Source organism: Dyadobacter sp. UC 10 (genome assembly GCF_008369915.1).
GTDB lineage: Bacteria > Bacteroidota > Bacteroidia > Cytophagales > Spirosomataceae > Dyadobacter.
In genome coordinates this window covers 1,730,144-1,787,814 of sequence record NZ_VSRN01000001.1, presented here as the reverse complement: position 1 = coordinate 1,787,814, position 57,671 = coordinate 1,730,144, and the positions used below count along the sequence as shown (strand labels likewise).

39 protein-coding genes (2 of these 39 running past the window's edge) are annotated in these 57,671 nt (G+C 46.0%); 20 read left to right on the top strand and 19 right to left on the bottom strand.

The window, feature by feature from the left end:
• Positions 1-1,581: the 5' portion of a c-type cytochrome gene (locus FXO21_RS07100; RefSeq protein WP_149639442.1), read on the bottom strand. The gene continues 381 nt to the left of window position 1, outside the view; the window shows 1,581 of its 1,962 coding nt (coding positions 1-1,581); it begins with the start codon at positions 1,579-1,581; the stop codon falls past the left edge of the window.
• Between the two features lie 29 nt (positions 1,582-1,610).
• On the bottom strand, positions 1,611-3,461 hold the full coding sequence (locus tag FXO21_RS07095) for a family 16 glycoside hydrolase (protein ID WP_149639441.1): 1,851 nt from the start codon (positions 3,459-3,461) through the stop codon (positions 1,611-1,613).
• A 194-nt stretch (positions 3,462-3,655) separates the two neighbouring features.
• On the opposite strand from FXO21_RS07095, the gene FXO21_RS07090 reads away from it, so the two are divergent.
• From FXO21_RS07090 to FXO21_RS07080, 3 genes are all read left to right on the top strand, one after another.
• The gene (locus FXO21_RS07090) at positions 3,656-4,420 is read left to right on the top strand and encodes a 3-keto-disaccharide hydrolase (RefSeq protein ID WP_149639440.1); all 765 of its coding nucleotides are present in this window, start codon (positions 3,656-3,658) and stop codon (positions 4,418-4,420) included.
• 117 nt (positions 4,421-4,537) lie between these two features.
• Positions 4,538-5,104, top strand: a complete 567-nt coding sequence (locus FXO21_RS07085) for a hypothetical protein (protein ID WP_149639439.1) — start codon at positions 4,538-4,540, stop codon at positions 5,102-5,104.
• A gap of 91 nt (positions 5,105-5,195) precedes the next feature.
• Complete coding sequence (locus FXO21_RS07080; RefSeq protein WP_149639438.1) at positions 5,196-5,942, top strand: hypothetical protein; 747 nt, start codon at positions 5,196-5,198, stop codon at positions 5,940-5,942.
• A 183-nt stretch (positions 5,943-6,125) separates the two neighbouring features.
• Here the strand turns inward: FXO21_RS07080 and FXO21_RS07075 are convergent, their stop codons facing one another.
• The 4 genes from FXO21_RS07075 to atpA form a co-directional block, all read right to left on the bottom strand.
• Positions 6,126-6,653 (bottom strand): YceI family protein, encoded by a 528-nt coding sequence (locus FXO21_RS07075; protein WP_149639437.1) that lies wholly within the window; start codon positions 6,651-6,653, stop codon positions 6,126-6,128.
• 126 nt (positions 6,654-6,779) lie between these two features.
• Positions 6,780-7,505 carry an outer membrane lipoprotein-sorting protein gene (locus tag FXO21_RS07070; protein ID WP_149639436.1) on the bottom strand — a complete coding sequence of 242 codons (726 nt, stop codon included), beginning with the start codon at positions 7,503-7,505 and terminating at the stop codon, positions 6,780-6,782.
• Positions 7,506-7,645: 140 nt separating this feature from the next.
• Positions 7,646-8,530 (bottom strand): ATP synthase F1 subunit gamma, encoded by an 885-nt coding sequence (atpG, locus tag FXO21_RS07065; RefSeq protein WP_149639435.1) that lies wholly within the window; start codon positions 8,528-8,530, stop codon positions 7,646-7,648.
• Between the two features lie 90 nt (positions 8,531-8,620).
• Positions 8,621-10,198, bottom strand: coding sequence for a F0F1 ATP synthase subunit alpha (gene atpA / locus FXO21_RS07060; RefSeq protein ID WP_149639434.1), 1,578 nt, complete (start codon positions 10,196-10,198; stop codon positions 8,621-8,623).
• A 303-nt stretch (positions 10,199-10,501) separates the two neighbouring features.
• On the opposite strand from atpA, the gene FXO21_RS07055 reads away from it, so the two are divergent.
• From FXO21_RS07055 to FXO21_RS07035, 6 genes are all read left to right on the top strand, one after another.
• On the top strand, positions 10,502-11,260 hold the full coding sequence (locus tag FXO21_RS07055) for an FKBP-type peptidyl-prolyl cis-trans isomerase (protein ID WP_149639433.1): 759 nt from the start codon (positions 10,502-10,504) through the stop codon (positions 11,258-11,260).
• 14 nt (positions 11,261-11,274) lie between these two features.
• Positions 11,275-13,404 carry a carboxy terminal-processing peptidase gene (locus tag FXO21_RS07050; RefSeq protein ID WP_149639432.1) on the top strand — a complete coding sequence of 710 codons (2,130 nt, stop codon included), beginning with the start codon at positions 11,275-11,277 and terminating at the stop codon, positions 13,402-13,404.
• A 267-nt stretch (positions 13,405-13,671) separates the two neighbouring features.
• Positions 13,672-13,824, top strand: coding sequence for a chryseobasin-related MNIO class RiPP peptide (locus FXO21_RS28715; RefSeq protein ID WP_192579176.1), 153 nt, complete (start codon positions 13,672-13,674; stop codon positions 13,822-13,824).
• Between the two features lie 18 nt (positions 13,825-13,842).
• On the top strand, positions 13,843-14,970 hold the full coding sequence (locus FXO21_RS07045) for a multinuclear nonheme iron-dependent oxidase (protein ID WP_149639431.1): 1,128 nt from the start codon (positions 13,843-13,845) through the stop codon (positions 14,968-14,970).
• A gap of 89 nt (positions 14,971-15,059) precedes the next feature.
• A complete protein-coding gene (gene glgP / locus FXO21_RS07040) occupies positions 15,060-16,706 on the top strand; it encodes an alpha-glucan family phosphorylase (protein WP_149639430.1) in 1,647 nt (548 codons plus the stop codon).
• Between the two features lie 12 nt (positions 16,707-16,718).
• Positions 16,719-17,129 carry a Uma2 family endonuclease gene (locus FXO21_RS07035; RefSeq protein WP_225865605.1) on the top strand — a complete coding sequence of 137 codons (411 nt, stop codon included), beginning with the start codon at positions 16,719-16,721 and terminating at the stop codon, positions 17,127-17,129.
• A 6-nt stretch (positions 17,130-17,135) separates the two neighbouring features.
• Here FXO21_RS07035 and FXO21_RS07030 read toward each other — a convergent pair whose 3' ends face one another.
• The 4 genes from FXO21_RS07030 to FXO21_RS07015 all read right to left on the bottom strand — a co-directional run bounded on the left by FXO21_RS07030 (position 17,136) and on the right by FXO21_RS07015 (position 20,886).
• Positions 17,136-18,041 (bottom strand): SDR family oxidoreductase, encoded by a 906-nt coding sequence (locus FXO21_RS07030; RefSeq protein WP_149639428.1) that lies wholly within the window; start codon positions 18,039-18,041, stop codon positions 17,136-17,138.
• Between the two features lie 7 nt (positions 18,042-18,048).
• A complete protein-coding gene (locus tag FXO21_RS07025) occupies positions 18,049-18,756 on the bottom strand; it encodes a peptidylprolyl isomerase (RefSeq protein ID WP_149639427.1) in 708 nt (235 codons plus the stop codon).
• Positions 18,757-18,760: 4 nt separating this feature from the next.
• Positions 18,761-19,354 carry a hypothetical protein gene (locus FXO21_RS07020; RefSeq protein ID WP_149639426.1) on the bottom strand — a complete coding sequence of 198 codons (594 nt, stop codon included), beginning with the start codon at positions 19,352-19,354 and terminating at the stop codon, positions 18,761-18,763.
• Positions 19,355-19,473: 119 nt separating this feature from the next.
• Positions 19,474-20,886, bottom strand: a complete 1,413-nt coding sequence (locus tag FXO21_RS07015) for a BamA/TamA family outer membrane protein (protein WP_149639425.1) — start codon at positions 20,884-20,886, stop codon at positions 19,474-19,476.
• 46 nt (positions 20,887-20,932) lie between these two features.
• On the opposite strand from FXO21_RS07015, the gene FXO21_RS28940 reads away from it, so the two are divergent.
• The 5 genes from FXO21_RS28940 to FXO21_RS06990 all read left to right on the top strand — a co-directional run bounded on the left by FXO21_RS28940 (position 20,933) and on the right by FXO21_RS06990 (position 29,580).
• Positions 20,933-21,256, top strand: coding sequence for a hypothetical protein (locus FXO21_RS28940; protein ID WP_225865604.1), 324 nt, complete (start codon positions 20,933-20,935; stop codon positions 21,254-21,256).
• 73 nt (positions 21,257-21,329) lie between these two features.
• Positions 21,330-24,653, top strand: coding sequence for a SusC/RagA family TonB-linked outer membrane protein (locus tag FXO21_RS07005; RefSeq protein WP_225865603.1), 3,324 nt, complete (start codon positions 21,330-21,332; stop codon positions 24,651-24,653).
• Positions 24,654-24,693: 40 nt separating this feature from the next.
• On the top strand, positions 24,694-26,406 hold the full coding sequence (locus tag FXO21_RS07000; protein ID WP_149639423.1) for a SusD/RagB family nutrient-binding outer membrane lipoprotein: 1,713 nt from the start codon (positions 24,694-24,696) through the stop codon (positions 26,404-26,406).
• A gap of 100 nt (positions 26,407-26,506) precedes the next feature.
• Positions 26,507-27,781, top strand: a complete 1,275-nt coding sequence (locus tag FXO21_RS06995; RefSeq protein WP_409014747.1) for a hypothetical protein — start codon at positions 26,507-26,509, stop codon at positions 27,779-27,781.
• Positions 27,782-27,798: 17 nt separating this feature from the next.
• Entirely contained in the window at positions 27,799-29,580 is a 1,782-nt protein-coding gene (locus FXO21_RS06990; protein WP_225865602.1) for a purple acid phosphatase family protein, read from the top strand.
• Here the strand turns inward: FXO21_RS06990 and FXO21_RS06985 are convergent, their stop codons facing one another.
• Complete coding sequence (locus FXO21_RS06985; protein ID WP_149639422.1) at positions 29,581-30,864, bottom strand: hypothetical protein; 1,284 nt, start codon at positions 30,862-30,864, stop codon at positions 29,581-29,583.
• A 143-nt stretch (positions 30,865-31,007) separates the two neighbouring features.
• Between FXO21_RS06985 and FXO21_RS06980 the strand changes: the two genes are divergently transcribed.
• Complete coding sequence (locus tag FXO21_RS06980) at positions 31,008-32,240, top strand: DegT/DnrJ/EryC1/StrS family aminotransferase (RefSeq protein ID WP_149639421.1); 1,233 nt, start codon at positions 31,008-31,010, stop codon at positions 32,238-32,240.
• On the opposite strand, the gene FXO21_RS06975 is transcribed toward FXO21_RS06980, so the two are convergent.
• A complete protein-coding gene (locus FXO21_RS06975) occupies positions 32,218-33,234 on the bottom strand; it encodes an RNA ligase family protein (RefSeq protein WP_192579174.1) in 1,017 nt (338 codons plus the stop codon). The genes FXO21_RS06980 and FXO21_RS06975 overlap by 23 nt on opposite strands.
• A 29-nt stretch (positions 33,235-33,263) precedes the next feature.
• Positions 33,264-39,317 carry an alpha-2-macroglobulin family protein gene (locus tag FXO21_RS06970; RefSeq protein ID WP_149639419.1) on the bottom strand — a complete coding sequence of 2,018 codons (6,054 nt, stop codon included), beginning with the start codon at positions 39,315-39,317 and terminating at the stop codon, positions 33,264-33,266.
• Positions 39,318-39,550: 233 nt separating this feature from the next.
• Here FXO21_RS06970 and FXO21_RS06965 point away from each other — a divergent pair, with 233 nt between their 5' ends.
• Positions 39,551-40,624, top strand: coding sequence for an efflux RND transporter periplasmic adaptor subunit (locus tag FXO21_RS06965; RefSeq protein WP_149639418.1), 1,074 nt, complete (start codon positions 39,551-39,553; stop codon positions 40,622-40,624).
• Positions 40,625-40,637: 13 nt separating this feature from the next.
• A complete protein-coding gene (locus FXO21_RS06960; RefSeq protein WP_149639417.1) occupies positions 40,638-43,751 on the top strand; it encodes an efflux RND transporter permease subunit in 3,114 nt (1,037 codons plus the stop codon).
• A gap of 73 nt (positions 43,752-43,824) precedes the next feature.
• Here the strand turns inward: FXO21_RS06960 and metK are convergent, their stop codons facing one another.
• From metK to FXO21_RS06945, 3 genes are all read right to left on the bottom strand, one after another.
• Positions 43,825-45,105, bottom strand: a complete 1,281-nt coding sequence (gene metK / locus FXO21_RS06955) for a methionine adenosyltransferase (RefSeq protein ID WP_149639416.1) — start codon at positions 45,103-45,105, stop codon at positions 43,825-43,827.
• 211 nt (positions 45,106-45,316) lie between these two features.
• A complete protein-coding gene (gene lipA / locus FXO21_RS06950; RefSeq protein ID WP_149639415.1) occupies positions 45,317-46,195 on the bottom strand; it encodes a lipoyl synthase in 879 nt (292 codons plus the stop codon).
• A gap of 58 nt (positions 46,196-46,253) precedes the next feature.
• Positions 46,254-47,027, bottom strand: coding sequence for a hypothetical protein (locus FXO21_RS06945; RefSeq protein ID WP_149639414.1), 774 nt, complete (start codon positions 47,025-47,027; stop codon positions 46,254-46,256).
• A gap of 218 nt (positions 47,028-47,245) precedes the next feature.
• Here FXO21_RS06945 and FXO21_RS06940 point away from each other — a divergent pair, with 218 nt between their 5' ends.
• Complete coding sequence (locus FXO21_RS06940; protein WP_149639413.1) at positions 47,246-48,502, top strand: 3-deoxy-D-manno-octulosonic acid transferase; 1,257 nt, start codon at positions 47,246-47,248, stop codon at positions 48,500-48,502.
• 19 nt (positions 48,503-48,521) lie between these two features.
• On the opposite strand, the gene FXO21_RS06935 is transcribed toward FXO21_RS06940, so the two are convergent.
• On the bottom strand, positions 48,522-49,745 hold the full coding sequence (locus FXO21_RS06935; protein WP_149639412.1) for an ROK family transcriptional regulator: 1,224 nt from the start codon (positions 49,743-49,745) through the stop codon (positions 48,522-48,524).
• A 333-nt stretch (positions 49,746-50,078) separates the two neighbouring features.
• On the opposite strand from FXO21_RS06935, the gene rsgA reads away from it, so the two are divergent.
• The gene (gene rsgA / locus FXO21_RS06930; RefSeq protein ID WP_149639411.1) at positions 50,079-51,014 is read left to right on the top strand and encodes a ribosome small subunit-dependent GTPase A; all 936 of its coding nucleotides are present in this window, start codon (positions 50,079-50,081) and stop codon (positions 51,012-51,014) included.
• A gap of 34 nt (positions 51,015-51,048) precedes the next feature.
• Positions 51,049-51,453 (top strand): methylmalonyl-CoA epimerase, encoded by a 405-nt coding sequence (gene mce / locus FXO21_RS06925; RefSeq protein WP_149643399.1) that lies wholly within the window; start codon positions 51,049-51,051, stop codon positions 51,451-51,453.
• Positions 51,454-51,616: 163 nt separating this feature from the next.
• On the opposite strand, the gene tamL is transcribed toward mce, so the two are convergent.
• Complete coding sequence (gene tamL / locus FXO21_RS06920; RefSeq protein ID WP_225865601.1) at positions 51,617-54,064, bottom strand: translocation and assembly module lipoprotein TamL; 2,448 nt, start codon at positions 54,062-54,064, stop codon at positions 51,617-51,619.
• On the bottom strand, positions 54,054-57,671 hold the 3' portion of the coding sequence (locus FXO21_RS06915; RefSeq protein ID WP_149639409.1) for a translocation/assembly module TamB domain-containing protein. The gene runs 1,323 nt beyond the window's last position; only the last 3,618 of its 4,941 coding nucleotides appear in the window; its start codon lies off the right edge, out of view; its stop codon occupies positions 54,054-54,056. Before FXO21_RS06915 ends, tamL begins: the two co-directional genes overlap by 11 nt.

The following is a 57,671-nucleotide window of genomic DNA, read 5'->3' as shown; positions in this document are numbered from 1 at the left end:
ACGGGTAGTTTTCAGTTCAGATACTTTCAGTTTTTCGCCGTCAGGAATATTATTTAACGTATAGTAAGCATCGGCATGTACAAGTGACCAGCTGTTTGTAGCCGCTCTTACCCCTTCCAGAGAGATCTTGTGAACGTAATACTGTTTCATTCCATCCAGCACAATGCGGACTTTCTTGTTGTCGTCAGAAACTTTCACGCCTGTGATTTTTACATCTTCCATATTAATAGGAGGACTTCCGTACACAGGGTAATGCTTGTACAGGTAGCTGCTTACTTTGTAAGAATCCAGATCTTCTGCCGATTTGCGATCCACAGGCATGGTGAACTCAATTTCAAAGCCATCAGGCTGTGCTTTTACAGTATACATTTCAAAAGGCATTTTGCCATTCCATACCAGACGCTGCAAACCCTGGTTAGCATCGCCGGCTGAACCCCAGCCGCGGTTTGTTTCTCCCACGAACATCGATCCGTCCTTGTCAAACGCCATTCTTAACACACCAGACTGGAATCCGCTGCGGAAACCAATGCTAGCACCCTGATATTCACCTTTTACTTTTTCCAAAACCACACGCATGATATTGCTCTGGCCCTGATCGCCCACAAAAACCTGGCCGGTAAATGGACCGAATCCGCCCTTTGTATCGTCCAGGATCAGCTCGGAAGTAGATACTCCGTGCACACCGTAAGGAAGCCAAACAGCCGGCAGCTGAACCATATCATATTTTTCCTTCAACTGATATAAAAACTGGGGTGTTTCGTTCATCGTGTTCTCTGGCTTGATCGCACGTCCGTTTGCGTCTTTGTGCTGGCGGTTATCTCTTTCGGCAAAAAATTGCTTTTCAGTCAGCTTAACAGGTGAGTTGGGAAGTCCGGCCCATTTCAAACCGGCCGGGTGACCCATGAATCCGCCTTTTTTAACCTGGAAAATCGCGCCGGTTCCCATCCAGTCACCCTGGTTGTCGGTATAGAACAGCTCGCCGTTCAGCATGCTGATACCTGCCGGGGAGCGAACTCCCGTTGCATAGGGTTCGTATTTGCCATCATTGGTAATGTGGAAAATCCAGCCTCTGGTAGGCACGCGGCTTTCGCCTCTCCACCATTCTTCATCTCCGAATGCAACGTTACCACTTACATAAAAGCTTCCGTCCGGTGCCAGTTTTGGTCCAAAAGAGTATTCGTGATAGTGGCCTGAAAGTGGCCATTGGTAAACGGTTTCGTAAACGTCCGCTTTTCCGTCGCCATTTTTGTCGATCAGTTTGGTCAGCTCGCCGCGTTGTGCGCAATAGAGTGCACCTTCCTTGTATGCAAGTCCGAGGATCTCATGCAAGCCCGTCGCGAACTTCCTGAAAAAAGGCGTGCGGCTCGTCGGGTTATCCACGATCCAAACTTCGCCACGGCGGGTTGAGATTGCCAGTGAGCCGTTTGGCATCATGGTCAGTCCACCTACTTCCAGGATAATACCTTCCGGAATAGGTGGGGTAATGATTTTGTAAAAATCTTCTTCTTTGGGCGACTCCTGCGCTTTAAGCACAGTAAGTGTAGCCAAGAAAATGAATGCTATCTGAATTAATTTTTTCATTATCAACAAGGTATCTAAAAAGGATTTGATCAGAACAGGATGGAATATTTCACTTCACCATTGGAAACCGGAACAAGCAGCTCCTGGCGTCCCTCAATACTTCTGATTTCAGGTTTCATGTTTTTGTCAGCCAACTGGATGTAGTACGATTTGTTATCGACAGCATACAATACGTCCGAAAGCTTTTCGATATTGGAACCGTCCGCCAGTTTGGCTACAAGTCCTTTGGCAGGGTTGTTCACCCGCACGATCCGCTCGAAATACTGGTTGTTTACGATCGAAACATAGTCGGTTACGGTAGAGCCGAATGCCTGGTACTGGAAAGTAGGTATGTTCTGCTCGTCCAATACATAACCTTTCGGGCGGTAACCGCTGCCCGTAGTGTCGGAAGCCCATTTCGTTTTTCCCGTCGCTTTACCCAGCAGCATATCATCGCCCAGCACGGTCACACTTCCGCGCGGACGGGAAGAGCCGTCGCCGCGATCGTGCCACATCGGGGTAGCATCCAGGAATTCGCCGCGCCAAACCTGCAATACGGTTCCTTTGTCCATATCGTAGGTATAATGCAGGTTAGAAGGACTGCCGACAGACACTGCGTGTACAATGCGTTGTCTTTTGGATTTTTCATCCGTTTTGTAATCCATAAAGCTGCGGGTGATCGTATTGGTACCGGCAGTGATCAGGATAGGATCGGTCGCGCCTGCTGGCATTGCCGAGCTTTTGGTATGATAAGCCATTTCGCGGAAACCAGGGCCGGTTACCCAAAGTCCGAGCACCGGACGCATCCAGCCGTCTCTTTTATTATTGAATATCTCGATCGTGTGATCGCCTTCTTTCAGGTTCACCGTTCCAGTGCGGAACTCGTTGTTGTTCTTCCATTGCGCGTCGATCACGAATTTGCCGTCAACTTTCAGATATGAATTTCCGGAAGCCTGCAGTTTGAAGTTATAATCTCCCGCGGTCGGAACATTGTATCTGCCCGTGTACACGTAAGAATAGTTGTTGTTGTCTTTCAGTATCTCCCAGGTCAATGCTTCCGACTTGCCTGTTTCGGCAGGAGTCTGCTTTGAAAGATCTTCGGTTTCAGACAGACCGCCATAGTAGGTTTTGTAGCTCAGATCAGATAGTGTGCCTGGCTTTTTATCAAAATTATTGATCACAATATTCTTGATTGCCAATGAACCATGATCACCCTGGATACGGATCGGGCCCATTGCTACGTCTTCTGCTGTCAGTGAACCGCGGGTAGGGCCGCTCACTTCCACATTTTCGTGGATTGTAACGCCATTCAATACGATCGAAAGGAATACAGCATTGGAAACCTTTTTACCGTTGGCATCAAAACGCGGCGCCTGGTAAGAAATCTTAATATTCTGCCACAGTCCGGGTGCTTTCGCTACATTGAAACGGGGCGCATAACCTTCGTATCCTTTTTCACCTTCCGGCTTGGAATCGTTCCAGCGTTCGTAAATACCACCGCAATCGTTGTATTTAGCGCCTTTTTTACCCCAGCTGTCGAAAAGCTGTACTTCATAATTCCCCTGCAGGTAGATTCCTGAATTAGAACCTTTGGCCAACATGAAATCCATTTCAATATCGAGGTCTCCGTGCTTGAAATTAGAGATCAGCTCAAACTGGTTTCCATACTTCCCTTTTTCATGAATACACGCCAATACCCCTTTGCCGGGAGTCGTGATCAAAACGTTTTCTTTTGAAATGTCAGCGGATGCATTGCCTACGATTTTCCAGTTGCTGGATTTGGTAGTAAATGCACTGAGATTGTCAAGAGGAATAGGTTGCTGGGCATAGGCGGATTGAGTTACAATTATCGCTATGCCGCAAACGATGAATTGTAAAAATGAACATGTGGTTTTAAACATACTTGGGTAAGCTTGGTAGGTTTTTGATTAACATCGGCCGCAGATCGCCGAAATGCGGTGCAAATTACGTGATAAGAATCGGGAAAATTGCATTTAATTAGATGAGAATCGCTAACCTTGCTACTTTTGGTAATCGGTGCACACTTGTGCCTTTTTCAATCAGTTTTATCTGACCAAAACAGTTTTATTTCAAAATGAAAAAATTATTTCTTACCGCGTTCAGCCTGGCTACTGCCTTTGCCGCACACGCGCAATTGCAACCTGCCAAACAAACTCCCGAATCGAGCGAATTGTGGAGCCCGGTACCGCGGGTAGTAACGCCTGGCAAAGCTTCCACCGCGGTTTCAGGATTTACAGCTCCTTCTGATGCGATCGTTCTTTTTGACGGAAAAAACCTGGATGCATGGGTTTCAGGTAAGGACGGTAAGGCAGCGGCTCCCTGGACAATAGCGGACGGCACAATGACCGTAGCTCCTAAATCAGGTGATATTCAAACCAAACAGACCTTTGGCGACTACCAGCTGCACATCGAGTGGAGAACCCCCGCGAAAGTAGATGGCAACGGGCAGGGCCGCGGTAACAGCGGGATCTTTATGCAGGGTATCTACGAATTGCAGGTGCTCGACAGCTATAACAATGCAACCTATTCGAACGGACAGGCGGGTTCTATTTATAAGCAGACAATGCCCCTGGTTAATGCTTCTGTCGGCCCGGGCGAGTGGCAGACTTACGACGTAGTTTACACGGCACCGCATTTCAACAAAGACGGTCAAATGACGATTCCGCCTTATATTACGGTGATCCACAATGGGGTATTGGTTCAAAATCATACGATGATTCAGGGAACCACACCTTATGTTGGCCAGCCTACTATCGAGCCGCACGGAAAAGGGCCGATCAAATTGCAGGACCACAACAATACGACAAGCTTCCGCAATATCTGGATCCGCGAATTGTAAGCGCCCGGCGCCCGGCAGGTCAGGTATAATAATTTTAAAGGCTTAAACGGTTTCCGGATCGTTTAAGCCTTTTTGTTTTTTTATTAAATTGAAATAAATATCCATTAAAGTGCGGTTATGCAGGAGCTTGAACCCTATTACAACTGGGAAAAACATTATGTAGCGAGTCACGACGAGCGGTCTCCGTTTTATGGACGGACCTACAATCTGGATTATTATGAAAATGCGATTTACGGCTACTATATCCACCCGCTTTGGGACGATATCGGCTCGGAGACGCTATATGTAAAGATCATTTTCGCGGATTATATCAAGAAATATGCGATCATCGAAATGTTCGGGGAATGGAATGACGCGCTGCACAATGATATTATGTTCCTGAAGAGGCAGGTGGTCGACCCGCTTGTGAACGAGGGCATTAACCAGTTTATATTAATGGGTGAAAATCTGCTGGATTTCCATGGCGGCGAGGATGATTACTATTCCGAGTGGTTTGATGACATTGAAGACGGCTGGATCGCAGCGGTGAATTTTCGTGAGCATGTGGAGGAGCAATGGAAAAAATTCCGGCTCGACTATTACATCAATTTCGGAGGTACTTTACAAATCGGAAACTGGCGCACATTGCAGCCGGAGCCTTTTTACGAGTTGGTTAAAAAATTGATGATTAGGAGGTTAGAGTGAAGAAAGCGCATTCGTTTTCTTGCAACGTTCGTAACTCCTTTGTAGCTTACCATTTCTGTGTATCAACTATCTTACATTAAACCTATTTCCCATGGCCGAAAATGACAAACCACTTCCGGAAGATGCAGACGAATCGCTGGAAAATAAAACAGAAGAGCTCAAAGCTACAACCGCAGAAGCCAAGGACGAGATCGTGGAGGAGGTATTAGAAATAAAGGATAATGCGAAGGAAACCGTTGCCGATACTGCCAGCGAGCTGGAAGTCAAAGCAGAATCCGCGCTTGCAGACGCGGAAGATACTGCCGACGGTATCAAAACAGAAGTGTACGAAACTGCGGAAGATCTGAAAGCAGAAGCGGAAACAAAGATAGAGGAGTCTAAAGAAGTGATTGCCGAATTGCAGGAAGACGCGACAGATGAAGTGGAAGAGGTGAAGGCAGATGCGGCTGAGCGTGTTGAAGAAGTGAAGGAAGTAGCAGCTGAAAAGAAAGAGGAAGCTAAATCTGCATTCGGAGGTTTGCAAAATGAGGTGGAACTGGGTGTTGCCTCCGCTAAGGAAAAAGCGGGTGATCTTTTTGAAAATATTTCAGAAAAGGCTGCTGATTGGAAAGAGGCTGCCCAGGACAAATACGAAGATCTGAAAGAAGATGCTGCCGGGGCATTTGAAGATGCTAAGGAAATTGCTGCCGAAAAACTGGCTGAGGCGCAGGTGAGAGCCGAGGAGCTAAAAGCCAGGGCAACCGAAGAATTTGAGGAGTTAAAAGAAACTGCTTCCGAAAAGGCGGTTGAAACCAAAGCAAAGGCCAAAGGTTTCTGGGCCAGGTTGTTCGGCGGTTAAAATTAATAGACTTTTTATCTGTTTTTATATTGGTGTCAGCTGAATAATTGTCAACTTATTCGAACACCCTGAAAAAAATAATGGCTGAATAATTCATTTGTTAAATGATTATTCAGCCATTATTTAACGTTTCGCAACGGCCATAAAATGTCCGCGCTTTGAAGAGACTGGTTTACTTTAATATTATTGCTTAACGATCTGGATATTGGCGATCAGCTTAACGTCATCACCAACTACCACGCCGCCCGCTTCTGTCACCGCGCTCCATTCCAATCCAAACTCCTTCCGGTTGATTTTACCGGAAACTTCAAAGCCGGATTTATTATTTCCATAAAAATCTGTCATGTTGCCACCGTACTCAACCGCGAATTCAAACGGTTTTGTGGTTCCCTTTATAGTCAGATCTCCCTTTAATGTATAAGTGTCAGAACCTGCTTTTGCCAGTTTTCCGGTAAAGGAGATTTTAGGGTATTTTGCTGATTCGAAGAAGTCGCCTGATTTGAGATGTTCGTCACGCTGTGCCTGGTTGGTGTCGATGCTGTTTGTATCAGCTGAAAATGAAACTGTTGCGCCGTCGAAATCTTCGTTTTCGGTTTCTACCGATCCCTCGAAAGTTTTGAAAGCTCCTGTCACTGTGGAAATTACCAGGTGCTTTACTTTAAATTGAATTTCTGAATGTGTCGGGTCAATCACCCATGTTGAAGTAGCCATTGCAAGTATCGGTTATGTATGTAATAACATTTAATGTATATACATGTAAATTTAGAGAATGGTTTCCTGGTGTCAAAAAAAATCCCGGATAACTTATCCGGGACTATCAAAAAGCTTTTGGAAAGCCTAATTCGGCATTGCGAAAATGCTCGGATCGATCTTTGGATTTACTTCAAGGGTTTTGATGCGCAAGGCCACTTTGGTACCCGGCATTGCTGAAGTAGTCACTTCGGAAATGAAAGGATAATAGATCCCGTCGACCTGGCGAAAATCAGACTGTACGTTTTCAGATTCTACATCCTGTCCGTTCACGTTGGTTTTTGCGATGATTTTGAGAATATAAAAAGTGTCTTTCGAAATGTAGTTAACTCTTTTGACACCGTTTTTCAAGGTCATCGTCACCTTGTAAACTTTGGCTCCGGCCAGATCTTCTTCGCCATCGAGTGCCAGCTGATATCCTTTTTGTTTGTAATTATAAAGACCGGTGAGGTCGGTTTCCGACGCCATTGACTTTACCGCTTCTTCGGGAAGCGCAGTGGCTTTGGTCTGCCCGGTCATCGGGTTGATAGACCAGCCGGTATTGCCATTGATCGCTTGCACGATTGTCGCCCCCTGCACAGTAGTCTCGCTTCTGAAACCCTGGTTTTGGACGATGGTTGTATTAATCGGTACCTGCATATTCATCACATCCATTTCGGCAGTGATTTTCATGCTTTGCAGTTTAGACAATTTATCTTCCCCGCCCATCGCCTTGATATGTTTCGCAACAATCTCATCTACGTTCTGCGCCTGAATTGGCTGAAAAATACCCGCTAAAACCAGGAATATGCTTAAATAGGTTCTTTTTGTCATCTTGGATAAGGTTAATTTTTGTCGATCGTGTAATTTAATAGTCAAGCTGTAAAGGCAGCCAGTTCGATTCAAATATAGCAACAAAAAAACGAGCGAACTGATATGTCCGCTCGTTTTGAATATGTTCAGTGTTCTGATTCTTAGTTTTTCAACGCCTCGGCTCCGCCCACAATTTCAAGGATTTCCTTCGTAATTGCGGCCTGACGGGTGCGGTTGTAAACCAGCCTCAAATCTTTCAAAAGCTCCTGCGCATTTTCAGTTGCCTTATCCATTGCCGTCATCCTCGCGCCTTGTTCAGATGCATTGGATTCAAGTACAGCTCTGTACAATTGTATTTTCAGAGATTTTGGAATTAACTCGGTCAAAATTTCTTCCTCCGACGGTTCGAAAATATAGTTAACCTCGGATTTCTTAGTATTAACTGATTTGTTTTCAGTCGGGATCGGCAAGTACCGGTCTGCGTGAATGATCTGCGTTGCTACGTTTTTAAATTCGTTATACACCAGGTCCACCGCGTCATAGCGACCGTCCGTGAAAGCTTTCATGATTTCCTCAGCGGCAAGCTTCACATTAACAAAGCTCAACCTCCCGAAAAGATCAGTATATCCTATATTGACAAGCATTCCCCGGCGGGTGAGTGACTCAGCTCCTTTTTTACCAATTGCAAAAATCTCAACATTCCCCTTACGAGCCTGTTCAGCGTATTTCTGGTCAATTAGTGCCAAAGTGGCTTTGATAATATTCGTATTGAAAGCACCGCACAAGCCGCGATCGGAAGTGATCACAACGATGAGCACTTTTGCTACCGGGCGCACTGCTTTCAATGGACTGTCTCCGGAAGTTTCCGCTCCGGCAGAAACAGTTGCAAGCATTTCACTCAACTTTTGGGCGTAGGGGCGCATTTGCATAATACCGTCCTGAGCCCTGCGCAATTTCGCGGCAGCAACCATTTTCATTGCCTTAGTGATCTGCTGCGTAGAGTTTACCGAAACGATTCGGCTACGTACTTCTTTTAAGCTTGCCATTAGTTGGAAGTTTAAAACATATCCGGTGCAGGCACCGGTGGATATATATTAGGAGAGGAGCCAGACGAAACATCTGACTCCTTATTTTTATTATTGGTATTTAACAGCTACTTCTTTGGCCACTTTTTCGATCACATCGGTAACGCTGTTGTCCAGCTTACCGGCACGCAATGCAGCAAGTGCCTCTTTGTATTGACTGCTCAGAACTGTCAGGAAGTCTTTTTCAAATTCCTTAACACGGTTTACATCTACTTTGTCAAGCAAACCTTTTGTGGAAGCATACACAGTAGCAACCTGCTGTTCAACAGGAACCGGTGCGTATTGAGGTTGTTTCAATACTTCCTGGTTACGACGGCCACGATCAATTGCCAGTTTGGTAGCTGCATCCAGATCAGAGCCGAATTTTGCAAAAGCTTCCAATTCGCGGAATTGTGCCTGATCCAGTTTAAGTGTACCGGATACTTTCTTCATGGATTTGATCTGCGCATTACCACCCACTCGTGATACCGAGATACCTACGTTGATCGCGGGGCGGATACCAGAGTTGAACAGGTTGGATTCAAGGAAGATCTGTCCGTCGGTAATAGAAATTACGTTCGTAGGAATATATGCAGAAACGTCACCAGCCTGTGTTTCGATAATCGGAAGCGCAGTAAGTGAACCACCACCTTTTACGATATCCTTCAAGGAAGGAGGAAGGTCGTTCATGTTCTTAGCAATGCTATCGTCAGCAATTACCTTGGCAGCACGCTCCAATAGACGACTGTGAAGATAGAATACGTCACCTGGATAAGCTTCACGGCCCGGAGGACGACGAAGAAGCAGAGAAACCTCACGATAAGCAACTGCCTGTTTTGAAAGGTCATCATAGATAACCAATGCAGGACGACCAGTATCGCGGAAATATTCTCCGATCGCAGCACCTGTAAATGGCGCGTAAAATTGCATTGGAGAAGGGTCAGAAGCACCGGCAGCTACGATTACAGTGTAGTCCATTGCACCGTACTTGCGAAGAGTCGCCTCGATTCCCTTGATAGTCGACGCTTTTTGGCCGCAGGCTACATAAATACAGAAAACCGGCTCGCCTTTGTCGTAATATTCTTTCTGGTTGATGATTGTATCGATCGCCACCGCTGTTTTACCAGTCTGACGGTCACCGATGATCAACTCACGCTGACCGCGGCCGATGGGGATCATCGCATCAATCGCTTTGATACCTGTCTGAAGAGGTTCAGTTACCGGCTGGCGGTAAATAACACCAGGAGCTTTACGCTCGATAGGCATTTCGTAAACGTCCCCCAGAATAGGGCCGTTCCCGTCAATGGGTTCAGCGAGGGTGTTGACAACGCGTCCGATGATACCGTCTCCTACTTTTACGGAGGCAATTTCTTTCGTACGCTTCACTGTCGCACCTTCCTTAATGTCACTGAAATCTCCAAGCAAAACGGCTCCGACATTGTCTTCTTCCAGGTTAAGAGCCAAGGCTTTGAGGCCTGTCTCGAAAACAAGCAGCTCACCTGCCTGAACCTGGGAGAGTCCGTAAATGCGGGCAACACCGTCACCAACCTGAAGAACTGTTCCTACTTCTTCGAGCTCTGCTTCTGATCTGGCGCCTGCGAGTTGTTCGCGCAGGATAGCCGAAACTTCATCCGGTCTAACAGATACCATAGTATAATTGACTTATTTAGAGTATAGTAGTAAGTTTTTGAAAACTGCCGCAAAGGTAGTGTTTAATTTTGGTAAAAACAGAATGTTTGGAACAGTATAATTGTGAATAAATGCAGCTGAATAAATTAGATTATTCCAAGTGAACCGCTCTTGCCGGCCTGTGCAACGTTGTTTACCGTTTATCAGTCCTTAGTAACATTTTTAAAACTTTTTTAGGTACTATTTGTGTTTTTGTTGTAATTGAATTCGTTAATGTCACTTAATATCTTGAAAATAATATTTTATCGTCCATCAATCAGTATAATGTACAAATTAGAAAAAACCATTTTGGCAGCGTTGGTACTAGGATTTTTTGTAACAGCGGAAAGCAATGCACAGACTATCAAGAAAACAACCAAGCCGGCCGCCCCGGCGAAGAAGGCCCCGGCCGCAACGACAAAAGCAGTTGCGACCCCATTAGTACTCAAAAATCAAATGGATTCTTTATCAGCCGCGATCGGAGTAAGTTTCTCAGGCTCACTGGCGGCCCAGGGTGTGGAAAATATTAATACAGAAGTGCTGACAAAAACAATCAATGCGGCGCTGAAAGGTGGGAAAACGGCATTCACGGCAGATGAAGCCAATGCATTCATAGGTAGTTATTTTCAAAAGATAATGGAAGAGAAAGGAGCAGTTGTCCGGAAGGAAGGCGAGAAGTTTTTAGAAGAAAATAAGAAGAGAACCGGCGTTACGACTACTGAAAGTGGTTTGCAGTACGAAGTTATCAAAGCCGGTGAAGGTCCTAAGCCCGCTGCAACGGACAAGGTGAAGACGCATTATCACGGGACATTGACCAATGGAACGATTTTTGACAGTTCGGTTGACCGCGGAGAGCCGGTAGAGTTTCCGGTAAATGGTGTGATCAAAGGATGGACAGAAGCTCTTCAATTAATGCCGGTAGGTTCGAAATGGAAATTGTTCATTCCTTACGACCTTGCTTATGGCGAACGCGCCGCAGGACCTCAGATACCCGCTTATTCTGCTTTGGTATTCGAGGTTGAATTATTGGAAATTGTTAAATAGGAAAACATTCAACAATGAGAAAGTACTTAATCACTCTTATTCCGGTTGTGTTGCTCGGATGGCAACGGGGCCCTGTTCAGGATCATGCGACGACAGTGCCTGCTGTTGGTACCTCTATGGAGGACGATATCAAGCCAATCCCTGCTCAATACAAAGCGGAGGAGCTGACGACACGTATTTTGTCTAGTTACCATTATAGAAAAACCAAATTAAACGATTCATTGTCAGTGGCCATCTTTGATAAATATATCGATGGGATAGACCACGGCAAGCTGTATTACCTGGCTGAGGATCTTAAGAATTTTGAACAATACAAAAATTCTTTCGACGATTATCTCCAAAAACGCGAACTGGATGTGCCTTTTCAAATTTATAATGTGTTCAGAAAGCGTTATAAAGAGAGAAGTGACTATATCCAAAACTTGCTGGGCCAGCCAAAACCGTTCGATTTCAACACGGACGAGTCCATGGATACAGACAGAGAAAAAGCTGCCTGGGCAAAGAACACCGATGAATTGAACGATACCTGGCGTAAGTACCTGAAAAGTGAGGCACTTGACCTTAAACTTTCCGGGAAGGCAGATACAGCAGTAATCACCACACTTCGCGACCGGTATAAAAATCGCGACCGTGCATTAGGCCGTATTCGTACGGAGCAGGTATTTCAAATGTTTATGAATGCTTACGCGGAATCAATGGATCCGCATACCAGCTACATGGCCCCAACTTCCGCAGATCGTTTCAAACAGGAAATGAGCCAGTCACTGGAAGGGATTGGCGCGTTGCTTCGTGAGGAAGATAATTATATCAAGATCGTAGAAGTTATCCCTGGCGGCCCTGCTTTCAAAGGAAAGCAACTTAAAAAGGAAGACAAGATTGTTGCGGTTGCACAAGGTGATGAAGGCAAAATGGTCGATATCGTAGGTTGGTTTGTCGACGATGCAGTGAAATTGATCAAAGGACCAAAATCCACAGTAGTTCGTCTTCAGGTAATTTCCGCAGACGCTTTGCCGGGCTCTGTTCCAAAAGAATATCGTTTGGTGCGTGAAAAGATCAAATTGGAAGAGCAGCGGGCCAAAAGCGAGATCGTCTCTATTAACAATGCAAATAAAAATTTCAAAATCGGTGTAATCGATATTCCATTGTTTTACCGCGATTTCGAAGGTGCCCAGCACAAGGAAAAAGAGTTTTCGAGCACGACCCGGGATGTGCAGAAGTTGATTACAGAATTGCAGGCCTCCAATGTGGATGGTATTGTGATTGATCTGCGTAATAACGGCGGAGGATCGTTAACTGAGGCTGTTTCATTGACAGGTTTGTTTATCAATAGGGGACCGGTTGTACAGGTCAAAGAAGGTCAGGGCGAAATAGAGGTCCAGTCTGACAATGATCCTGCAATTGCATATGACGGACCGATGGCAGTGATGGTCAACAGATTTAGTGCTTCTGCATCCGAGATCTTTGCAGCCGCTATTCAGGATTACAAGCGCGGTATAATTGTCGGCGAGCAAACTTACGGGAAAGGTACCGTGCAAACGCTGATTGATCTGAACCAGTGGGTTCCTAAAGAAACCGATCAGCTTGGACAGGTAAAACTAACCGTTGCGAAATTTTACCGCATCAACGGAAGCAGCACCCAGCTAAAAGGCGTTATGCCGGATCTGGAATTGCCTACTGCCTTCAAAGAAAATGAATACGGTGAAGGGTCGCAGCCAAGTGCATTACCCTGGGATCAGATCCCATCTTCGCGATATGATCTTTCGAATAATATTAATCCGAAGGTAATCGACCAGCTTCGTGACAAGTATAAGCAGCGGTTAAAGTCTGACGACGAGCTGAAAACGCTGGCGAAAACATTGGAAGAATTTAAAGCTGCCCGCGAAAATAAAATAGTTTCTTTACAGGAATCCAAAAGAAAGGTCGAGAGGGATGAGGCTGAGAAGAAAAGGGCTGCAATGAAACAACTGGGGGAAGATACCACAGATGGGGAAGAGGACGAGGATGCTGATCCAAAAGCAGTTGAGGCACCGAAAGAGGCCAAAAAGAAAAAGGACATTTACCTGACGGAAACCGGCAGAATGCTGGCTGATCTGATTGTAATATCCAAGGAGCCAAGTTTCGCAGGGACTAAAAAGAAACAATAAGATTATATAGTCTGCCCTTCATCATTGCTTACATGCGGGGCTGGCAGGTCATCCGTAGCAGCAAACCACACGCTGGTTAACTCTCTTCGAGCATCCAAAAAGATAATGGCTGAATAATTCATTTTGCGAATGATTATTCAGCCATTTTTTTGTGGAACGGCGAATGACGGTCAGGTATCATTTGTTAAAGAAATACCTGCGGTTACAACGAATATGCGTGAATTTCAATCTAGCAGATATTCCAATTCACCTTATTCAGCCTATACCATGAAAATCTCCAAGCCAGTTCTTCAGGCCGTAGCGATCGCAGTCGCACTGAGCACAATTACTGCCTGTGCCGACAGTGACATCAAGCCGGAAAAAGAGAAAAAAACCAATACCAAAACAATGGGTTCCTGCCCGGCTTGCGGAATGGGCTGATCCGTTTAGTACTGATTTATGTCCCGGATCTTTTCTGCAATTGCGTGTAACCTGGATGTACATATCCTGCAAGCTGCCTTTCCGTTATTTGAAATGGAAATGGTGGAGGCGATCGAGTGGTCGTTTGACTCACTGTTTAAAGTCGGTACAATACCTGACTGGTTTATAGAACTGGTGAAAGAGTTCAGCGACCACAATCGCCTGATTGGCCATGGTGTCTATTTCTCGCTCTTTTCGGGGAAATGGTCGCAGGATCAGCAGAACTGGCTGGATCAGCTCCGCAAATTGTCCGGTGAATTCCGTTTCGATCATGTCTCAGAGCATTTCGGATTCATGACCGGCGCAGATTTTCACAAAGGCGCGCCGCTTGGTATTCCCTTTAATCAATCGACGCTCGCGATCGGGCAAGACCGACTGGCGCGGATCCAGGATGCCTGTAATTGTCCGGTAGGCCTGGAAAATTTGGCATTCTCTTATTCCTACGAGGAGGTCAGGCGGCATGGGGACTTTCTCAATCAATTAGTAGAAAGTGTCAACGGTTTCATTATCCTCGACCTGCACAATTTGTACTGCCAGTGCCACAATTTCAATATCCACTTTGAACAAATGCTTTCCTGCTATCCTTTGGAACGCGTCCGGGAAATCCATATTTCGGGCGGCAGCTGGGACAACGGAACGGCGAATAGGCCCGTAAGAAGGGATACCCATGACGAAGCAGTTCCGGAGGTGGTTTTTAAATATCTTGAAAAAGCATTACTTCAATGCCCGAACCTGAAATTTGTAGTGATGGAGCAGCTGGGTACTGCACTGGATTCAGGAGAGAAACAATATCTTTTTCAACAGGATTTTCTTCAAATGAGTCATATTGTGAAGTCTTTTGAAGAGAATTTTCCGCCTGTTCCAGTCAATTCGTTTCTTCCGCCTGCTACATTTCCGCTCCATAGCAAACCGGTAGAGGATCTTTTACTTGCAAAGCAGCAAATGCAATTGTCTGCCATTTTAGAGAATGCATCTAACCTCGATCACGCTCGTGGTATGCTGAATGCTTCTGATCTAAAAAACAGCGACTGGCATATTGATCAGTGGCAGCCGCACATGCTGAAAACGGCAATGGACATCGCCCGGAAATGGAAAGACGGATTTTAGGAATGCGTTTCCTATATTCATGGCACAATTTTGTAGCCTGATCACAGCAGAAGCTTAGGCTTTTCGTTTTTCAACCAAAACACCTTCTGATGTCACAATCCACATTTTCACTTCCTTACAAGCATCCATTTACACCGGACCCAAAATTTAAAAAGTCAGTAGCCTATTTTTCCATGGAATTCGCCGTCGACCAGGCGTTGAAAATCTATTCCGGCGGACTCGGTTTCCTGGCAGGCTCGCATATGCGCAGTGTGTATGCATTGAAACAAAACCTGATCGGTGTCGGAATGTTGTGGAAATACGGGTATTATGACCAGGGACGAAAAAAAGACGGAAGTATGCAACCGGAATTCCGGGAGAAGATGTATTCGTTTTTGAAAGATACTACGATCCGGTTTCAGCTCCCGATTCTGGGGAAACAAGTTTGGGTAGCTGCCTATTACCTCGATCCGGAAGTATTTAAATCGGCTCCGCTTTTCCTGCTCACAACCGATACGGATGGAAATGACGAAACTACCAGGGCGATCAGTTATTCGCTATACGATGCGGATGTGACCTATAAAGTGGCGCAGTGCATGGTTTTGGGAATGGGCGGCGCAAAGCTTTTGGAAGCGCTTGGATATGAACCCGAAGTGTATCATTTCAACGAGGCGCACGCAGTTTCGGCTATATTCAGTTTGTATAAAAAATATAAAAAAGTAGCCGACGTGAAAAAGCGGGTGGTATTCACGACACACACACCGGAAGAGGCCGGCAATGAAAAACATGAGATACATTTCCTGGAAAAGTTGGGTTTTTTCTCAGGACTGGATCTTGAAACCGTTCGTAAGATCAGCGGCGTAAAGGATAATATCTTCAATCATTCACTGGCCGCGTTAAGCTTGAGCCGAAAAGCGAATGGTGTTTCCAAACTGCACGGCGAAGTCTCCCGTGAAATGTGGAAAGCGCATCCGAAGATTGCGCCGATTGATCACATCACCAATGCGCAAAACAATACCTATTGGGTTGATAAAGAGCTGGAAGAGGCACGTCTTACTAAAGACACCGACCGGATAGCAGCCCGTAAAAAGGAATTAAAAACTGTTCTCTTTAAAACGGTAGCGGATCAGTGCGGGAAAATATTTGACCCAAATGTGCTTACGATCGTGTGGGCGAGGCGTTTTGCGGCTTACAAAAGGCCTGACATGCTGGTCTGGGACCTGCAACGGTTTACACGTATGATGCAAAATACCGGGCAGCCGGTACAGGTGATCTGGGCAGGGAAGCCTTACCCGAAAGACGAAGGCGCTGTAAATACATTCAATCATTTATTTTACCTCAGTCACCTTTTTCCTAATATGGCGGTGCTGACGGGCTATGAACTGGCATTGTCCAAACTGTTGAAAGATGGTTCCGATGTTTGGTTAAATAATCCCGTCGTAACCCGCGAAGCTTCCGGCACAAGCGGGATGACGGCCGCTATGAATGCTTCCCTGAACCTGTCTACATTTGACGGCTGGATCTGCGAATTTTCGAAAGACGGTGAAAATTCATTTTTGCTGCCCGTCGCGAAGGGAGAGGATATCAACAAACAGGATTGCGACAACCTGATGGAGAAGCTGGAACGCGAGGTAATACCCACCTACTACAACGGCCAGGATAAATGGCGGCAAATGGTATTAAACAGTATGAACGATGTCAGCGTCGAATTCAACTCAGATAGAATGGCGCGGGAGTATTATGAAAAGTTGTACTAGCCGTCGATTTACTTGGGCAGCTGGCTGTTGCAAAAAGGAATTAAGGGTAAAGTGTTTGATTCTTCGGCCGGATTTACTTTACCAAACAGTGCAGTGCGATCACCTGATTTCTCTTGGATCAGGCTGGAAAAGTGGGCAGCTCTACCAGGCAATGATAAAGAAAAATTCGCGCATATTTGCCCGGATTTCGTGATCGAAGTGCGATCCAAATCAGACAGCGTGAAATTTCTCAAAAACAAAATGCAGGAGTATGTGGAAAATGGTTGTGAGCTGAGTTGGTTGATCGACCGGTTTAATCAGAAGGTTTACATCTATCAGCCCGACCTGCCTGTAATAGAACATCACCACTTTGATTTCCAGCTTTCCGGTGAGCCTTTATTTCCCGGTTTTGAAATCAATCTGCATGAGATTGAAAACTCCTGATTATGATTAACCTATTTGCCTCGCTACAAGCTCAATCCCTTCCTGAAATGAATGAGGCTCGTAACCCAGGATTGTTCTTGCTTTGGTAAGATCAAATCCGGTGCGTGGCGGGCGACGGGCTGGTTGGGTGAATGCTGAGGCATCGGTTGGCGATATCAGGGATTGATCGAGATTAAAGTGCCGAGCGGCCATAACCGCCATGTCGTATGGAGTCAGAAAGTCTTTTCCCGAAATGTGAAATATCCCTTCTGCTTCTTTTAAAGCGATCAAGTAGCAGCCAGTCGCCAGATCTTCCGCAAGCGTAGGAGTGCGGTACTGGTCCGTTACAACTTTAATCAGTTTCCCCTCTTCCAGCGATTTTTTGACCCAAAGGATGATATTACTGCGGCTCATATCGTGCGCTATGCCATATACGAGCACTGTCCGGGTAATCGCAAACCTGATGTCCGAGCTTATTATTGCCTTCTCCGCTGCATACTTGCTCCATCCGTAGAAGCTGATCGGATTGGGTACATCTTCTTCAACATAAGGCCCTGATTTCCCGTCAAATACAAAGTCAGTCGAAAGGTGTTGCAAAAAGACGTCGTGCTTTCTGCACACTTCGATCAGGATTCCTACCGCAGTTACATTAAGCCGCCAGCAGGCTTCCTTTTCCAATTCGCATTGATCCACATTCGTCATCGCCGCAGTATGGATGATCACATCCGGCCGAATTTCCGCGACTACTTCCTCCACCTTCCTCGCATCGGTAACGTCCATTTCAACATAGTGGTAGCCCTCGTGAAATGGCAGGCGGTTATCACCCTTGGCCGAAGCGAAAGCAAGTATAGCCGCCTCTGTGACCAGCAGTTCGATCAATTTCTGGCCCAAAAGTCCGTTTGAGCCGGTGATGAGTATCTTTTTCTGTTTCAAAGATCTGCTAAGCTTCGTATTTCCAGCCGTATTTCTTGGTGATCTTTTTCTTTTTCATGCTTTTGACCGAAACTTTCATAGAGACATCTTTTTCCGGGCGGTCTCGCTCGTTCTTTTCAATGGAGGCAATTTTGTCGATTACCTCCATTCCATCGATAAGTTGACCAAAAACGGTATAGGAGCCGTCCAGATGTGGTGTACCACCTACGGTTTCGTAAACTTTTCGTTGTGCATCCGTCAATTTTCTCGCAGCGCGGGCAGCCTGTTTATCCAGGTCAGTTTTGCTCCATTTCCGGCCTTCGACTATATAAAACTGACATCCGCTCGATTCTTTCGCAGGATTGTTATCTCTGGCAGCAGCGAGTGCGCCTTTCTGATGGTATAATTTTGGATTGAATTCTGCCGGAATTTTATAACCGTTATCGCCTTTTCCCAGATTGTCTTCAGGTTTGGCATTCCTGGATTCCGGATCTCCTCCCTGGATCATGAAATCATCGATCACCCGGTGAAAAAGCAACCCGTCGTAGAAATTATCTTTCGTAAGTTTTAAAAAGTTTTCCTTATGCTTCGGGGTCTCATCAAATAAGACAAATCGCATGGTCCCCTCGCTGGTTGTAATGGTTATTACCTCGTCTTTTTTTGATTTTTTTTGAGCAGAAACATGAAGAGACAAAAGGCATAGCAATGCCAGGATAATCGAACGGTTGGTTTTCATAATACTAATTTGCGGCCAATACATTTTTGTTTGTCGGGAAAAACTGGAATTTCAGACCATAATCCTTGCCTTCGGAAACGTCTTCCATATTCACCCGCACAGATTTGTTATTCCAGATTGTTTTCTTTGATTCCTCTTTCGGAGCGCCATAATTCTCGCTGAAATAATGATGTCCGGCTTTCCAAAGCTGCTTTGTTGCTCCGGGACTGTTTAAATATACGTCTACAGTAATTTTGTTGACTTTTTTATCGGTCCCAAAAAAATACTGCACGTCGATCGTTTCAAGCTGGGCGGTTTCCTGTGTGTAACCCAGGTGGTCGGGTGCTTCTTCGAACATTTCAAAAGTTTCCGCCGCCTTGACTTTATTTACCGGATCGCCAAAAGATACGCCCCGCAGGACAGTTTCTCCGGGTGCTTCGGAAGTACCTAATATCGTTTCGAGCAGGGCAGACTGGTCGCTGTTCAGGTCAGCCGGGGCAGGTTGCTCTATTACAGCCGAATCAGGCGTTTGTTCCGTTTTTTCATTCGTTTTAGTATCACAAGCTCCTATTGCAAGTGTAACGAGTATTGCGCCGGCCCAGATTTTACAACTTTTCATGAGAGTAGACTTTTTGTTCATCCAGTTAGGTTTTATGTGCGGTAAAATAGTCATGCCTTTGCAGGGCATTTCTTCGTGTTAATGCAAATTAACTATAAATCCGGTTTTAGAAAATCCGTTTAAAACTCTCTTGAAACGTTGAAAAAGAATCTTTTCTCTCCCTGTGCATTCAATGTGAAATTAAATCTTGTCACAATATTATAAAAAGTGACGAGGTCGAGTCCTGCTCCGGCACCATAGAGCATCGAATTGCCCAGTTTCGTATTGCTAAACTCGGGGTAACTGTTTTTAACGTAGCCTGCGTCGGCAAACGTGTTGATATACAAGGCCAGCGGTATTGTGTTGAACTGGCGGATTGGAATAAATGAAAAATGCTTTTGAATTGAAAAGAGCCGGTATTTGAACTCGTTTTTAAGCAAAGCGTAATCTTGTCCATCCACAACATATAGCTCATATCCGCGCACCAGGTCGTTCCTGTAACCCAGCCCGATCGTTTGCAGATAAGGTTGTCGCTTAGGAAATGAAAGCCTGCCTCTGAACCCGGTATTGAAAAAGAACTTCTTGCCAAGGGGGACAAATTTGCGGAAGGAACCATAGACATAAAGTGTATTAACGTCATCGGTAGGGAGTAAGCCGAGCTTGGAGACCTGAAAACCGAAGGTCTGTCCTTGCAGTGCATATTGTACATGATCCCTTTTGTCATAGCTGAATGAATAGGTAAGTTGCAGGAATTGCTGCTTCTTTTTGCCATCCAGCATATAGTTTGGATTAAGTATTGCAATCGTGTCGGAGATCCGGGTATGGCTCCATCTCAGGTCCAGTGAGTGGAAAGTATAGTATTTGTTTCGGCGGGTCAGGCTCACATAGCTGTAAAAACGCTGCCTGTTCACTTCTTCGCTATTGAGATATTGGAGCTTGTCGCGCCAGGTTCGGAATGCGGTCGTTTTATTAATAGAGTAGGAGGAACCGATTGTGATACCGGTTTTTTGCGCTTTATCCAGATAGGGTAACGAATAGGCAATCTCAAATTTGGGGATAAAGCCGAACTCTGCCAGAAAACGCAATTTATCTGCCCTTCCTGTTACATTACCATAGCTCAGGTAAGCGCCATAGGTAGTTCTTGAAAGATCCCGTTTTCGCTCGTACCACCATTCATTGAAATTCCTGTCGGCCAGCTGGAAGACGGGGAGTGCAATGAGGTACCACCTTTCTTTCACCACTATACGGACATCCGTATGAACAGAGTCGGCATTCGGCTGCGTCAGCATTTCAACGGTGATAAAAAGGTTGGTATTCACAACCTTCCTTCTGTCAATTTCCAGCTTTTCCTTTAAAAGCACAATGGATAGCGTATCGCCGCTCCGGATGTCGATCTCGCGGAGAATAATGCTACTGCGCGTTTTGTGGTTGCCTTCTACTTTGATTTCGCCTATAACGACATTGTCTGTGCTGTCAGAAGCAACAGTCTGAGAATGAGTGTGTCCGGTAATGGTCAGAAACAAAAACAAAAAATATAATCCTCTATAATACATTCTTCACAACCTGGTTTCCATAACCGAAACGAATCTTTGCCTGAATATGGTGAAAATTTTATTAAAGGTTGTTAGGCGAATGTTTGGAGGTGGAAAGGAGGATACGAAAAGACCTCCAAAAAACAATCTGTGCAGAATAGTCCATTCCTTCGCAACGCCAGTATTCTTGGCATACCTAACAAGCCAAGCCATGTCACTTTCCCGGGTGGAAATTTTGATAGAGAAGCTCATAAGCAACAAACTTTCCGGGGAAGAACTGTCCGAGCTTCTGGCAGGTATCACAAGCGAGGAGCAGCAACGGGAATATTCCGAGGTTCTGGAGGCCTACTTCAATCAGCTTCTGAAAGAGGAGCAAAAACAAGAAAAATGAATCTGTAACTAATCTGAACTATGTTTTTAACAACTACCTATTTAATACTATGAAACCGAAAGCGACTTTAAAAATGGCAGCACGATGTTTGCTCGCTTTGCTCTTCTTTTCAGGATCGGATATTCCTGCGTTTGCAATTGGGCCGGAAAAGGCCGCTGAGCGTAAGAAAACAGCAGTTGCAGTTGACAGGATCAAGGGTAAAGTTACCTCGGCAGTCGACGGGGTTGCGGTACCGGGAGTGAATGTTTTGGTTAAAGGTACCCAAACAGGAACAACCACGGATGCGTCTGGAACTTACACAATCGATGCCGACGGCGATAATGTTGTGCTTGTTTTTTCTTACATCGGGTTCAACACGGTTGAAGTGCCCGTAAATGGCAAAAGCGTTGTCGACGTGGTGCTGGAAGAAAATGTGGCCACGCTGCAGGAAGCTGTCGTGACGGCGCTGGGTATTAAAAGAGAAACCAAGTCACTCGGTTATAATGTAGGTAAGGTGGAAGGGAAAGATGTTGCAAACGTGGCCAACGAAAACGTTCTTACCTCACTTTCTGGAAGGGTTTCCGGTGTCTCGATCAACCAGACGAGTGGTGTAGGCTCATCTATCAGTATCATCATCCGTGGTGCGGCTTCGCTGAAAAACAACCAGCCGCTATTTGTAGTCGACGGTGTGCCGCTGGCAAACAGCCTGGCGAATGTCAGTGAAAAAGGAAGTGGTAACAAAGTGGATTATGGAAATGCGATTTCGGATATCAACCCTGACGATATCGAAAGCATGTCAGTTTTGAAAGGACCCAGTGCGGCTGCATTGTACGGGTCGCGCGCGGGTAATGGGGTGATTCTAATTACCACTAAATCAGGCAAAAAAGGAAAGGGGTTGGGTGTTTCTTTCTCTACTTCAAACGTTTTCGAAAAGCCTTACCGCTTCCTGGATTTTCACTACAAATATGCAAATGGGGAAAGACCATTTGAGCTAGACGAATCCTCTGCTTACTGGGGCGGACCAGCGCTCGACGTAGGAAATAAAGAAGCGCAATGGAACAGCCCGCTGGATGAAAACGGTAACCCGATCCCCACCGAGCTGCGTTCTTACAAAAACAATATGAAGAACTTCCTGCAAACCGGGATTACTTCAACCAATAACCTGACCGTTTCAGGCTCTACGGATAAGTCGACGTACCGGGTCTCATATAACAATATGAGCAATCGCGGCCTGATTCCGAACTCGGATCTTTACCGTAATTCGCTATCACTGGCCGGAACGTTCGATATGCATAAAAATTTGAAACTGAGCACGAACCTTAATTTCGTCAGATCAAATTCAAACAGTCGCCCGCAGACTTCCGAGCGCGACGGTAACCCGCTGCAAGCTGTGTATTATTCGGCGAGCTACGATATTAACGATTTGAAAGGTGTATGGAAGCCGGGGTTGGAGGAAATTGAGCAGCTTACCGTCGCAAAAGGTGAAACAGACAACCCATATTTTCTGGCCAAGCATTTGACAAACGCGTATACACGTGACCGTTTGTACGGAAATATTAAGTTAGACTGGACGATCGCTCCTGGCCTGACTGCATTTGCGCGCTACTCCATGGATATGTACGATGAAGACCGCGAGACCAAAATTCCGTGGAGCTACAAAAGTATGGCCAAAGGAGGTTATTATCTTGAAAATGTGGGCCGTAATGAAAGCAATGCAGATTTTCTTATTACAAAGAATATCAAAGCAAGTGATTTCGATATCAATATTTCTGCGGGTGGTAACATCATGCAGCAAAAGGGAAACAGCTCTAATCTGGGCGGAAGAGACCTTTCGGTACCAGGCCTTTACAATATTTCCAATATTCCCGTCAGTAACCGGATAGTTGGTAACGGAAGTTACAAGAAAGCGATTTACAGCTTGTATGCACTTGCTTCGGTAGGTTTCAAAAACCAGCTCTATCTCGATCTGACCGCACGTAACGACTGGTCGAGTACGCTGCCGGAATCCAATCGTTCTTATTTTTATCCCTCGGCGTCGCTGAGCTGGCTGGCGAGCACGACATTTAATATGCCTTCGGCCATTTCGCTATTAAAGCTGAGAGGCGGCTGGGCGCAGGTAGGTAATGATACTGATCCTTATCAGCTCTACCCGAACCTGGGCACCGGAAGCTGGGGTAACCTGGTGACCGCAAACCTGGGAGAAACCCTGTTGAACCCAACCCTGCTGCCTGAAATAGCTACCTCGACAGAAGGAGGTGTTGATCTGAATATGTTTAACAACCGGTTGAGATTTGACATTACCTACTACGACCGCGCAAACACCAACCAGATTTTCAGTGTACCGATGGCACCGTCAACCGGTTATGCAATGAAAAACATCAACGCCGGAAAGCTTGTCAGCCGTGGCTGGGAAGTTGGTCTTGGCGGTACGCCAATCAGTAATGCGAACGGGTGGACGCTGGATATAAACGCCAATTTTAGTCGTAACCGGGTTACTGTAAAGGAACTTGCGCCTAACTTTCCGTATTTCGAACAATGGGGTGAAAACGGTGCCGGAGCCTATACTTATGTAGGAGAGCAGATCGGTAACATTTACAGCCGCGGCTTCGCAACGGTGACTGATAAAAATTCACCTTACTACCGCTGGCCGATCATTGCTTATGATGAAGAGGGTAAAGGTGATATGGACTGGCAGACTATTGGCGGCAGAGAAACTAACGTGAAGGTAGGTAACTACAATCCCGACTTCCTCTTGGGTGCACAAATGAATCTTTCTTATAAAAGATTCTCACTGGGCCTGAGTTTTGACTGGCGCCAGGGTGGTGAGTTTATGTCATTTACCTACCGTTACGGAGAGTCTGACTGGAAATCACAACGCCAGATTGATAATCTGATTCCGGGAGGCCTGTATACTCCTGACGAGCTGGTTGCATTGCTGAAATCTGACCCGGAGAAATATATCATTCCTCAGAATGGGAACTTCCCAAGAGTAGGAGGCCACACGACGGCTACGGGTGGTTTTGGAGAAGATGGTGACGGTGCGTTCATTCCAGGTGTGTGGCAGGATAGCAAAGGTGAGTACCACGAGTGGCTGGGTGGTGCCGGTACCAAGTACCTGCCGATCACTGCCGTGTATCCATGGAGCTTCAATCAGCAGGTTACCTTTGATGCTTCATTCGTAAAGCTGCGTGAAATCACCCTGACCTATAAAATACCTACGATCGGTGCGATCCGGAATGCGAGTGTGTCACTTTACACCAGAAATATCATGCTGTGGAATGCTGCTAAAATCGGTATTGACCCTGAAAGAGCGTTCTGGGCGGATCCGGGCAGAGGTGGTTTCCGTCAGGGAATCGAAAGACAAAACGTAATGCCGTGGACTATTCCATTCGGGTTTAAGTTGAATTTCGATTTTTAATCTGAACAAACTTTTTTGCTCATTCTTTAATGATAAGACAATGAAGATTTTAAAATATATACCCAAAATCGTTTTCATTTTCGCAATCCTGGCGGTCACTTCCTGTAAGGAAAACCTCACGGAAATTAATGAAAACCCAAATGGAGTGGATCCGAACAGCTCGAATCCCAACCTGCTGATGCCCACAGTAATGGCGGGTGTCGGTAACCAATATCTGAGGCTGGGTTATGGCCGGATCGCAGGCGTGATCCAGCACACCCAGGAAGATGCCTGGAAAGATGGTTTTAACGACTATAACTGGAATGAAGAAGATGATGAATGGAAATCCTGGTATGGTTTCCTGCGCAATAACAACCTGCTCCACAAGCGGTCCGTTGAAACAAATTCTAAATTTCACGAGGGGGTTGCATTAACTATGCGTGCATTTATTTTTGGGACTATCACTGATTTGTGGGGCGACGCGCCATATACCAACGCATTGAAAGGTGATGAAGGTGAACTGTTACCTGCTTTCGATAGCCAGGAAGTGATCTATAAAGGAATAATCGAAGACCTGAAAGCAGCCTCAGCCATTTTCGCTACCGGCGACAATGCGGGTTATGCAACAGGGTATGATGTATATTTTGCGGGAAACACCCAGAAGTGGCAGAAGTTTGCGAATTCGTTGCTGCTGCGTTACTACATGCGGATTTCTTCTAAGCTGCCTGATATTGCCAAATCCGGAATAGAGGCCGTGCATACTTCGGGAATTTATATGAAAGATGCCGCCGATGACGCAGTGATGGATTATATCGGCGCTGCTTCCGGTGACTCCTGGCCCACTGCGGTTGCATTCGATGTAAGCCAGTCCAACTGGAGAAGGAGAAGGCCGGCCGCTACGCTGATGGATAACCTGCTCGCAAACGGCGACCCCCGCCTGAAAGTTTGGTTTCAGCCAGTCCACGTGAGATGGGTTTCTGACGCGACATTAAAAACCGGAGTGGACGAGTTTATCCGCAAAGACGGCGTGATACAGAATGGAGTGAAATCGCTCACCGAGCAGGAACTGCGGGCGGCGATCGCGGCAGGACATAAGTTTACCCGCCACTTCAACCCGACACTTTACAAACCCTCGCATCCCGACATGTTCAAAGGCCCACTCAATGCCAATGAATATGTAGGTGTGCCTCCGAGCATGCTTGACCCGACCTATTTCAATGAAAACCCAACAACGGGACAGCAGGTGCAAAATCAGCATGCATCCCAGCTTAGTTATACTTATCAGGGAAATAAAGACGGGATTTTGAAAGCAAGACTTGCTTCTGCTGCCGAAACCTCGTTTATCCTTGCGGAAGCTGCGCAGAAAGGCTGGGCTGCCGGAAGTGCAGAAATGCATTATAACAACGCGATCAAGCAGTCGCTCACCACATGGGGAATTGCAGACCAGTACGACACTTTTATCAAAAAAGTGGCCTATAAAGGCACCCAGGCGCAGATTCTTGAACAAAAATGGGTTGCTAGCTGGACCATGTCGACGGAGGCGTGGTTTGATTACAGAAGAACAGGGCTACCTGCCCTGGTCGCTGGCGTTGCGCCAAGTTCCCGTGCGTTACCATTGCGTTTTATTTACAGTAATAACGAATTGAACAACAATGGCGCAAGTGTAAGAAGCGCTATTGATAAGCTGGAAGAAACGAGCTTCTCAGGTGTGCGGAAGAAAAACAGCCAGTGGTCGAAACCTTGGCTGGTGCAGGGAACCGGGAAACCATGGTAATTGAAATTGTTTGAGGTGAATAGAATCAAACCGGGGCTGTCTGTACCGACAGTTCCGGTTTTTTTAATGATTGTACCTGGAATTTAAACTCGAATACCGGATGATGAAGCATTTATTGATTACCATCTGCCTGCTCCTAAGTTTAGTACCGACGGTATCTGGCCAAAAGTTCAGGGCCGGGGCGGCCGTGCGGGTCATTACGCCGGATCCGTTGTTGCCCGTATCAGGTGGAATTGGTACACCAAAAAAAGCAACTCAGAAAAATGGTGAGCTGTACGCCAGGGCAATGGTGCTGGAAAAGGGAAATACCCGAATTGCAATCGTCAGTGTCGACAATTTGGGTTGGCCTGCCGCACTCGGGAACAAGTCGCGAAAATTGGTCAAAGGGATACCTCCGGAGAATATTCTGATCGGCGCTACGCATACCCATAGCGGGCCGGATGCTTATGGTTTTCCCAATGAAAAAGGCGAATCATTCGCGGATCTTGCCTACCTCGACCGTTGTGTAAAACTCATCGCCGAGGCCGTTAACGAAGCAGTTGAGAATCTGGAAGACGCTTCGTTGAAGATTGCGGTAGCTGACGCAAAAGGTAAAATCGCTTATAATTATTACGCAGAACAGCTATACGACCCACGTTGCGGCGTGATTCAGGCGATTGCGAATTCAGGATCACGAAAAGGAGGGGCGATTGCGACGCTTATTAATTACGCGATTCATCCGGAAGTGATTGGATCGGGCAGAGGCATTCTCAGTCCTGATCTTTGCGGGCCTTTGTATGACCGGATCGAGACGCAGGCCGGCGGAGTGGCGATTTTTATGAATGGGGCGCAGGGAGGAATGGTCACGGCGGATAACAGACGTGAAAACGGGAAAGAAGCAAACGATTGGGAGGAATGTAAAAGAATTGGCGGGTTACTTGCAGATGAAGCCCTGCGTATCGTCAACATTGCACCGGTACAGATTAATCCCGATCTCTATTGCAAAGCTCAAAAAGTTGAATTTCCGGTAGATGCGGAAATCATGCGGTATATCCTTCAAAAGTCACCTATCAAAAATGAGATGTCGGCTGAAAACAGGGTTGCAACCCAGTTGAACCTGCTTAATGTAGGAACTGCTCAGATACTCACTGTACCCGGTGAGGCATTGCCTAATATCGGCTACTATGTGAAGCGGCATATGCACACCAAACAGCCTTTCCTTTTTGGATTAACTAATGATGCGTTTGGCTATATGCTGACGAAGGTGGATTTCAACAGTTTTAAAAGATATGAATACATCAGCCGAACTAGTCTCGGTGAAATGACGGGGGAAATATATATGGAGCACGCGCTGAAACTAATTAACGAAAGTCCCAAACCCGCAAATCAAAACTGACATATCAATAAACAATAATGGAATTTAAGCGAATTCAAATACTTGCAATGCTGGCCGTAGTTGTCTTTTTTCCTTCCTGCAAACCAGAGAGGGCCAAAGTAGACGGTACTGTAAAAGAGGTGATCGATAATGCCGTGACCCGGCTCTACAAAACCCTTAAACCGGCGGAACTGGATACTATTTCAGAGCAGTACATCCTGCAATTTCTCTCAAACGGAGACAAACAAATCCTGGCTTCCAGGTTTTGGACTTTTGACACCAATGTACCGGTAAAAGTTTCGGTAATGCGCGATACGGCGCAGAAAGTAGTACCATTCTGGTTGAGCGAAAGTGGTTTCGAAAAAAAGGATCTGGTGGTCAGGAACGAAGAATATACCTACGAAGTCTGGCAAAAGGATTTTGAAAAAGGAGAAGTAGCGTTGGGAATCAATGGTTTTGATAAACATCGGCCAGTATATTTCATAAGCGTTGCTCCGCTGAATTCTGCTGACAAACTGGAAATTACAAATGTATATCCCGCTGGATATAATCTGAGTACAATGCAGAAAGGCGCATTCACATACCATGATTGGGACGGATTGGTGCTAACCGAAGTTCCGGATGTATTGAAAGGGCAAACCTTATTTACAACAGTAAGAGGCCGGGCGCGCGAGGCCCATTTAGTAAAGGCTTTCAGGACTACGGATACCCCTTCGTCCGCTCATCCTGACCAGGTAATGCTGACATGGAGCGGCGATCCGAAAACGACTGTTGATCTGCAATGGAGAACAAATACGGAAATTACATCAGGTAGCGTCAAATACTGGGTAACCGGCAGCAGGGATACATTGTTCGCTGATGCCTCCGCATTTAAAATGGAAGACCGGCTTTTGCAGAATGACAGGTTAGTAAACAGGTTTACTGCAAAGCTTAACAACCTGAAACCAGGTTCGGACTATGGTTACAGTTTGAGATCAGGAAATAATGGCTGGGAGGCGCAAGCTTCGTTCAAGACGGCTGCCGAAAAGGCTGAGGATTTCTCATTTATCTGGTTTGGTGACACGCATTTCTCTTCGATTTGGGGAGATATGGCGCAAAAATCTATTAAACGACATCCCGAAACGGCCTTTTTCTCCATTGCCGGCGACCTGGTTACGACCGGCTTGCATCGCGACGATTGGGACCATTTGTGGGATTATTCAGAAAAAACCTTTACGACCCGGCCTTTGATGCCCGTTCCCGGAAATCACGACAGCCAGGACGGTCTCGGTGCCTGGATGTATAAGGAAATGTTCAGTTTGCCTGAAAATGGTCCGGCGGGTCAGCCTTCCGAAATGACTTATTCCTTTGAATATCAGAATGCATTGTTCTTAATGCTTGATGCGACTTTGTCGGTTCCTGATCAAAGTAAATGGGTGGAAGAACAATTAAAGAATAGTAAAGTGAAGTGGAAATTTGCGACGTTCCATTTTCCGCCCTATAATTTCGAAGAACCTTATGACGAAATTATGAAAGAATGGGGCACGTTGTTTGATAAATACCACGTCGATATGGTCATGAGCGGGCATATGCACTACTATTTGCGCACGCAGCCTATGCATGCGGGGAAGCCGGTGAGTGATCCTTCGAAGGGTACGATTTACACCATGTCGATCAGTATTCCGGGCAAGCAAGTGCGCTGGCCCGACGAAAGTTATGCTGTAAAACGATATAAGGACGGGCCGCTTTATCAGCATATTGCTATTAAGGGCGATAAATTATTCTATCGTTGTCTGGATCCTGAGGGTGTTTTGAAGGACGAATTGATGATTGAAAAGTAGTTATTCAAATCTGAGTTGAGCGCCTTTCAATTCTTCATGTGAACTAATCGCCAGCGCAGTGAGAATCGCCAGAAAAGCGAGGGTAAAAAACAGATTGACCGCCCAGCGGCTCATGTTTAATCCACGGTCGGAAAATATGGGAGCCGACTTTCTGACGAGGAATGCGATGACTACGAAATTGATAATATAAAGGTATTGCTCTATCCTGTAAAGGCTCATGAATGCGCCGGTAATCAGGATGCTGAAACTAATATATAGGCCAAAATAGGTCAGAAAATAGCGGTGCAAGTTTTTGGCGCTCAGCTCAGAAAATGGATTTGCAGGTTTTAAATAGTAATACAGCCAGTACGCGCCAAAAGTAGTGGCCAGTAAAAAGGAAATCCATTGAACGCTTGTAGTAACAGCGGCACTATCAGCGAGCGGATCGGCGCTCTTAAAAATTTCAACCAGCCGCTCCGCTCCAAATGACTGGTCCCAGACGACCAGTGGAATAATTAATGCTAATAGCAAAACGGGTGTGATCATTGCACTTTTTTGTGAGTCAGTTTCACCAGTTTCCCATTTGGAAGTAAACGTACCATATGCCATTCCGATGCCGCCGAAGAAACCGATCGAGTATTCCATTACATTCCAGAAATTGAATTTAATACCGCTGGAATTTCCCATTACCTGAAGAAAATTTCCAAACGCAAACCCGAACCCTCCTCCAAAACCAGCCATAATCGCTACCCGGATCGCAGCATATTGTCTGTACCGGATCATATGCCAAAACAGCGCGATTACGATGCCAAAGCAAGCCGCCCAGGCCTCCGAGCGTGGTGGCGTCATCAGCCAGCCCATTTCTTCAATCAGAAAATAATAAAACAGCACTGCTCCCGCTACCATTTCAGTCAGCAGCTGCGGCCAGTTCACAGGTTTGGAGCGGCTGGAAGCAAGGGTAAGCCCGAAAAGCCCGCCACCGATCAAACCAAATAATCCGCCGATCACAAACAGCATTGCGAGTCCATAGTATACATTCCCGAAGTCGAGCCCACGCGCGTACCCTACCACCTTCCCGTAACTGATAATGCCTCCGATACCCCAGCCGATTGCTGAGGCGAGGGAAAGCTGAAATGCTTTGGCGTACCAATCTGCCCGCTTCGAAAGCAGGACAATACTTAATCCACCGATTCCCGCAGCCCAGGCAGCGCCTTGCTCGTGACCGAATTGTCCGCGAATGGCCCAGGCGGTTCCAAAAGACATGCCGGCAATAAGGAGGGTAAATAGCAATGGTCGGTTGTTCATATCATGCAGGTAAATGTCTGTTAGAAAAATACTTGGCTGATTGTAAAATGGACTATGCAGGTGAAGGCGCAACGCCTAAGTAGTCCAAAAAACAGGTCGGGCAGTATATCTAAGGATTCACACAACATTTGATTACACCAATTATGAGCGAGAAACTGGCGATCCACGGCGGTCAGAAGTCCATTGATAAAAGTTTTAACTGGCCGGTTTTTGACGAACAGGAAATAAATGCAGTCAGGGATATTGTGGCTGGCGGTAAATGGGGGAACCCGGATTGCGGAGATGAGGTCGCCAGATTTGAAGCTGAGTTTGCGGCCTATTGCGGCAGTAAATACGCGATTACCTGTGTAAACGGGTCGGTCTCACTGCGTTTGGCACTGATTGCGTGCGGCGTAAAGCCGGGCGACGAAGTGATTGTGCCTCCTTATACTTTTATCACGACGGCCTCTTCCGTAATCGAATGTAACTGTGTGCCGGTTTTCGTGGATATTGATCCGGCAACCTATAATATCAGTTCGGCAGCGATTGAAGCGGCGATCACGCCGAGGACCAAAGTGATCATCCCGGTCCATTTCGGTGGGCTGGCGTGTGACATGGATGCGATCATGGCTATTGCGAAAAAGTATGGTCTGAAAGTGATTGAAGACGCAGCACATGCGCACGGGGCTGAATATAAAGGCAAAAAACTAGGCTCTATCGGGCATGTGGGGAGTTTTAGTTTTCAATCATCCAAAAACCTCACTTCGGGAGAAGGGGGGATTGTGGTTACCGACGATGATGAACTTTACGCGATGATGCATTCGCTGCGAAATGTGGGACGTATCGAAGGCGGGCAGTGGTATGAGCATTATAATCCGGGTTGTAATTATCGCATTACCCAGATGCAGGCGGTACTGCTTTCCGCTCAGCTGAAAAGGTTGGAAGCCCAAACCAGACTGAGAAATGAGAATGGACTTTATCTGAATTCACTTTTAGCTAAAATAGATGGTGTCGAGCCTCTGGACAGAAGTGTTGATATCACGCTGCATTGTTATCATATCTACATATTTAAATATGATGCCGCCAAATTCGGTGGTGTCAGCAAAGATAATTTTGCCGCTATGCTGGCTGCTGAGGGCGTTCCCAGCTTCAAAGGATATCCACAGCCACTTTACAAACAGCCCCTTTTTCAGAATAAGAATTTCATGTGCTATGCGATCCCCGGGTCAGCGGATTACTCGGCAGTACATTGCCCGGAAGCAGAAAGAGCATGCAGTACCGATGCGGTCTGGATTTTGCAGCATGCTTTGCTGGGTGATAAAAATGATATGGAAGCATTCGCTGCGGCGATCGCAAAGATTCAGCGCATTGTTGTCAAAAATTCGGTAAACGCCTGATCTCCGCTTTTAACCTGTCCGAAATCCATTGATGTTGCGTAGGAGTTACTTCCGAAAGTATGTGATCGTTGCAGTTATTAAATTCTGTAAACACATCTTCCAGAAATTCCTGCTCGATCTGTTTCCAGCGCTCGTCGGAATTTGGCTTGCCGATTTTGGAAATCACATTGTTTAGCCGGTTTGCAGTTACATATTGAAACAAATCCTGCAACAGAAAATCGAGATCCTGGGATATGGAAGTTACATCGGGGATAAATGACCATTTTCTTGCCTGATGGAATTTCCTGTTCTCTTCAAATTCAGGGTTTTTCAATTTTAATATCGGGCGGGAAGCTGCTTCCGGAGAATGGTCCGAAAAGGGTTTGATCACAACACCTTCCGCCAGGTTGTTTTCAATTGAAGGTAAATGAAGCTGCGCGGGAATGCGGGTTTCAAAACAGAGAGTAATATTCAGCAAATCTGAAAGTTTCCCGGTTTGAAGCGGTTTCGCGTGAAAAATGTCAAATCTCTCAAAGTAACCGAGCGCATTCTGGTAACTCACATACACTTTTCGGTTGTTGGAAGGATTTTCAAAAGCAATGTCGTAAGCGCAAAAATCAATGTTAGGCGAATAAAAAATGCCGCTTTGAACTGCTTCGACATCTTTATTAATAGCGACTTGTTCGTGTGGATAGAGTCCGCCAAAGAGTTCTCCGTAAAGGATGACATTTTTTGTCTGATAATCCTTCACAATTGTCTCAAACAAATGGACTACCCGCTCTTCCAGCGCCGCCGCTACGATCTGGAACCCGAAGAAATCATCTTTCCAGGTCAGCAATTCCTTCCGTTTGCCAAACAGCAGGCTTTTATCATGATAAATAAACCTGAAATTGGCACCGTGGATTTTCTCTGTGGCTACCCAGGTTAGTTTATTAAATTGCTTGAAAGCAGCCTCGTCGGTTATCAGTTCTTTGAGGCTGGAAGGTATCTTTTCATATTCCAGTGTATGTTGCATAGTCATTTAATTAGTGTGTGACAGTAAGCTCAGTTCTTTAAAACCCTGACCCTAGTCCCCTCGCTATGTGCCGTAAATTCGGGTGCATACATGCATTGAATGCTGGTAATACCGTTGCTGAAATCTCCCGCATGATTGACAAAAAGCGAATATTCGAATACATAAGTGCCTTTCCGCAACTGATCGAAAAAGAAGTTGGTACTCGCATCTTTAGTGGATTCGTAATATCCCAATCCATCCTGCCACTTGTACCCGCTTAATACATTTACCGGTTCCAATGCCGAAGCGCGCATATCTTTCATGTGGACATATTCCATATCCCGGTCGACCCGCAGCTCTATACGTACCACCAGTTTGTCTCCGACGTTCAGACTGTCGATTTCACTAACAGCCGATAACACCGGACCCCGGTCTGTCTTTTTCTCAACAAACAGCTTTTTTGAAAGTTTTAACGGTGTTTCTGCAAATGTAATTTTGTCCAGATCTTCAAAATACTGCCAGTACACAGCGCCCCAGCTGGTCGACTTAGATGCATTTTGACTATTTACCTCAATCTGAACATTTCCCATTGCAGCCTGCACATCTGCTTTTTGGAAAGATTTTTTAAAGTAGCCGGTGCCAGCTTGCAGATCGTCCGGTGCGGTTGTTACCGCTAAATCACCCAAATGGACAGATACCGCTTTTTTCTCCGAAAGCCAGTCTGAACCTGTCATCAAAAGTGCGTAACAGGCATCGGCGGTGGCTTTTGTACTCTCCCAATTATTGGTTTGTTTGTTTTTCAACAACCAGACTTTCAGATCGTCAACGGTTACACTGTTGCCCTCTATCTCATGGAAGGCTTCAATAAGTAGTGCCTGCTGTTCAATAGGCGCATTTTGCCACCACCAGCTGCGGTTGTTTTTCCAATACATACCCAACTCTTCGCTATTGATCGCTGTTTCACGAAGCGATTTCAGGATTGCCTTCGCCGTAACAGCATCTTTGGACCGATGCTGAGTTAATGCGATCATTCCTTGCAGGTACTTTGACTGGCTAACCCAGGTTGCTTTTGCGCGCGCTGTAAAAAAATCGTAAGCTTTGGCCGAGCTGGCCAAAATAGGCAGGTCATCGAAACAGGTTCGAAGGTACAGATATTGAACTTGCAGCGGGGAGGGAGTGAATTCCTGCAATTTACTTTTGCTCCTGATCAGCTGATCGTAATCTTCCCTGATCATCCGGTCGAGATAGGGGAATGCTTTTTCCAGGATCGTATACAATTCTTTGTTGCTGGAAATCACCTTTTTCCTCAACAATCGACCTATTCCGGTAACGATATATTGCGTAATGTAACAGTCGTCACGACCGCCTTTGAACCACGGAAATCCACCGGTTTCATTTTGCATCTCTCTCAATTTGGCCAGGTTAGCATCGAGCTCTCCGCTTATTTTCGTCAAATCGAAAAGTAGTGCGATATTCTGCTTTTGTTCGGATTCCGACTTCGCCGCCAAAACCCAGGGAGTTTCTTCCAGCAGCACTGATTTCAGCTCTTCGTTTTTTTGCAGGTTACTTGTCAATGCGGCTGTATCCAATGTTTTCCATGAAGCAAAAATCTGCGCGATTTTTGGCGTGTTTTTCACTACCGAGCTGGCCAGTGCATTGGCATAATAGCGGTTCCAGGTCTGTTCGGCACATTCGTAGGGATATTCCATCAGATAGGGAAGTGACTGCACCGCGTACCAGGCCGGGTTGCTGGTGTATTCAACAGTGAGGGATTCGTGCGTCAGTGTTTTGGAATTGGCAGAATTGAGCAGTTTATCAAATTTGAACTGCTTTTTGCCCGTTTCCCGCATTTGCAGCGGCAGACTTTCTGTAACCAGCATTCGATTCGACAATACCGGGAGTGAATTTTCTTCTCCGTCAGACAATCCGTCCGCTTTCGCAATGACCCGCCAGCTGATTGTTTTGATAAAATTTCGAGGTATTTCAATTGAAAAACCAACTGTAACACTTTGGCGCGCGGCGATCGTAAATGATTGCGACGCGGTGGTATTATTAAAAAGCTGATCTATTTCCTGATTCGTTTCAGTATCAAATAATTGCAGCGAAACCGTTCCTTTCAACTCCCGATCTGCCAGACTGGAAACTTTAACAGGGAATGTAATTTGATCACCCTCCCTGAAAAAACGGGGCGCATTTGGCTGCACCATCAGTTCTTTCTGGGTAACGATCTCTTTCGAACTATACCCGAAAGCCAGCTCAGGGGTATGCGCCAGCGCCTGAAATTTCCAGCGCGTCAGTGCTTCGGGAAGTGTAAATGAAAACTCGATTTCGCCATTTTTGTTAGTCAGAAGCTGCGGAAGGAAGAATGCAGTTTCATTAAAATTTTTCCGGGGCTCGACGGAACCGGATTGTGGAGAAGGCTGAGGCTTTTGTTCTCCGTAGCTCACTATCATTAGATCAGATAATGCTTCTTCGTCACCTTGCATGGGCGGTGCAGGTGCGGCGGACAGTTCCTCTTCGGGTATATCCATTTTCTTCGATATTGCCTGATTTCGTGCCAGGCTCAGTCGATTGCGCACACTCCCACCCCCTGCTCTGAAAAGTGGCGAGGTATAAGTGCTCTGAAGTTGATCATAGCTCTTTTGGAAGTACTTTCCGACGAACAATTGAAAGCTTACAATTTCCGCATCTTTAGGCATAAAGTTGATCCCATTCTGCCATCTATTCAACATTAATCCCACCGGCCAGTGATCCGGTTTTGTCCACTGATGCGGATGAAACTGATCAAGCGAAACATCGTACATACTTGCCAGCATTTCGGCTGCTACCTGTTCCTTTTTGTAACCTGAAATTTTAACTTTCCATTGCTCTTTACTGCCGGGCAATGTTTTGTCACGAAATGTTTCATATGCAATTTTCAGCTCCTTATTCGTCCAGGGCACAGTGACGAAATTTTGCGCCTGATGGACCCTGTTGTGTTTTACAAATACATAGTCGATTGCATATCCGCCACGGTCTTCTTCTTTTGCCAAAAGCGGGAATGTTCTTTTTTCATTGTTTAAATTGAAAAATGAAAAATTGCTCGGATTTTGACTTTTACCAGCGCTGCTGATCACGAAAACATCCCCTGCGGAAGTTGCGACTTTCACATTCGTTTCCTGTCCGGGTTCAACCGCCGGGCCGCTTTCTGTCCATTGGTATTCAGGTTTTGATAGCTTCTTATTCTCATTGTCAATGAGCTCGATGTACCTGATATCAGCTACATCTTCTCCATTTGCGTCTTTCGTGGCAATATTAATTTTGTAAAATCCGGGTGATAACTTGTTGGTAAGTAATATATCCTGACTATCAGCAGTCAGCTGTCTCTTTTCAAAAACAACCTCCTGCTCCGGCCAGCTCTCCTTTTCGGTTTCGTGGTCATATTCGTCATGCGGAAAACTGGCTATGAATTCGGATTTCGTCATTACAAATAAATCCGGCTGTGCCCAGTAACGCGGGCGGATCAGGCGGCTTTCAGGAATAAGGCGGGTAACTTTGATGGAGACCGGCGCGGAAACAAATTCACCATTCATGTTTTCCGTGCGGATCCTGAAACTTTTCAGACTGTCAGCCGCCAGCTTTTCCGGGATTTTGGATTTGATCAAAATCGACTTATAGGCGACTGAAATCGTTGCTTCTGCACTCCGGGTTTCTCCGTTTGTATCCGTTACATCCGCATAAACCGTATAGTTAAAAACCGGATCAAGGTTCTTATCCGTTTTTGCATTCGGTATTGCTTCGAAATCCACCAGGAACTGGCCCGCCTGATCAGTGAACGTTTCGCCGTGCGCGATTTCTTTTGGTGAACTACTAGGATAGTACCTGCCCCGGCGGGTCCAGGGATACAGAAACCTTTCATTCCGCACAATTCTGTATACTACTTTGGTCCCGTCGATCGGGTTGCCCGCATAGGCAGTCGCATTTCCCGTAACACGAATTGTGTCTCCTAGCTTATAGGTATGCCGTAATGTGTCAAAACGTACTTCGAATCGGGGCCTCTTGTATTCTTCAACATGAAACGAAACAACGTGCTCATCGTCAGCTACAATGGAAAAAGAGCCATTCAATCCGGTTCGGGGCAACACGAAATTGCCGGAGAAACTTCCAAAATCGTTGACCGTTTTTGTTGTAGAATCAACATTTTTACTATTCGCATTGCGTAGCTCGATCTTGATTTTGCGGTTCTTGTCTTTCAGCACAGTGTTTCCTGCTGCTGCAATACCTTTGAAATAAACAGTTTGCCCCGGGCGATATAAGCTGCGGTCAGTGAAAAGGTAGATCGTGTTTTTAATGTCATTTTTTTCAATCTCGTCATAATAATAACCAGTGGTCGCTTCCTGAATGAAGAGCTTGTCATTACCGTAAATAATTTCAAAAGCTTCCCCTTGAACTTGCTTCTGACTAGGGACATTCTCTTTAAAATACCCGTTTTTATCGGTCGTATAAGTGGCGCCGAGACTTTTCTTGTAAGTCCTCGTTTTGTAGTCGAACATCGAATCCCACCTTTTCACAGTAGCCCCTGCAAGTGGCTGACCTGTATCCCGGTTCAATACAAAATGGTCGCGCTCACGCTGCACGTAGCTGATATTGCTCACATACAAAAGCCGCACGCCGCCGACAGATTGTGTATCCGAAAAATCGGGACTTGAACTGGCGAGTAGCATATATTCTCCGACAGGCAGCGCGTCAGCCTTAATTTCCACGCTGTGTTTCTGGAAATCCCTGGTGTCCGGCAAAACCTGTTCCCAGTGCCTGATCGGCGGCGCTTTTGAAACGGTCCGCCAGAAAACGTCACTATCTCGTTCTTCAAAGCCCGTTTTCAGTGCCGCTGTTGCTTTTACAAGCCTGAGATAGAGTTTATTAATATTTTTGAATTGCATAAAAAGCAAAAATGGCTTTTCCGGAACCACTACTTGCTCCGCATTAAATTCCAGAGATTTTTGACGGATGTTGTTCAGCAAATTGGCAGCATTGATCCCACCTTCCGTGCCAGGATTTTGCTTGATAATTTCCTTGCAAAGAGACACCGCTTTGACTTTCTCAAACCGGTCGGTGGTGTCGTCTCCTGGTTTGTATTTGCTCCCGCGCTCGAAATGGTAGCTCGCCAGTAAATACCAGGCCTGTGCCGCTGCCTGCGTTTGCTGATATTGGTTGGCCAGGTGGTTAATAGCCTGATAATAAAGTTCGTCGGTGTTTTCATGAACCGATTTTTGCTTGACATATTGAATACGCAGCAGGTCGGCATCGATCAGCGCGTCAGATTTTGGATCATTGATATGAAATGCAAGGAGTTTTTGGTAAAGTTTTAATGCATACCATTCCAGTGAGGCCGAATCTTTGGTTTCAAACTTCCGGTGTATAAAATCGGCAGCAGGATCAAAGGCAGAGGCAGCATTGATCTCAAATGCGTAAGTCGGCTTTTTTAATTCCCGCTCGTCGGACGAAAAGTAGCTTAATGCCGTGTGCGCCAGCAAATCATATAAAGTCGGTCGCAGGTGACGGGAATTGCCTTTTGTAATAATTGCATCAAATGGTTCGAGCTTCGTCTGCCTCAGCTCTTGCTCATTTTCAAGCGACGCCAGGTACAATTCGGTGATTCTTTGGTGGAAATCGCCTGTCGACCAGGTGTTTATATCGTTTTTGACAAAGCCGGAAGTTTCCGTGCGCCGGTAGAGCTGCCATCTTTTGTATTGGTAATATTGATAATACTGACTCGCAGTAAGGCTGCTCAAAATCGATTTCACAACACCCGAACTGCCAGCAAGCTCTTTTTCAAAATCCTGAATAGCAGCAATCTCACTGTCTTCCCGGTTCTCCGCCTGCAAACTGACCATACTGATCGCTGCCTTGATCAACTGCGCGTGCTGTTTCTCGCGTTTGGCCTTCGTGTAAATTTCCCGGACTTCCGTCAATGCAGATTTGCTGAGACCTTTCGCCTGTAAGTCTGTCACTTTTTTCCAGTCGGCATCATAGGTCTTGACCGGATTCTGGCCGTTTGTGTGCATAGTTGAAAAGAATATGGATAGTGTGAAAAGAAGAATCGAAAGTTTGTGAGATTTGCTCATTTTGACAGGTATAGACGATCAAACTCAATATACTAAAACTCGATTGAGTGGCGGAAATGAATTAGCAAAAGGAGATATTGATTACCAAATGTAACAGCAACTTTCCACTTCGGGAGAAGTATAAAAATTACTGATTGCCGCTTTCTACAATAAGAACTATCTTTAAATAGTACTCTCCAGGAAATATAAATTATCAGTAATCTTTTTGAACGAAATTTATTTAAAGTAAACTCATGCGTACAATCATGCTGGTCGGGATTATCATTGTCGGCCTGGTAATTGGAAAGCTATTTATCTTCTCCAAGCCAGGATCAGACAAGAGCCCGGTAGGAACAAAAGGGTCGGGGGGAAAAACCGCAAATTCCTCCGGAGGGGGAGCAGTGCCGGTAAATGTATTTGTTGTTGGAAATGAAACTATTGAGAATCAAATATTTGCATCAGGCACTGTATTGCCCAACGAAGAAGTAAACCTGATGGCCGAAACTTCGGGCAGGCTAGTGAAGCTTGACATCAAGGAGGGAGCTTATATTACTAAAGGGCAGCTGATCGCAAAAATTAACGACCGAGAGTTGCAGGCGCAGTTGCAGAAAGTAGCATACAATCAGGATCTGAGCAGGAAAATCGAAGCGCGGCAGAAGAAGCTGCTCAATGTAGAGGCGATCAATCTGGAAGAGTATGATGTAACTTCGAATAATATCAAATTACTTGAGGCGGAGAAAGAGGTATTGGAAGCACAGCTGGAAAAAACGGAGATCCGCGCACCATTCAGCGGGAAGATCGGATTGAAATACATTAGTGAAGGCGCATATCTGGCTCCGGGTACGCCCATCGTAACGATTGTTCAGAGCAATCCTGTCAAAATCGATTTTACAGTTCCCGAAAAATATACGCCTGATATCCGGGTAGGAAATACAGTCAAATTCAGCCTGGACGGTGATCCGTCGACTTATCACGCTAAAATTTTAGCGATTGATCCCAAAGTGGATGAAAGTCTGCGGACGCTAAGGGTGCGTGCGATTGCCCAGAATCCGGGCGACAGGTTCGTTCCCGGCATGTTTGTGAAAATCCTCGCAGACCTTGATGCAAACAAAAAGGCCCTGATGATCCCAACGGAGGCAATAGTGCCCGTTTTGAAGGGTAAGAAGGTTTTTGTTGTAAAAAATGGCAAAGCGCAGGAAGTGATGGTTACGACCGGTTTACGGACCGACAAGAAAATTCAGGTTATCGAAGGATTGCAGCAGGGCGATTCACTGATTACTTCGGGAATTATCGCAATCAAGCCAAACACAGCCGTTAAGGTGAACTGATATCCTACCTATTATGAGTATTTCAACACTCTCTATCAAGCGGCCGGTTCTTGCGATTGTCATGAACCTGCTGATCATTCTTTTCGGGTTTCTGGGCTATAAATTCCTGGGAATGCGTGAATTCCCTTCTATCGATCCGCCCGTAGTTTCGATCAGGACAAGCTATACCGGAGCGAATGCAGACATTATTGAATCCCAGATCACAGAGCCACTCGAAAAGCAGCTGAACAGTATTGAAGGGATTAAATCGATTAATTCAACCAGCAGCCAGGGTACCAGCCAGATCACGGTAGAATTCGATATTGGTGTGGATATGGAACGGGCAGCGAATGATGTGCGTGACAAAGTAGGATCTGCCTCACGGACTTTGCCGCTCGATATCGACGGCCCGCCCGTGGTAAGTAAGGCCGATGCCAATTCGGAGCCTATTATCGTATTGACCTTTAAAAGTGACACCAGGTCCCACCTGGAAGTAAGTGACTACGCCGAAAACGTGATCGCGCAGCGACTTCAAACCATTGAAGGAGTAAGTGAGATACGGATTTTCGGGCAAAAAAAATACGCGATGCGCGTATGGATGGATCCGATCAAGATGGCTTCCCTGGGCATCACGACGCAGGATATTAAAGTGGCACTCGACAAGGAAAATGTGGAGTTACCCAGTGGAAAACTGGCGGGGGACAATACGGAGCTCACGGTCAAGACGATCGGCAGGTTCAGGACTGAGGAGGACTTTAATGAAATGATCGTCAAAAATTCCGCGACGCAAACGATTCATTTGAAAGATATAGGTTTTGCGCAGTTGGGGCCTGAGAACGAGGAAACGATATTAAGGCTGGATAATATCCCCATGATCGGACTCGCGATCTCGCCGATGCCCGGAGCCAACTATCTGAATATCGCGGAGGAGGTCAACAAAAGAATGGCCGATATCAAAAAAGAACTGCCCAAGGATTACCAGCTCGATACACTGATCGACAACACGATTTTTGTTGAAAGATCCATTGAGGAAGTTGGAGAAACCCTTTTGATTGCGATTATCCTGGTAGTAATTATCATCTATTTGTTTTTCCGGGATTGGTTGATCGCCTTCCGCCCGCTGATCGATATTCCGGTTTCCCTGATCGGTACGTTCTTCATTATGTACATCATGGGCTTCTCGATCAATGTACTCACATTGCTGGCGATCGTGTTGGCCACCGGGCTGGTGGTCGACGATGGTATTGTGGTGACGGAGAACATTTTCAAGAAGATTGAGCAGGGAATGGGGCCTATTGAGGCTGCTATTAAAGGAGCTAACGAAATTATTTTCGCCGTTTTATCAACTTCCATCACATTGGCTTCCGTGTTTTTGCCGGTGATTTTTATGGAAGGCTTTGTCGGAAAGTTGTTTCGCGAATTTGGGATTGTAATTTCCGCAGCTGTATTGATTTCCGCATTTGTGTCACTGACGCTAACCCCGATGCTGAATGCCTACCTGGTACGTAAAACACATAAGAGGAGCTGGTTTTATGAAAAAACCGAACCTTTTTTTGAGAAAATCACGGATAATTACGGTAATGCGCTTGCGCGGTTTCTGAAAATGCGCTGGGTAGCCGCACCGCTGGTACTGATTACTGTTGGCATGATCTGGTTTTTCGGAAAGGACCTGCAATCAGAACTTGCTCCGCTTGACGATCGCAACTGGTTCAGGATCACGATGACGGCGCCCGAAGGATCGTCTTTTGAATTTACGGACCGTTACGTTAAGAGTGTCAGCGATATGCTGATGGACTCCATGCCCGGTAAAAAAGGGCTGATGCTCATTACTTCACCAGGTAACTCTGGTTTAGGGGCCGCAAATACCGGAAGCGGAAGGATTGCACTGGTTGATAAAGAATTCAGGAAGGAAACTCAGCAGGAGATCGCGGATTACATTAATCAGAAATTGAAGCTGATGCCCGACGCAAAATCCTTTGTAGTGCAGCAGCAGACAATTTCGGTAGACTCACGCGGCGGCCTGCCGATCCAATATGTGATCCAGGCGCCGGATTTCGAAAAGCTGAGAGAATATCTTCCAAAATTCATGGAAGAAGCTTCCAATGATCCAACATTTGCGATCACCGACGTAAACCTCAAATTCAGTAAGCCGGAGATTCAGATATCGATTGACCGTGAGAAAGCCAAGTCGCTCGGTGTTTCCGTACAGGATGTGGCTCAAACCATGCAGCTGGCTTTTGCCGGGCAGCGTTTCGGCTATTTTACGATGAACGGCAGGCAATATCAGGTGATCGGGCAATACGACCGCATTAACCGCGACGAGCCGCTGGATTTGAAAAGTATGTTTGTGAAAACGAGCAACGGCACGCTGGTACAGCTTGATAACATCGTCAAAGCCGAGGAAGAAAGCAGCCCGCCGCAACTTTTCCACTACAACCGGTACATGAGCGCGACGGTACAGGCTGCATTGGCACCCGGAAAAACCATTGGCGACGGTATTACTGCAATGGACAGGATCAGGGACAAATTGAAAGACGAGACTATTCAAACAGCATTGAGTGGCGCGTCACGAGATTACGCAGAGAGTTCGTCCAATACCATGTTCTCGTTTTTTCTCGCATTGATATTGATCTACTTTATTTTAGCAGCTCAGTTCGAAAGCTTTGTCGATCCGTTTATAATCATGTTCACGGTACCGCTTGCGATAGGCGGGGCTGTATTTTCGCTCTGGTTCTTTGATCAGACCCTGAATATTTTCAGCCAGATCGGAATGATTATGCTGATTGGCTTGGTGACTAAGAATGGTATTCTGATTGTGGAGTTTGCGAACCAGCTGCGGGAGCAGGGGAGAAGTATCCAGGAAGCAGCACTGGAAGCGGCGACGCTACGTTTCAGGCCGATTTTAATGACCAGTTTAGCGACAATCCTCGGGGCTTTGCCTATTGCGATGGCATTAGGTTCGGCGGGTAAAAGCCGGATGTCAATGGGAATCGTAATTATGGGTGGCTTACTCTTTTCACTTGTATTGACACTATACGTGATCCCCGCGATCTATACCTTCTTTTCGCGCCCCAAAAACTACGAGAAAATGCGGATGATCGAACGAATAGCACATGATAGTGAGCTGGAAGAGGAAGCTCATTTTTGATTTTGAATATTTGACTAACAAAAAAACCGGCATTTTGTGTGCCGGTTTTTTTGTCGCTATATATTATCAGAAATCAGATCGAAAACTTCTCCTTAATCGCATCAACAAAATCTAATTTTTCCCAGGTGAAAAGCTCTACTTCCACTTCCTTCTCTTCGCCGTTCGCTCCTTTGAAAGATTTCTTTACCACTTCGTTCTTACGACCCATATGACCGTAAGCGGCTGTTTCAGAATACATTGGGTTGCGGAGTTTCAATCTCTGCTCGATTGCATACGGACGCAAGTCAAAGATTTCGCCGATTTTCTCAGCGATAACGCCGTCGTTGTCACTTACTTTCGCAGTTCCGTAAGTATTGATATACAACCCGCAAGGCTTGGCGACCCCGATCGCGTAAGATACCTGGACAAGCACTTCGTCGCAAAGACCTGATGCAACCATGTTTTTGGCAATGTGGCGTGTGGCATAAGCTGCCGAACGATCCACTTTGGATGGATCTTTTCCGGAAAATGCACCACCACCGTGCGCACCTTTACCGCCGTAAGTGTCAACGATGATCTTTCTTCCCGTCAGGCCGGTATCTCCGTGAGGGCCACCGATTACGAATTTACCCGTTGGGTTAATATGGTAAGTGATCTCTCCGGTGAACAGTTTCTGCAATTCAGGAGTCAGCTTGGACTTCACGCGTGGGATTACAATACTGATAATATCCTGCTTGATTTTTGCAAGCATTGCTTCTTCGGAATCGAAATCATCGTGCTGCGTAGAAACAACGATCGTATCAATACGCTGAGGTACGTTATCGTCGCTGTATTCAATCGTCACCTGCGATTTCGCATCAGGGCGCAGGTAAGGAATCAGGCTTAATTCGTTGTTACGGATAGCCGACATTTCCTGAAGTATCTTATGTGCCAGGTCAAGCGCAAGAGGCATGTAATTTTCAGTTTCGCGGGTAGCGTAACCGAACATCATTCCCTGGTCGCCAGCGCCTTGTGCATTAGCTTTATCTTCAAAACTGGAAGAAGATACCGCACGGTCCACACCCTGGTTAATATCCGCGCTCTGATCATGAATTGCAGACAAAATTCCGCAGGAATTAGCCTCAAACATGTACTCGCTTTTTGTATAACCAATCCTTCTGATTACCTCTCTCGTGATCTTCTGAACGTCAAGATAGGTGTTCGTTTTGACTTCGCCTGCCAGCACCACCTGACCGGTAGTTACCAGTGTTTCGCAAGCCACTTTGCTGTCGGTATCCCAGGCTAAAAAATTATCAATGAGTGCATCTGATATTTGATCTGCTACCTTGTCGGGGTGTCCTTCAGATACGGACTCCGAGGTGAATAAGTACGGCATAAACTAAATAAGTTGAAAGTTAATCAGTCGGAATTACGACGTAGTGTATAGACTAAAAGACAAAATTGACTTTTTTTAAGACATTAACCAAATAAAAAAACGGGAAAAAAGACTCACCTGCACGCATGAATCGAGGTTGGTTTTTTATGCATTAAAATAAAAAAAGCCCGCTCCCAATATCGCAGAGCAGGCTTTTTGTAAAAGCTAATGATTAAATAGGGACATTAACATGTCGCTCAGCATGGTAGCTGGACCGGACTAGCGGCCCGGACTCCACATATTTCAGGCCACGTTTCAAACCCTCTTCTTTGTAGTTTTCAAACATTTCAGGCGTGATCCACTCGATTACTTCGTGGTGCATTTTAGTTGGCTGGAGATATTGGCCTAATGTCAATATATCAAGACCGTTTTCTGCCAGATCGTCCATTGCTTTGTACACTTCGTCTACGGTCTCACCGAGTCCAAGCATAATCCCGGATTTAGTCCGCTGACCATATTCCTTGGTACGTTTGATCTGTTCGAGGCTGCGGGCATATTTAGCTTGCGGCCTCACCGCGCGGTATAAACGTTCTACCGTTTCCATATTATGAGATACGACCTCCTGGCCAGCCTCAATCATGTGGATCAATGCCTCCCAGTTGCTTTTTACATCCGGGATCAGCGTTTCTATCGTTGTCTCGGGCGTATTTTCCTTTACCTGTCTTACTGTCTGGTACCAGATCTCGGCACCCTTGTCTTTCAGCTCATCGCGGTTTACAGATGTGATTACTGCATGTTTTACCTGCATAAGCTTAATCGCCTCTGCAACACGCCGGGGCTCGTCGGTGTCGTATTCGTTAGGGCGGCCGGTGGCTACTGCGCAAAAGCTGCAGCTCCTGGTACAAACGTTGCCCAGGATCATAAATGTAGCTGTTCCCGCTCCCCAGCATTCGCCCATATTGGGACAGCTTCCGCTTTCGCAGATGGTGTGGAGCTTATAATTGTCGACAAGCTGCCTTACTTTCCGGAATTCTGGTCCTGCGGGAAGTTTAACTCTCAACCAGTCGGGGCGTCTTTTACGTTCCGATGGAATAACTGGTAATTCAATCATATAAATCTGTAATCTCTGATCGCATCCTTTCCGGATACCGATCAATTTGTAATTGGAACTAGCGTTTTTTGCTGCCGAAGTATAAGGTCAGGTAACCGGAAGTGAAGAAGCTTTTGTTTTCGGCAAATGCCATAATTTTCGTTTTCCGGCTGAACGCTTCTGCAATAAAACCAATTTCCAGGCCGGTAACGTTCTCTCTGAAGGCACTTAATTCGAAACTCATCGCGGTTTTGACGTGCAATCCCGGGACGATTTTCATTTGTCCAAAACCCTGGAAGAAACTTCCTGCTCCCACAACGCCCTGGGTCTGCGTGCTGCCCGCATGTTTCACCGGGTCAAAGGGCTCGGTCACTACGCGGCCGTCAGTTGATTGATATTGCACCATATATGGCTTTTCCAGACCAAGTGAAGGCCCGGCGGCAATGATACCGCTGATAGAAATACCCTCGTCTTCGTGGCGGTTAAACAAGGTAAGTTCACGCCCATATTCCGGGCGAATAACAAAGAGATAGTTTTGCTTGCCAAAAACCAACCGCGCTCCGGTAACGAAGTCCTGCGTGGAGAGTTCTTTCGGGTGTTTTACATTCACTACCTCAAGTGCAAGGTAGCGGTATTGGTTTTTACCAAAGAGCTTTGATGAGAGTGCAGAAGATTGCCGAAAAACGGCACCACCGAGTATACCGGAATTGGTATTGGTTGAAATACCTACCGAAGTGAATGATTTATAGCTCTCTTCACTGTCCTCATTCTTTGCAGCACGGCGCTGAGCGTATATATCTGTTGATAGTGCAAACAGAATAGATACTAAAAGTAAAAGTTTTACACGCATCATTTTGTCAAATAAGTTCTCCGTAACTAGGTATGTGTCTTCTAAAAAGTGAAAATACAAAATAATCGTATAAGCTTTTGCATGCGTTATCCACTTTAACGGAATTTTGTACTTTTATGTTCTTTTAACGAAAAAAGATAGAAAAAAGCCTGCCGCAGGCTCACATAAAAAGTGATTTTCAACAACTTTATTTCTGTCTAATATCCTTTCTATCAACGCCATTGAGTAAAATAATCTATCAGGCAGCAATCAATCTCTTCGCTTCACTTATCAGGGTTGCTGCACCGTTTAACAAAAAAATACAATCAGGCGTAGAAGGCAGGCGCAATGTGTTTGAGAATTTGCAAAAAGCTCTTGCTGCCCGCGAAGGCAAGAAACCTGTAGCGTGGTTTCATGCCGCTTCTCTGGGGGAATTCGAGCAGGGAAGACCGGTGATGGAGGCATATAAATTGGCCTATCCGGATCATTTTCTTTTGCTGACTTTTTTTTCGCCATCGGGGTATGAGGTCAGGAAAAATTACACCGGCGCCGATTTCGTGTGTTACCTTCCCATAGATACGCATGCAAATGCTGCCCGTTTTGTGCAGATTGTGAAACCGAGGATCGCGTTTTTTATCAAGTACGAGTTTTGGCTTAATTACCTGCAGGAGCTCAAAAAAAGCGACGCATACATTCTTTCTTTTTCGTCCATTTTCAGACCGGGTCAGATCTATTTTAAGCCACAGGGATTTCTGCACCGGGACATGCTCGGCGCTGTCGATCATCTTTTTGTGCAAAATGAACAGTCGGTATCCATGCTCCGCCAGATCGGTATCACAGCCTGCAGTATCGCGGGGGACACCCGGTTCGACAGGGTAAAGGAAATCGCCTTGAAGGCGCGTGACCTGCCTGAGATCGCAGCTTTCACAAATTACCAGACCTGCCTGGTCGCCGGCTCAGTCTGGGAAGCCGATATGCAGGTTTTGATTCCGGTCCTGAACCGTTTTGAGGCACAGCTCAAAGCAATTATCGCGCCCCATGAAATTAAAAAGGACGAAATCGGAGACTGGCGGAAACAGCTTGCCGGAAAGTCTGTTTTATATTCGGAACTTCATTCGGTTACTGATTTAAGTGCGTACAGTTACCTGATCATCGACAATGTGGGAATGCTTTCGTCTTTGTACAAGTACGGACAAATGGCATTTATTGGCGGAGCTTTCGGGGTGGGCCTGCATAACATTCTGGAAGCCGCTACCTTCGGGCTACCTGTGATTTTTGGCGATAAAAGTTACCGGCGTTTTCAGGAGGCAGTTGACCTGATAGCGCTGGGAGGCGCATTCCCGGTGTCAGGAGTGGCTTCCGCAGAGCAAATAATAGGTGATTTTCTTGCAAACGATTCGAAAAGGGCCACAGCAGGGCGCATTTCTGAAACCTATGTGGCGTCGGGCACTGGCGCCACAGAAATTATCATGGGCAAGGTGAAACAAATCATCGGTTGAACCACCTTGCCGTTCTTTTTTATGGAAACTCTTTAACAATAAGGTGTTCGAACAAATGAGCCTGCGTACCAAGCAGCCGCGCTTTTGCACCCAGTTTGGAGATGTGCAGTGTCAAAGAGTTCTTAAAGTCGGACAGGCAGTATTTGTTGATCGCCTGTTCAATCGGATTGGAAATAAATGGACCCGCCTCGGCAAGTAATCCACCTACTATGATCACTTCCGGGTTGAAAAGATGGACAGCCGTAGCCAGCCCTTTGCCAAGCTCCGTTCCCACATTACTCAGCAGGTCAATTGAAAATTCGTCGCCTGCGTGCACAGCTTCAATCAGATGACTTGTTTCCAGCAGATCAAGATCATTGTTGACGATCTGGGTCAAAATTGTAGCCCTGCCGGCTGCAATCCCTTCTTTTGCCTGGCGAATGAGCGCCATAGCGGAAGTAATTGTGTCGAGGCAGCCGACTTTGCCGCAGTGACAAAGCATACCATCTGGCTTAACCTGAATATGGCCCAGCTCACCGGCAAACCCGGAAGCACCGTTAAAGACCTCTCCGTTGATGATAATGCCCAGACCAACGCCCCAGTCGATATTGATCGTAAGTACCTGCGATTTTTGCATTGCAAGACCGAAACGGTGCTCGCCGATCGTGGTAGCTTTGGTATCGTTAAATAAGCAAACAGGCAGCCTGAAATGGTTTCTCAGATGAGCGACCAGCGGGACGCCCGGTGGTGTGAGGTTAAGATATGTGAGGTTAACTCCCTGCGACGAGTTAATGAGGCCGGGCATGGAAACCCCGATTCCCCAAAGCTTACTGGAACTGATATTGTTGGAAGCCAGAAAATCGTCGGCAAAGTCGAACAACTGCTCCAAAAAAGTAGCTGAATCGTCCAGGCGTATATCTACCTTCTTTTTAATTATAAGCTGATTATGAAGATCAAAAACGACGAGCTGCGTATCATGCCTGTTAATATCCATGATGACCGTCAGGTACTTCCTGGCATTCAGGCCGTAAAGCACAGGCGGGCGTCCTGCCCGGGCAGGGCCGGTACCTGTTTCGGTAATCCATCCTTCCCGGATAAGGTCATTGACGATCCCGGTAGCAGAAGGAATACTGGCATGAAACAGCCGCGCCATTCTGTTGATCGAAGTGTCGCCGTTTTGATATAAATGAAGCAAAAGATTGCTCTTGACACGGTTCTTACGAATGTCAATAACCGAATTCGGTTCTTCGGCAACTAGATTCATCGGGACTAAACTCTTTTGAGGTGTATTTTTAAAATTCTTTACTAGATATCCCAACTAATGTATGAAAAAAGCCCCGAAGAGAGGAATTTTTAAAAAATATTATTTAGTAAATATAAATTGACACCTTACTTCGAACGTATTGCAGAACTCGATTGGTCAAAATTTGGTGTATTGGCCAGGTCTCCGGGAGCAGGTACCTTATCATGAGTAAAGGTTACAAATGGGTAAGAACTACTGAATTAATATGCTCAAAATGTGCAAAGCGGTAACATTTTTTGTGTGACTGTGGAAATCTCCTTTTTATTTGCTGTACTTAGACAAAAAAATAGAAGAATGGGCTTGAACAGAGGATTGGTACTGCGATCAACCGGCTCATGGTACGAGGTACGTGACGATACGGACGGCCATATATGGCAGTGCAGATTAAAAGGAAAATTTAAGGCACTGGGATTGAAAGTAACCAATCCGATCGCCGTTGGTGATTTCGTCAGATTTGAAATAGAAGATGAAGGAGAGAATTTCGGCATAATCCATGAGATATTGCCTAGGGAGAATTATGTGATCCGGCAATCGGTGCATAAAACAGCCCATGCGCATTTACTGGCAGCGAATGTGGATCAGGCGATATTGATCGCGACGCTGGTATTTCCAAGGACTTCACTCGGCTTCATCGACCGTTTTCTGGTCGCGATCGAATCCTTCCGCATTCCGGGCGTATTGGTTTTTAACAAACAGGATCTGCTGAATGATGAAATGAAGGAGTTTCAGGCAGAACTGATGGAGCTTTATGAAAGTCTGGGATACCGCTGTCTCGCAGTCACGGCATTGGGTCAAACCGGGCTGGAACACTTTTCGGAACTGCTTCAAGGCAAGGTTTCGCTGCTTTCCGGGCATTCGGGGGTAGGTAAGTCCACATTGGTGAATGCCATCGCGCCGGGGCTTTCGATTAAAACCCAGGAGGTTTCAACTTTTGCTAACAAGGGTGTACATACGACGACTTTTGCTGAGATGTTCGAGCTTGGGGAGGGCACTTATATCATTGATTCACCTGGTATTAAGGAGCTTGGGCTGGCTGATATGAAGCCGGAAGAAATCAGCCATTATTTCCCCGAAATGCGTGAATTGTTAAATCAGTGCAGGTTCAACAACTGCCAGCATATCAACGAGCCCGGCTGTGCTGTGAAGACAGCCGTTACCGAAGGCGAAATCGCTTTGAGCAGGTATGAAAGCTATCTGAGCATGGTTGGGGGAGGAGATAACAGGAAGTAGTTTGCGGGTTCATAGTTTATGAGTTTAGAGTTTGATTATGATTAATGTGGAGCATATCGGTATTGCGGTGAAAGAGCTGGCGGCGGCAGAGAAATTGTTTGCCAGCCTGTTCAACACAGTACCTTATAAGCGGGAAACCGTCGATTCCGAAAGTGTTGCGACTTCATTTTTCAAAATTAATCAAACCAAAATAGAGCTGTTGGAAGCCACTCATTCCGACAGTGTCATCGCCAGATTTATTGAGAAAAAAGGCGAAGGATTTCACCATATTGCCTTCGAAGTCGACGATATCCGAGCGGAAATGACACGTCTTGAAAATGAAGGTTTTACACTTTTAAGCCCTGATCCGAAGCCGGGGGCTGATAATAAGTTGGTTTGCTTCCTTCATCCAAAAGGCACGAACGGCATATTGGTGGAATTGTGCCAGGAGATGAAATAGCGTTTCGATTTGGTTTTGCAGGGAGCTCCTTTGGAGCTTGAAAAAATGGTGTATTTGTCTATAAGCAGGGTGCCCCGCTGGGGCATTTATTGTCATGGCAATCATCCAATCCTGTGAACCCTCCTGAAAAATATCGAAATAATCGAAGTAAGCTATGTGATTATCAAAATGGCAAGCCAACCGCGATATTCAATATCAAATTCTCCCGCCGCCAAGCTTTACTTCCAAAATCAATTTCGTTAAATACCCAGGTATTCTTTGATATTGGCGCTCCGAAAGGATCCTCAGGATTTCTCAACTCTCTGTACCAGGGTTTTCTGAAAGGAGTAGCCAAGTCGAGCCTGAACACTAAATAGGAAAAGTCAAGGCGTAAACCAATACCACCGCCTACCGCTAGTTGCTTTATAAATCCATTTTTTATTAATGCCTTGGAACCATAGCCGATTCGCGTCGTGTCGCCAAAGGACCAGATGTTTCCAGCATCCATAAACACAGCGCCGTTAATAATATTGGTGAATTTAACCCTAAACTCTGTGTTGAATTCCATGCGAATATCGCCGAATTGCTGATATCCTAACAAATTGAAACTCGCTGTATCCGGTTCAAGAGAGCCCGGGCCGAGTGCCCGTGCCCGAAATGCACGGATTCCAGTGCTACCGCCACCGAAATACTGTTTGAACTGTGGAGTAGGCATTGTTTTAGAATTACCATACGGCTTTATCATTCCTACTAACAAGCGATTGGCCCATTTAATGGAAGGAGTAAGTGTGCGGTAGTACCGGATATCTCCATCTACTTTTACATATTGAAAAACGGGTACTTTCAAAAATTCCTTTGGCAATGTGTCATCGGGTGGCAGGGGTCTTTTTGCAAATAAACTGAGGAGATTACCACCATAGTCTATACCGCCAGTCAACGCGAATTGATTTTTGCTGAAAGGCCGCGGAGTGGGGCGGTAAGAGATGCTATAATTGGATCCTGCAATAAAATATTTCGCGTCAATGATTTTGTATAGTCTATCTGTGTCAAGCGGATTGGTATTTGGGCTTTCAGCAATTTTAGCGATGTTTTCAAGATTGAGTCCCCCGGTTGTTACATAGTTAATAGAAAACGGCGCGAGCGTGTGGACAACTTCTGATTTTTTGCTCCAAACATAAGACCAGTCGCCCCTTATGGAAGTAGTGGTATAGAGTCCGCGCTGTACCCGGTTCTCATAGTTAAGAGATAAAATAGTTTTAGGCAAAGCCTGGCTTTTTTCGGGTCTTATCCGAACAAATGGAATAATAAACCTGGGGAAAGAAAGATCTGCTCTGGCACCATATCGGATATATTCATTCCCAATTTTTCTCAAAGCACTGATACTTTCACTTCGATTACCGCCTAACTGAACGTCGAATCCGTAATAAGCATTAACAGACAACATCTCTGCACCCCTGAAAAAATTCCGGTTCCGCCAGGTTACGTCCAGCTGAGAACCGCCCAGGTTGTTCGATTTGGTACTGGCGCTCAATGTCGTTTGCAGCGACTTTTTCTTCATCGGCGCCAGATCGTAATACACATCCAGTAAAGCAGAGTCTGAACGCGGCACGAGATCGAAACGGTTTTTTACAAAACGAAAATTTTGGAGGTTGACCAGCCTCGACAGTGATACTTCGTGCATGGTGTTGGTATACATATTTCCCCTCCGGAAACCAATCGCGTCGTAGAATATCCGTCGCTTGTATAGCTTGCCAGGGTCTGTAACCTGGATGCCCCTGCGCAACGGTCCGCGTGTTACAACGGAGTCGGCACTCTGATTTTCCTGTGTGCCTGTGTTTACGAAAATATTATTGATAAAATACTGCTTCAGAGAAGTCTGCGCGGTTTCTTTCTTCACTTCCAGAAACAGGTTAACCTGCTGCGGCCCCAATGTAGAATCTGCCCGTCCGATCGTCGAATCGACCTTGACGATCAGATAATCAGGATTGAAAAAGTAATAGCCTTTTCCTTTTAATTCCTGATCAATGCGTGTTCTTTCGGCTGTAACGACGTCCAGCCTGATCGGATCACCTTTTCTGAAAAGTGTTTTCTCCTTAGCCTTCACAAGATCCCTGTTAAACAAAGAGCTATCCGGAACCACGTAGTTGAATTGATTAATTACATATCGCGGCATTACGTATGCATCGAACTCCATGACCGCAGTGCGGCGTTTTTGCTTTTTGGTTGGAACAACCTTGCCTTGTACGGAAGAGCGGTAATAACCTTCGTTGTCGAGATGAGATACCATATTGGCTGCATTGATATCCGCCACACGTTCGGTAGCAAAACGTGGTTCTTCTCCCAGCTTGTTGCGGAACCAGCTCCGGAGGCCGCCTTCGTCTTTCGGTTCACCGATCCAGTAGTAAAACCATACTTTCCATGCGAAGCCGAAAAGTGTCTTATTTGGCGGCGGTTTCACCAGCCCTTCGAGCTGATCCGCCACGCCGGAGACATTTGGCCTGGAGATGCTGTCGGGCGTCACGTTGACCTTGCTTCCTACATATAAACTTTGCCCGGCGGGAACATATTTATTCACTGAACAGCCGCCCAGAAATAAGCATGATACCAGTATGACAAACAGACTATTCTTCATTTCGCTTTTGAAAAAATTCACGGAACAGATCATAATCCGCCGTAACAATGAAACTCACGCCGGTTTCTATAATAAAACCTTCCAGAATGGATTGATATTGATTTTTACGATACCCCCTGAACATATACCTGCCGTCTTTGGAAATGGAGTAATCGAGTGCGATGTTGTCGAATACCTCTGAAGAACTCGCAGAATTTGACTGACTTTCCAGCTCGAAATTTTTACCCACTGAAACCTTCAAACGATCGTTCAGGAAAGCTTTGCTCAACCCTACATTCAAATCGGTACGTGCGCCGGTGGTTTGATCAGCGGTCGAGTTAAGTCCGATATCCAGGTCAACCCCTTTGATCAGGTCGGAAGCCAGGTTATTCAGCTGGTCGCTCAATAGCTGGCTCACACTCTGCCGCGCCACTGCTTCTGCACTGGAGCCCAGGTTGAAACCGGAAGACGATTGGTCGGTAATAAACTTATTCGTGATCAGCAGTGCGAATGCCTGCTTGTTCATTTCCGAAGGATTATTCTTCATATCATTCCAGAAAATCTGGCCGGTAATGTCACTTTTTATCTGTTCGTCAATGCCGGTACCGGGAACAATATTGAATGTAATATTGGGAGTAGTCAGGTTACCTGTGATCACGATCTGCACTTCGATGGGGATCTTGCTCGCTCCCTGGAATTTGGAGGCGATCGAGCCCGGATCCACCTCTACTTCATAGGCGGCAGTAATATTCAGGTCCGCTTTCATCGGATCGCCGGTCCAAAGCAAAGTGCTTTCTTTTTTGATTTGAAACTGCCTCTTCAGAATCTGCAATGTAAGATCGTAAGAACCTTCTGTCAGATCGTAAGAACCGAGCAGGAATAGCTGACCATTTGGTGCAATACCGGTATTGAGCTGCGCATTTCCTTTCAATCGGATATTGTCACCATTCAATTCATCGATCACTACTTTAAACTCAGATTTATCGTCAACGGCAATATCCAGCGAGATTTGCGAAGCGAAGTCGACTACTATATTTTCAGCTTTCTCAGCAGAATCAGCCAGCGCGATTTGTGTAGAATCGCTCATATCGACAAATTCTATCACCCCTTTCGTCGCGTCGCCAGCCTCGGTAGCGTCATTTGGCATCACAAAAGTAATGTTGCTGCCCGGGTCTACTTTTACGCTCCCGTCGATCACCGACTTACTGCCTACACCTTTTACTGTCAGGTTAGCGTCAATGTTGGCCTTTCCGAAAAACAGTTCGTTTTCTTTTTGTGTAGAATTAAGAACGTTGAAATTCTTACCCTCTATCGTCAGGTCGTATCCTACATTCGGGATATTGGCAATATCCACATTCCCGTTGATCTTCATTTGCTGGTTCAGCGAATCGGCGATCGTGAAATTGTTGAAATTGATCTTTTGTCCGTTAAACTGGATCTTCTGATTTGCCAGCGAATAGCGCGAGCCGAGCTGTGTTGCTTTGAAAGCTACTTTGTCGAAATTAACTGCGCCATTCAGGCGGGGGCTGTCGGTTGCGCCTGTAATTGCAATATCTCCCGTCAGGTTACCTTCTGCTCTTTTCAACTCCCCAAAACTGAATGCCTCGATTGTCTGTGCACTGAGCTTTTTTAGTGCCATTTTGAAATCCATCGGCGAGTCGGATTTCAGGTTGTAACTTCCGTCGATGGCAATATCATTCTGGCTGCTCACAAGCGACATCGCAACCTTGATCAGGTCTTCGGTTTCATTGGTCGATTTCACCGACAGATTTCCTACCGGAATTTTGGTCACCGCCAGACTGTCGATCGTCAGGTCACCGGTATAAACCGGCGCAGTCATATAATTGCTCAAAAGTACCTTCCCATTCAATATTCCCGTCGCCATCGTCGAATCGCGGGTAGCGATTTCGATCAGTTTTCCAATGGAGATATTGGACATGGCAATATCCAGCGGACTATTCGGCTCTGGGGTAGTAGAATTGATCACCAGCGACTGTTCGCCATTTTTAATTATAAAATCCTTTACATAAAGACTATCAGTGGTATATTGAATGTAGCCAGAAGTGTCTGTCGCCCATTCACTATAATTTAAGAGCAGGTTTTCGCGCAGGTTGAGGCGGTAGCGGTTGTCAGCGATCATCAGGTCACCTTTCACCATATGCTGTTCGGTATTGACAGAATCTCTTACGATGAAGTCAAATTTGACGTCATTATTAACGATTTTGCTCGCCAAAGAGGCTTTTTGTACTCTGAAACTGCCTGTGTTTACCGAGCCAACATTCGCATTCAGCGCGGCATTTTCATCCACGGTACTCAAATCAACGGAAACGCGCTCGATTCGGATACTGTCGTAATCCACCATTGGAATACTCAGTTTCGCCACAATCGATGAATCTTTCTGGTTGTCCATCTCGGCATGAAACTGAATTGGGTTCATCTCACGCAACTGCGGCGCGAACATTTGAAAAACCGGGTGGTTAGTTACCGTGGCGTCCAACGTAAAGTTGACCGGCTTGGTTACTTCCGTGTAAGTAAGGTCCGGTGCTTTAAAGTGTTTCCCAATCTCCGTCAATAAGGCGTCGCCAAGTTTAGTGTAGGAATAATCACCCTCCATTTTTACCTTCAAAAAAGGCGAATCGATATTGGCCTGCCGCTTTCCGCTCGAATCCGTCAGCGCCATATTGATATTTGCGACGGTAGTTGGCCGGCGGTGGTGGGTAAGTACCAGGTCACTGATATTGACTGTTCCAAGGGGATTTTCAGGGTTGGTCGAAGGCATATCGACTTGGATATCCCCTTTGATCTGCAAAGAGTCTGCATATAGATTTAGCGCAGTCAGGTCAAGATGGTCGATCGACAAGTCTGCTTTTACGGCAGGATATTCTTTGGAAAGATCAGCCTGGGCAGTGAGGTTGACGTCGATGTTCCGGTCTTCCATATCGGCTGTTACATTCGCCATTCCATGGTCTATGTCGCCTTTTAATGTCAGGTTTTGATATACATAACCTTTAATATCTGCACTGGCGATCGTTCCGTCGAGCCGTGCTTTCATGGTATTAGGCGCATAACCGACACCTTCCAGATCCGTCCGGAGCGTAAGCTTGCCCATTTCCGCGGGTGGCTGTTTTGTAAGTTTGCCAAGATCAAAATCCTCGAATGCGAGCGTACCGTTGTATTGTGCTTTTAAGCTATCGGTAATATTTTTCAGGTTTCCGGAAAATGTTCCCGTTCCAAAAGAAGTGTTGATGGTCGTGGTCATCGTCAGGTTTTCCATCGAACCCTTCACCTTACCCGAAATCTTAATATCCTCCGGCAGCTCGATCGACGCAGGTACTGCGCTATCGGGAAGCATTTTCATCAAATCCTGTTTAGTAGAGGAAATTTCGCTGATATTGAGATCCATTGCCAGTTTTTCAGCTTCCGGCAATCCCTGCACGCGACCATTTATATTTAGTACCGTTCCATTGAGCATGCGGAAATCGGCTTTCGAAATCAGCATATCATTCACGGAGCCGGTGATATTGGCCGAGCCTTGCACTACACCATTTGGTTCTTTGTCAAAAGGAGGCGTTTTCGCCAGATCCGGCATGATCAACAGTACATCGGCAAAAGAAACGCGGCTGTTGGT

Excerpts from the sequence above, each read along its gene's own strand:
- FXO21_RS07095 (WP_149639441.1), bottom strand. The coding sequence starts at position 3,461 with ATGTTTAAAACCACATGTTCATTTTTACAATTCATCGTTTGCGGCATA.
- FXO21_RS07090 (WP_149639440.1), top strand. The coding sequence starts at position 3,656 with ATGAAAAAATTATTTCTTACCGCGTTCAGCCTGGCTACTGCCTTTGCC.
- FXO21_RS07085 (WP_149639439.1), top strand. The coding sequence starts at position 4,538 with ATGCAGGAGCTTGAACCCTATTACAACTGGGAAAAACATTATGTAGCG.
- FXO21_RS07080 (WP_149639438.1), top strand. The coding sequence starts at position 5,196 with ATGGCCGAAAATGACAAACCACTTCCGGAAGATGCAGACGAATCGCTG.
- FXO21_RS07075 (WP_149639437.1), bottom strand. The coding sequence starts at position 6,653 with ATGGCTACTTCAACATGGGTGATTGACCCGACACATTCAGAAATTCAA.
- FXO21_RS07070 (WP_149639436.1), bottom strand. The coding sequence starts at position 7,505 with ATGACAAAAAGAACCTATTTAAGCATATTCCTGGTTTTAGCGGGTATT.
- atpG (WP_149639435.1), bottom strand. The coding sequence starts at position 8,530 with ATGGCAAGCTTAAAAGAAGTACGTAGCCGAATCGTTTCGGTAAACTCT.
- atpA (WP_149639434.1), bottom strand. The coding sequence starts at position 10,198 with ATGGTATCTGTTAGACCGGATGAAGTTTCGGCTATCCTGCGCGAACAA.
- FXO21_RS07055 (WP_149639433.1), top strand. The coding sequence starts at position 10,502 with ATGTACAAATTAGAAAAAACCATTTTGGCAGCGTTGGTACTAGGATTT.
- FXO21_RS07050 (WP_149639432.1), top strand. The coding sequence starts at position 11,275 with ATGAGAAAGTACTTAATCACTCTTATTCCGGTTGTGTTGCTCGGATGG.
- FXO21_RS28715 (WP_192579176.1), top strand. The coding sequence starts at position 13,672 with ATGAAAATCTCCAAGCCAGTTCTTCAGGCCGTAGCGATCGCAGTCGCA.
- FXO21_RS07045 (WP_149639431.1), top strand. The coding sequence starts at position 13,843 with ATGTCCCGGATCTTTTCTGCAATTGCGTGTAACCTGGATGTACATATC.
- glgP (WP_149639430.1), top strand. The coding sequence starts at position 15,060 with ATGTCACAATCCACATTTTCACTTCCTTACAAGCATCCATTTACACCG.
- FXO21_RS07025 (WP_149639427.1), bottom strand. The coding sequence starts at position 18,756 with ATGAAAACCAACCGTTCGATTATCCTGGCATTGCTATGCCTTTTGTCT.
- FXO21_RS07020 (WP_149639426.1), bottom strand. The coding sequence starts at position 19,354 with ATGAAAAGTTGTAAAATCTGGGCCGGCGCAATACTCGTTACACTTGCA.
- FXO21_RS07015 (WP_149639425.1), bottom strand. The coding sequence starts at position 20,886 with ATGTATTATAGAGGATTATATTTTTTGTTTTTGTTTCTGACCATTACC.
- FXO21_RS28940 (WP_225865604.1), top strand. The coding sequence starts at position 20,933 with ATGGTGAAAATTTTATTAAAGGTTGTTAGGCGAATGTTTGGAGGTGGA.
- FXO21_RS07005 (WP_225865603.1), top strand. The coding sequence starts at position 21,330 with ATGGCAGCACGATGTTTGCTCGCTTTGCTCTTCTTTTCAGGATCGGAT.
- FXO21_RS07000 (WP_149639423.1), top strand. The coding sequence starts at position 24,694 with ATGAAGATTTTAAAATATATACCCAAAATCGTTTTCATTTTCGCAATC.
- FXO21_RS06995 (WP_409014747.1), top strand. The coding sequence starts at position 26,507 with ATGATGAAGCATTTATTGATTACCATCTGCCTGCTCCTAAGTTTAGTA.
- FXO21_RS06990 (WP_225865602.1), top strand. The coding sequence starts at position 27,799 with ATGGAATTTAAGCGAATTCAAATACTTGCAATGCTGGCCGTAGTTGTC.
- FXO21_RS06985 (WP_149639422.1), bottom strand. The coding sequence starts at position 30,864 with ATGAACAACCGACCATTGCTATTTACCCTCCTTATTGCCGGCATGTCT.
- FXO21_RS06980 (WP_149639421.1), top strand. The coding sequence starts at position 31,008 with ATGAGCGAGAAACTGGCGATCCACGGCGGTCAGAAGTCCATTGATAAA.
- FXO21_RS06975 (WP_192579174.1), bottom strand. The coding sequence starts at position 33,234 with ATGCAACATACACTGGAATATGAAAAGATACCTTCCAGCCTCAAAGAA.
- FXO21_RS06970 (WP_149639419.1), bottom strand. The coding sequence starts at position 39,317 with ATGAGCAAATCTCACAAACTTTCGATTCTTCTTTTCACACTATCCATA.
- FXO21_RS06965 (WP_149639418.1), top strand. The coding sequence starts at position 39,551 with ATGCGTACAATCATGCTGGTCGGGATTATCATTGTCGGCCTGGTAATT.
- FXO21_RS06960 (WP_149639417.1), top strand. The coding sequence starts at position 40,638 with ATGAGTATTTCAACACTCTCTATCAAGCGGCCGGTTCTTGCGATTGTC.
- metK (WP_149639416.1), bottom strand. The coding sequence starts at position 45,105 with ATGCCGTACTTATTCACCTCGGAGTCCGTATCTGAAGGACACCCCGAC.
- lipA (WP_149639415.1), bottom strand. The coding sequence starts at position 46,195 with ATGATTGAATTACCAGTTATTCCATCGGAACGTAAAAGACGCCCCGAC.
- FXO21_RS06945 (WP_149639414.1), bottom strand. The coding sequence starts at position 47,027 with ATGATGCGTGTAAAACTTTTACTTTTAGTATCTATTCTGTTTGCACTA.
- FXO21_RS06935 (WP_149639412.1), bottom strand. The coding sequence starts at position 49,745 with ATGAATCTAGTTGCCGAAGAACCGAATTCGGTTATTGACATTCGTAAG.
- rsgA (WP_149639411.1), top strand. The coding sequence starts at position 50,079 with ATGGGCTTGAACAGAGGATTGGTACTGCGATCAACCGGCTCATGGTAC.
- tamL (WP_225865601.1), bottom strand. The coding sequence starts at position 54,064 with ATGAAGAATAGTCTGTTTGTCATACTGGTATCATGCTTATTTCTGGGC.